The sequence below is a fragment of the Rhizobium sp. GN54 genome (assembly GCF_021026345.1).
Taxonomy (GTDB): domain Bacteria; phylum Pseudomonadota; class Alphaproteobacteria; order Rhizobiales; family Rhizobiaceae; genus Mycoplana.
On record NZ_JAJNCZ010000008.1, the window covers coordinates 55,437 to 111,045 of the forward strand.

Here is a 55,609-nt window from a genome sequence, read left to right on the forward strand (position 1 = left end):
GCGCGCGCAAGCTGGACGATGGCCGAACCCACGCCGCCCGAGGCACCGGTGACGAGGACGAGTTCACCGGCGGCGAGCCTGGCCCTTTCGAGCATACGCTCGCCGGTCAGATAGGCGCAGCAGAAGGTGGCGAGTTCGATGTCGGTCAGGTCGGTCTCGACCGCGTGGGCGTTCTCGGCCGGCAGCGCCTGGTATTCGGCATAGCCGCCGTCGCGGCCGTGGCCCATGTAGTCGATGTCGGCGAGGCTGTCGTCGTCGCGGTTGTAGATCGAGAAATCCACCATGACGCGCTGGCCGACGCGCAACGGATCGACGCCGGCGCCGACGGCCACGATATGACCGACGGTGTCGGTTCCCTGGATACGGGGAAAGGTCAGCGTGTTGCCCTGCCGACGCCAGGTGGACACTGCCTGCGGGTCGTCTTCGGTGCCATAGGCGCCTTCGCGAACCCAGACATCCGTGTTGTTCATGCCGCAGGCGGTCACCTTGATCAGCACCTCCCCGTCCGCGGGTACGGGAACAGGCACTTCGCGGCTGTAGACCAGCTTGTCGAGGCCGCCATGCCCCACCAGTCGTACCGCCGCCATCGTCTTGGGGATGAAGCTCAACGCGATGCCTCCTTCTTCGTCCGGCCGCTCCCATGGCAGCGCCGGTTCGATCAGGAGCGATGCTGGCACATCGTTTGAGAGAGAGTGTCCAATACCGGGCGCTTCGGCAGAGGGATGGGCTAAATTTTCGGCTTCGGTGGTGAATCTGCCTGCTTTCTGCCGGAACTACAGAGCCGCCTTCATCGCCTTTCCGGCCACATAGGTCTCGCGCACCGCGCGGTCGTCGCCGAGGGTCTGCAGCAGGAAGAGTTCGTCGGCGAGCGAGCGGACGACCTCCATCCGCAGCGCCATGGCCGGAGTGGCTGCGGCATCGAGGACGACGAGGTCGGCGTCGGTGCCGGCATCGAGCGTGCCGATCCTGTCGGCCAGCGACACGGCTTGCGCGTTGCCGAGCGTCATGTGGTAGAAGCTTTCGAACGGGTTCAGCCGCTCGCCCAGCAACTGCTGGATCTTGTAGGTCTCGTCCAGCGTCTTCAGCATCGAATAGCTGGTGCCGCCGCCGACATCGGTGGCAAGGCCGATCCGCACCGGCTTTTCCCGTCGCGACAGCGCCTTCAGCGGAAACAGGCCGGAGCCGAGGAAGAGGTTGGACGTCGGGCAGTGGACGGCGACCGCGCCGGCCTCGCTCATCGCATCCGCCTCGCGATCGGAGAGGTGGATGCAGTGGCCGAACAGGCTCTTGGGCCCGAGCAGGCCGTAGTGCGCGTAGACGTCGGTATAGTCGATCGCGTCCGGATAGAGTTCGGCGGTGAAGCGGATCTCCTCGTCGTTCTCGGACAGGTGCGTCTGGATATGCAGGTCGGGGAATTCGCGGGCGAGCGCCGCCGTCATCTCCATCTGCGCCGGCGTCGAGGTGATGGCGAAGCGCGGGGTGATGGCGACGTGGTTGCGGCCCTTGCCGTGCCATTCCGCGATCACCGCGCGGGTCTCGTCATAGCCCATCTGCGGCGTGTCGAGCAGGCCCTGCGGGGCGTTGCGGTCCATCATCACCTTGCCGCCGATCATGCACATACCGCGCTTCAGTGCCTCGGCGAAATAGGCGTCGGCGGAGGCCTTGTGCACCGAGCAGTAGGCGACCGCGGTCGTCGTGCCGTGGCGGATCATCTCGTCATAGAAATGGCGGGCGATCCTGGCCGAATGCTCCGGCTCGACGAAGCGGCATTCCTCGGGAAAGGTGTGGGTGTTCAGCCATTCCAGCAGGTTTGCGGCATAGGCGCCGATCACCTGCATCTGCGGGAAATGCACGTGGGTATCAATGAAGCCCGGCATGATCAGGCAGGGCCGGTGGTCGATCTCGTCCGCATCCGCCGGCGCTGCGGCGCGCACCTCCGCATAGGGACCGACGGCGGCGATGCGGCCGTCCTCGATCAGGAGGCCGCCGTCGTCCTCGTAGCGATAGGCGTCCCTGTCGTCGATGCCGTCCGGCCGGCGGACGAAGCCGAGCAGGCGCCCGCGCAGAAGCGTTGCCGTCATCGTGCGTCTCCTTGCGAAACCGCGCTTTCGTACCAAGCGGTCAGCAGTTGCCGCTCGTCCGGCGTCACGTCGGTGAGGTTTCCGGGAGGCATGGCATGGCTGCGGCCCGCCTGCAAATAGATTTCGCGGGCGTGCCTTGCGATCGCTGTGTCGCTGTCGAGCACCACGTCCTTCGGTGCGGCGTGCAGGCCCTCCCACACGGGCTCGGCGGCGTGGCACATGCTGCACCGGCTGATGACGACGTCGCGGGCGGCGGGGAAATGGGCGTCGGCGGCGAACTTCTGGAACACCGGCGCGGGCGCTGCCTCCGCCGTCTCGCCGGTCAAAACCTTGGGAACGGTCGAAAGCCAGATGATCAGGATGAACAGGATCGTGGTGGCGAGCCAGGTCCAGGTCGGCCGGCCCTTCCTCGCATGCGTGGTGTTGAACCAGTGGCGGATGGTGACGCCCATCAGGAAGACGAGGGCTGCGATGATCCAGTTGAAGGCCGTCGCGAAGGCCAGCGGATAGTGGTTCGACAGCATGAAGAAGATGACGGGCAGCGTCAGGTAGTTGTTGTGCAGCGAGCGCTGCTTGGCGATGACGCCGTATTTCGGATCCGGCGTGCGCCCGGCGATCAGGTCGGCGACGACGATCTTCTGGTTGGGGATGATGATGAAGAAGACGTTGGCCGACATGATGGTGGCGGTGAACGCGCCGAGATGCAGGAAGGCGGCGCGGCCGGTGAAGACCTGTGTGTAGCCCCAGGCCATCGCTACGAGCAGGACATAGAGCAGGATCATCAGGCCCCAGGTGTTCTTCCCGAGCGGCGACTTGCAGAGCAGGTCGTAGAGGATCCAGCCGAGTCCCAGCGAGGCCAGCGAAATGAGGATGGCTGATGTGGCCGAGACGTCGAGCACCTGGCGGTCGATCAGGAAAAGCTCGGCGCCGCCATAGTAGACCAGACAGAGCATGGCGAAGCCGGAGAGCCAGGTGGCGTAGCTCTCCCATTTGAACCAGGTCAGGTGCTCGGGCATGGTGGCGGGCGCCACCAGGTATTTCTGGATGTGGTAGAAGCCGCCGCCATGCACCTGCCATTCCTCGCCATAGGCGCCGGGCGGCAGATGCGGCCGTTGCACCAGACCGAGATCGAGGGCGATGAAATAGAAGGAGGAGCCGATCCAGGCGATTGCCGTGACGACATGCAGCCAGCGCACGGCAAAGGCGATCCACTCCCAGGCGATGGCGTATTCGTACATGCAGGACCCCTCATCTCGTCTTCGTCGCAGCTTGCGAAAAAATCGCAAGGGAGGGAAGGGGATCGCGTGCAGTTCCCACCGCTGCATTGCGGCGCCGTCGTCCGATCGCCCAGCGATTCAGTCGACGAAGGTCGGCACCTCGGACTTCAGCCAGTTGCGGAACAGCCGGATCTTCGGCACGTTGCGCCGGCTTTCAGGATAGGCCAGCCAGTAGGCCTTGCCGTCGCTGCAGGCGATGTCGAAGGGCCGGTAGAGACGGCCGAGCGCCACGTCGATGGCGTAGAATTCCGGGTTGAGCATGGCAACGCCATGTCCGCCCATCACCGTGTCGGCCTCCAGCGTCTGCGTGCCGAGATAGGTGTGCGGGCGATCGCCGAGATCGACGCCGGATACGCCCGCCTCGGCGAACCACTGCGCCCACCAGGGATCGGTGGGATCGAAGATCGGCAGCTTCAAAAGGTCCTCGGGCCTGTCGATGCCGCCGACGCTTTCGGCAAGCCTGGGGCTCAGCATCGGCGTGAAGGTCAGTTCCATCATCCGGTGGCAGGCGAGCCCCGGCCAGTTGCCGTCGCCATAGCGAATCACAACGTCGACAGCCTCGCGGGAGAAATCGACCAGATGCTGGTCCGTCAGCAGGCGCACGGCCACCGTCGGGTTCTGCAGGTGGAAGGAGCCGAGATGCGGCGCGAGCCACCTCGACGCCATCGTGTAGGTGGACGAGATCACCAGCGTGCCCTCGGCATCCTCGAGCACCGAGGCGAAGGCCTCCTGCAGGATGGAGAAGGCGTCCGCCACCTTCGGCGCCAGCCGCTGGCCGATTTCGGTCAGGACGATCTGGCGCGGGCGGCGCAGGAACAGCGGCTCGCCGAGCAGGTCCTCCAGAAGCTTGATCTGGTAGCTGACGGCCGTCTGTGTCATGCCCAGTTCCTCGCCCGCCTTGGTGAAGCTGCCCTGGCGCGCGACCGCATCGAACACGCGCATCGCATTCAGCGGGAACTGGCGGGCCATCTTCATGGATAAGCTCTCTTGATGCATGCAGCCGGAGGTTCGATTGGAATTACAGCGCTTCGGGTCCCACAATGCAAGCAAGTTCAACAACCACCCATGAGGTGTCGTTATGGCCTTTCCCGTTCCTGTCCGCCCGTCTTCGACCGGTCAGCGCTCTCTGCGGGCCCCCTTCGACTGGTGGGTCCGGTCGATCGTCGAAGCCCTGCTGCCGCCGTTGTCGCGGCGCGCGTCGCGACTCGACCTCGACGATTTGCCCGATCACCTGAAGCGCGACCTGGGGTTCATGGATGGTCGCGGTCGGTATCGCGACGAGGGGCATTGAGCGAACGGCTAAACTCCCCTTGAGGAGGGGTGATACGTTGCCCCGCTCTTCCTCTTCTCCCCACCGGGGAGAAGGTGGCCCGAAGGGCCGGATGAGGGGGATGCGGCAGGCGCCGAGGTTGCGGGAAACCCCCTCATCGCCTTGCTGCCGTTTGGCACTTCTCCCCGAGGGGAGAAGAGGGCGTCTGCGGAGCCGCCACCTTTCGGACTGCTCTTCGGTCGACGGCGGCGAGGGCACGCGGGGGCGGCGCCCCCTCACATCCCCCGCAACCGCTCCACCGCCATCAGCACCCGCTCCGGCGTCGCCGGCGCATCCAGCTTCGGGCAGTGCCTGTACCCGGCGACGCTCGCTACCGCCATCGACAGCGCCTCCAGCACCGAGATCGCCAGCATGAAGGGCGGTTCGCCGACGGCCTTGGAGCGGCCGATCGTCGGCTCGGCGTTTTCCGACCATTCGGCCAGACGCACGTTGAAGATCTTCGGGCGGTCGGAGGCGAGGGGGATCTTGTAGGTGGAGGGCGCATGCGTGCGCAGCCGGCCCTTGTCGTCCCACCACAGTTCCTCCGTGGTCAGCCAGCCCATGCCCTGCACGAAGGCGCCCTCGACCTGGCCCTTGTCGATCGCCGGGTTCAGCGAGCGGCCGACGTCGTGGAGGATGTCGACGCGGTCGACCTGGTACTCGCCGGTCAGGGTGTCGATCGAGACTTCGGAGACGGCGGCGCCATAGGCGAAATAGTAGAAGGGCGAGCCCATCCCCTTCGCCCGGTCCCAATGGATCTTCGGCGTCTTGTAGAAGCCGGCGGCGGAAAGCTGGACGCGGGCCATGTAGGCCTGCTTGATGAAATCGGGGAAGGGGACCAGTGTCTCGCCGATGCGGACGTGATGCGGCACGAAGGCGATTTCGTCCGGTGCCACGGCCCATTTTTCCGCTGCGAAGGCCACCAGCCGCTCCTTGATCTGGCGGGCGGCGTCGTATGCGGCCATGCCGTTGAGATCGGAGCCGGAGGAGGCGGCGGTGGCAGATGTGTTCGGCACCTTCGCCGTCGTCGTCGCGGTGATCTTCACGCTGGCGACATCGACCTGGAAGGCGTCCGCCAGGACCTGCGCCACCTTGGTGAACAGGCCCTGGCCCATCTCGGTGCCGCCGTGGTTCAGGTGGATCGAGCCGTCCTGGTAGACATGCACGAGGGCACCGGCCTGATTGTACCAGGTGGCGGTGAAGGAGATGCCGAACTTCACCGGCGTCAGCGCGATGCCCTTGCGGATGACGCGGCTTTTCGCGTTGAAATCGAGGATGGCGCTGCGGCGGGCCTGATAGTCTGACGACCGCTCCAGTTCCTCGACGATGCGGGCTGTGATGTTGTCCTCGACCGGCTGGTGATAGGGCGTCAGCACGCGGTCGGAGCCCTTGTCGCCGTAGAAGTTTGCCTTCCGGATCTCCAGCGGGTCCCGGCCCAGCGCATAGGCGATCTCCTCGATGATGCGCTCGCCGCCGACCATGCCCTGCGGCCCGCCGAAGCCGCGAAAGGCGGTGTTGGAGACGGTGTGGGTCTTCAGCGGTTGCGAGGTCAGCTTCACGTCGGGGAAGAAATAGGCGTTGTCGGCGTGGAACAGGGCACGGTCGGTCACGGGGCCCGAGAGGTCGGAGGAGAAGCCGCAGCGGGCGGCGTAGTTGGCGCTGACCGCCCGGATGCGGCCTTCGTCGTCGAAACCGGCCTCGTAGGTGACGAGGAAATCGTGGCGCTTGCCGGTCGCCGTCATGTCCTCGTCGCGGTCGGGGCGGAATTTCACTGCGCGCTTCAGTTTCTTCGCGGCGATCGCGGCGATCGCGGCGAACTGGTTCGACTGCGTCTCCTTGCCGCCGAAGCCGCCGCCCATGCGGCGCACCTGCACGGTCACCGCATTGGAGGGGACGCCCAGCGCATGGCCGACCATGTGCTGCACCTCGCTCGGGTGCTGGGTGGAGGACCAGACGGTGACCTCGTCGTCTTCGCCGGGGATGGCGAGCGCGATGTGGCCTTCCAGATAGAAATGGTCCTGGCCGCCGACGCGCATCTCGCCGGCGATCCGACGCGGCGAGGCGGCAAGGGCCGCTGTGGCATCGCCGCGCGAGAGCGTCAGCGGATCGGTGACGAGGGCGGCGCCGTTTGCCAGCGTGTCGGTCACGTCGGTGAAGTGCGGCAGGTCACGGTACTCGAACTTCGCCAGACGCGCCGCCCTGCGCGCCGCCTCGCGGGTGGTCGCGATCACGGCAAAGACCGGCTGGCCGTGGAACTCGACCCGGCCTTCGGCTAGCACCGGTTCATCGTGGCGGCCGGTCGGGCTGATGTCGTTATGGCCCGGCACGTCGACGCCGGTCATCACCCAGACGACGCCTGGCGCGGTGCGGACGGCGGAAAGATCCATGGAGAGGATCTCGGCATGCGCCCGGTCGCTCATGCCGAGTGCGGCATGCAGCGTGCCCTCGGGCTCGGGCATGTCGTCGATGTAATCGGCGCTGCCGGCGACGTGCTTGTGGGCGCTGTCATGGCGCAGCGGCGCGTGCATCGGCGCCGAAATCGTCTTGCGTTCCTCGAAGGCGGACTTGTCCATCACGCCACCTCCTCGAACCGCCGCAGTTGCGCCGTCTCGCCCGTTGTCTCCAGGTAGAACCGCGTCAGCAGGTTCCTAGCCGCGAGCATCCGGTAGGCGGCGGTGGCGCGCCAGTCGGTGAGGGGGGCGTAGTCCTTTTCCAGTTCGGCTGCCGCGGCCTGTGCAGCCGCTTCCGTCCATGGCCGTCCCATGAGGGCCGCCTCGGCATGGCTTGCGCGCTTCGGGGTGGCGGCCATGCCGCCGAAACAGATGCGGGCGTCCGAGACTGTGCCGGCTGTATCCAGCGACAGGCGGAAGGCGCCGCACAGCGCCGAGATATCCTCGTCACGGCGCTTGGAAATCTTGTAGACGGCGAAGCGGTCGTCTGCTTCCGGGGCGGGCACGAACAGGCTTTCGACGAATTCGCCGGGCCGGCGGTCCTGCTTGCCATAGGCGATGAAGTAGTCCTCGAGCGGCAGTTCGCGACGGCCGGCGGTCGAACGCAAGGTCAGGCGCGTGCCGAGCGCGATCAGCGGCGGCGGCGTATCGCCGATCGGCGAGCCGTTGGCGATGTTGCCGCCGATCGTGCCCATGTTGCGCACCTGCGCGCCGCCGATGCGCTCGATCAGCGGGCGCAGGCCGGGCACGAGGTCGCAGAGGGCTTCGCAGGCCTGCGCATAGGTGACGCCGGCGCCGATCGTCAGGCCTTCCGGTTTGCTCTCTATCGCCTGCAGTTCCGATAGATGATTGATGAAGACGACGGGGTCGAGTTCGCGCATCTGCTTGGTCACCCACAGCCCGACATCGGTGGAGCCCGCGACCACGGTCGCCTTCGGCTCGGCCGCGAGCACCTCCCCCAGGGCTTCGGCGGAGGCCGGGACGACCACGCGGTTTCCGGTCCGGCCGAGATGGATCGTCTCATGTGGTGCGAGCGCTGCCAGCCTTTCCTTCACCGCCGCGCGCGTGCGCTCGATCGGGTCGAAAACGGTGCTCGGCCTGCTGGAAGCGACGGCTTCGGCGGCGGCCACGATCGGCTCGTAGCCGGTGCAGCGACAGAGATTGCCCTGCAGCGCCCGTTCGATCTCCGGCCGGCCCGGCCGGTCGCTGGCCAGCCAGAGCCCGTAGAGCGACATGACGAAGCCCGGCGTGCAGAAGCCGCACTGCGAGCCGTGGTGGTCGACGAGGGCCTGCTGTACCGGATGCAGCGTCCCGTCTGCGCCCGCAAGATGCTCGACGGTGACGACGTGGGTGGCGTTCATCGAGCCGAGCAGGCGGATGCAGGCGTTCACGCTCTCGTAGACGAGATCGCCGCCGAGGAGCCGGCCGACGAGGACGGTGCAGGCGCCGCAGTCGCCCTCGGCGCAGCCTTCCTTGGTGCCGGTCAGCCGCCGGCGCAGGCGCAGCCAGTCGAGCAGCGTGCCGGTTGCAGGCACGTCGTCGAGGGCGATCTCCTCGTCGTTCAGGATGAAACGGATGCGGTCGGTCTCTTGCATGCGCCTTGCCTCGGCCTGCTATTGCGCGGTCCAGCCGCCGTCGATGGAGATGTGCGTCCCGGTGATGGAGCGGGCGGCATCGCCGGCCAGGAAGATGGCCGTCTCGGCCACCTCCTCGACGCTGACGAACTCCTTGGTCGGCTGGAACTTCAGCATGACGTCCGATTTCACCTGCGCCTCGGTGATGCCGCGGGCGCGCGCCGTGTCGGGGATCTGCTTTTCCACCAGCGGCGTCAGCACGTAGCCCGGGCAGATGGCGTTGACGGTGATGCCCTGGTCGGCGACCTCCAGCGCCACGGCCTTGGTCAGGCCCATGATACCATGTTTCGCCGCCACATAGGCCGACTTGAAGGGCGAGGCGACGAGGCCGTGGGCGGAGGCGACGTTGATGATGCGGCCCCAGCCCTTCGCCTTCATTCCGGGGATCGCCGCGCGGATCGTGTGGAAGGAGCTCGACAGGTTGATGGCGATGATCTGGTCCCACTTGTCGACCGGGAAGTCCTCGATCTTCTCGACATGCTGGATGCCGGCATTGTTGACGAGAATGTCGACGCTGCCGAAGGTGGCGGTCGCGGTCGCGATCATGTCGGCGATCTCCGCGGGCCGCGTCATGTCGGCGGGATGATAGGTCACCTTGCCGCCGCCGAGGCCGGAAAGCCGCTGCGTGATCTCCTCCACCTCGGCCGCGCCGCCGAGCCCGTTGAGGACGACATTGGCGCCGGTCCGGGCGAAAGCCGTGGCGATCGCAAGGCCGATGCCGCTGGTGGAGCCGGTGACGACGGCTGTCTTCATTTCACGCTTCTCCCTGTTCTCGCGGCGAACAGAGCCTCCGGTGCGCCGCTTCGCGGCCAGCCTACGCGCAAGAGACGGGCCGTTGCAATCGGCATTTGGGGCGGCGCAGCGCAGAGATTGTGCGCCGCAGCTTGCGTTTTATTTTCCTTTGACATTCGTTTTCATGTCGTATTGAAGATTCCGAATGCCGTTGGGAGCGGCCGGACAGGACGGGAGGGTTTCATGGGCGGCTTCATACTCGCAATCGACCAGGGCACGACCTCGAGCCGGGCGATCGTCTTCGACGATGACCAGCGGGTCGCGGGCGTCGGCCAGCGCGAGTTCCCGCAGGTCTTTCCCCGTTCGGGCTGGGTCGAGCACAATCCCGAGGAGATCTGGGAGAGCGTGATCTGGTCGGCCCGCGTCGCGCTCGAGCAGGCGGGCATCGACGCATCGCAGCTTTCGGGCATCGGCATCACCAACCAGCGCGAGACCGTCGTCGTCTGGGACCGCGACAGCGGCCGGCCGATCCACAACGCCATCGTCTGGCAGGACCGGCGGACGGCGGAACGCTGCGAGGACCTGAAGCGGCAGGGGCTGGAAGCGCTCTTCACCGGCAAGACCGGCCTGCTGCTCGATCCCTATTTCTCCGGCACCAAGCTTGCCTGGCTGCTCGACAATGTCGAAGGCGCGCGGGCGCGCGCCGAACGCGGCGAGCTCTGCTTCGGCACCATCGATACGTTCCTGATCTGGCGCCTGACCGGCGGGCGTTCGTTCGCCACCGATGCGACCAATGCCAGCCGGACGCTGATGTACGACATCGCCGCCAATGCCTGGGACGACGAACTGCTTTCACTCCTGGGGGTTCCGCGGGCAATGCTGCCCGAGGTCTTCGATTGCGCGGCCGATTTCGGCGTCACCCTGCGCGAACATCTCGGCGCCGAAGTGCCGATCCTCGGCGTCGCCGGCGATCAGCAGGCGGCGACCATAGGCCAGGCCTGTTTCGAGCCCGGCATGATGAAATCGACCTACGGCACGGGCTGCTTCGCGCTCCTGAACACCGGTTCGGACATGGTGCGCTCGAAGAACCGGCTGCTGACGACGATCGCCTATCGCCTCGAGGGCGAGACGACCTATGCGCTGGAAGGCTCCATCTTCATTGCGGGAGCGGCCGTCCAATGGCTGCGCGACGGGCTGAAGATCATCGGCGCGGCGTCGGAGGCAGGCGCGCTTGCGGACAAGGCGGACCCGACCCAGCATGTCTATCTGGTGCCCGCCTTCACCGGCCTGGGGGCGCCACACTGGGACCCGGACGCGCGGGCGGCGATCTACGGCATGACGCGGGGAACGGGGCCGGCGGAATTTGCACGCGCAGCACTGGAGGCCGTCTGCTTCCAGACCCGCGACCTTCTCGACGCCATGCGTGGCGACTGGGCGGATGGCGCGCGCGACACGGTGCTGCGCGTCGATGGCGGCATGGTCGCTTCGGACTGGACCATGCAGCGGCTCGCCGACATTCTCGACGCGCCGGTCGACCGGCCGACGATCCTGGAGACGACGGCGCTGGGGGCGGCCTGGCTCGCCGGCCATCGCGCCGGCGTCTGGCCCGACCGGGACGGCATCGCCCGCTCCTGGGCCCGCGACCGCCGCTTCGAGCCGCAGATGGACGCGGAGACCCGCGCCGAAAAGATCGCCGGCTGGAAGGACGCGGTGCGGCGGACGCTGAGCGCGGGGTAGCGGCGGAAATCCTACGCATCCGCAACAGGGGCCGGCTCACCCGTCATCGGGTTCGCGGCCGGCGGCGAGCTACCTCGAACAAACCGGTCTTCTGTTCGGCGCTTCCGGATGCTATTGCCCGGATATGCACCTTTCTTCAAACGCCGTCGCAGGTCGGTCATGCGGGACCTGCACGCTCTGTTGCCGACTGCCTGACATCGATCTGCTCGAGAAACCGGCCAATAGCTGGTGCCGGCACTGCATCGAAGGAGAGGGCTGCTCGGACTATGAAAACCGCCCTTCGGTCTGCCGGGACTTTCTTTGCCGGTGGATGACCGATGGAAATCTCGGCGCCGAGTGGGAGCCGTCGCGCTCGCACATGATGATCTACAGGCAGGGCCCGCAGATCACGGTTCTGGTCGACCCTGATTTTCAGGACATCTGGCGGCGCGAGCCATACGGCACGCAATTGCGCGCCTGGGCTTCAAAGGCGGAACCGACGGGCGGATATGTGATTGTGTTCTGGCGGGACGAGGTCTTCAAGATCTGATCGCACCACCGCGGGCGCCGGCCCGGCAAATTGAAACAGTTCGCAATTTTTCATGCGTTGTGTCGGGAACGGCGCTACTCCTACGTCATTGCAACGATGGGAGGAAGCGATGCTGTATGCCGTTCTCTGCTACAATTCCGAGGATGCGGTCGCCGCGTGGAGCAAGGAGGAGGAGGACAAGGTGATGTCCGACCTTGCCGCGGTGGAGAGCAAACATGCGGCCGCCGGACGGCTCGGGCCGGTCGCGCGGTTGATGCCGACGACGGCCGCGACCACGCTCAGGAAGGCGCCGGGCGAGAGTTTCGTCGTCGACGGTCCCTTCGCCGAGACCAAGGAGCAGTTCCTCGGATTTTTCGTCGTCGACATGGAGACGCTCGACGCGGCGATCGCCTTCGCCAAGGAACTGGCGGTCGCCAATCCCGGCGTCGGCGCCTACGAGATCCGGCCGCTGCGCGTCTTCAAACCCGGTGGAGCACTGGAGCCATTGTGAGCGAACTTTCCTGGATCGACCTTGCGCTTTCCTCCGCCCGCCCGCAGGCGATGGGGGCGCTGCTGCGCTACTTCCGCGACCTCGACCTCGCGGAGGAGGCCTTCCAGGAGGCGTGCCTCCGGGCCGTGCGCACCTGGCCCGACAAGGGGCCGTCGCGCGACCCGGTCGCCTGGCTGATCTTCGTCGGCCGCAACAGCGGCATCGACAGCCTGCGCAAGCGCGCGCGGCAGGCGCCGTTGCCGCCGGAGGAGACGCTGTCGGACCTGGAGGATGTCGAAGAGGATCTCGCCGAGCGGCTGGACGGATCGCACTACCGCGACGATATCCTGCGGCTCCTGTTCGTCTGCTGCCATCCCGAACTGCCGGCGACGCAGCAGATCGCGCTGGCGCTCCGCATCGTCTCCGGGCTTTCGGTCCGCCAGATCGCCCGCGCCTTCCTCGTCTCGGAGGCGGCGATGGAGCAGCGGATCACCCGCGCCAAGGCGAGGATCGCGGCGGCCGGCCTGCCGTTCGAGGCACCGGATGCGGTCGCCCGTGCGGAGCGGCTCGGCGCGGTCGCGGCGATGGTCTACCTCGTGTTCAACGAGGGCTATTCCGCCGGCGAAAACCAGCGTGCCGACACGCCGTTCTGCGAAGAGGCGATCCGGCTTTCGCGATTGCTGCTGCGGCTGTTTCCCTCCGAACCCGAGATCATGGGGCTGACGGCGCTGCTCTTGCTCCAGCATTCGCGCAAGGCCGCGCGCTTCGACGCGGATGGCCAGATCGTGCTCCTGGAGGACCAGGACCGCAGCCTCTGGGACGGCCGCATGATCCGCGAGGCGCTGGCGCTGATCGACAAGGCGCTTCGCCACCGGTCGCCGGGGCCCTACCAGATCCAGGCGGCGATCGCCGCGCTGCATGCGCGGGCGAAACGTTCCGAGGAGACCGACTGGGAGGAGATCGACCTGCTCTACCAGTCGCTCGAGCGGCTGCAGCCGTCGCCGGTCGTCACGCTGAACCGGGCCGTCGCCGTGTCCCGGCGGCAGGGCGCGCAGGCGGCGCTCGACCTGATCGAACCGCTCGAAGACCGGCTTTCGGGCTATTTCTACTTCCACGGGCTGAGGGGCGGGCTCCTGAAGCAGCTCGGCCGCAATCGCGAGGCGCATGCCGCCTTCGAGCGCGCGATAGCACTTGCCACGACGCCGGCGGAAGCCGCCCATATCCGCCAGCACCTCGACGGGCTGGCCTGCGAGGCTACGGCCGGCACCACGCCCTGAACCGACGCTGGAATTGCACCGTGCCTACCTTTGTAGTAATGTTTCTACATATGGAGGTGCTGCATGGCGCGCATGACGAGCCGCGAATTCAATCAGGATACGGGCCGGGCGAAGAAGGCGGCGGAGCGCGGTCCCGTCTTCATCACCGATCGCGGCCGTGCGGCACACGTCCTGCTGTCGATCGAGGACTATAACCGGTTGGCGCGTCGCAGCGGAACCATTGCCGATCTGCTGGCCATGCCCGGCGGCGAGGACATCGATTTCGACGCGCCGAAACTCGGCGACGCCGCCCTGCGCCCGGCGGATTTCGACTGATGTATCTGCTCGATACCAATGTCGTATCCGAACTGCGCAAGAAGGCGGCGGGACGTGCCGATCCGGCCGTCCTGCGCTGGTCGGAGACGGTGACACCGGCGCAGCTCTATCTCTCCGCCATTTCGATCCTCGAACTGGAACTCGGCGTGCTGCAGATGGAACGGCGGGACGCGCGGCAGGGTGCGGCCCTGCGCCGATGGCTGAACGAGGCGGTGCTGCCTGCCTTCGACGGACGTATCCTTGCGGTCGACCATCCGGTCGCACTCCACTGCGCGCGGTTCTCCGTGCCGGATCCACGGCCTTTTCGCGACGGATTGATCGGGGCGACCGCGGCGGCAAGCAATTTCGTTCTGGTCACGCGGAACCTGCGCGACTTTGCCGGCATGGACCTTGAACTGCTCGACCCGTGGGCGTTCTGAACCCGTGCCCAGCCTAGCCCTGCACGGCCTATTTCCAGATGCCGAAGCGCTCCTGCATGTAGGCGATTGAGCTACGGTTGGCGTCCTTGCGGGTGATGCCCTCGATCGTCGAGCGATAAAGGGAATCGATGTCATGGGCACCGGTCGTTACCGGTTCCTCGATGCCCGCGGGCAGCCAGATCGGGATGCCCTTCCATGCGAGCAGGCCGGAGAGCCAGACGTCGTCCACGGTCCAGACGACATCGGGAATGTCGTAGGCGGTGTCATCGAAGAAATCGGGGCGCACGACGACGCCGCCGAGCCCCTGGAGGATATCGACATAGCCGGCCCTGGCGATCGGGCGGCGCATCGGGCGCGGCACGTCCTGGCGCAGCACGGCCGTCATGAACCTGTGGGCGAGCCGGCGCGCGCGTAGCGACGGGTCGAGCTTGCCGGTTCGCACTGCCTTCGGCTGGAAGGGGCCCGGCTTGCCGTGATGGGAGGCGATGTTCTTGCCGGTCAGGGCCACGCATTCGCTGGGCCGGGTCGCCTGAACGGCGAGAAGGTCGCCGGCCCAACTGGGGGCGAAAACCTTGTCGTCGTCGCAAAAGAGGATCTGCGCCGGCTTGCCGCGAAGCTCCTTCGCCGCGAACAGGACCTTCGAAGCCGGGCCGAGATCGGTGTCCGGGCGCACGATCCGCACGCCGTCCGGGACCTCCGGCAGCGCGCCGTCATAGCCCGGAAAGCGGCGGTAGCGCAGGGGGATATGGAGGCGGATCTCGTCGATTGCGGCCTTCTGGGCGACGAGGCTTTGCAGCGTCGGGCCGAGGGTCGAAAAGCGCGGCGGAATTGTGGACAGCGAAATAATGCGCAACGAATTGACCTGGAGCGACGGAAGGACCGGCGGTTTCGGCAGACCCTTGGCATGACCGGCCACGCATGGTCAACGAACCGCCGGTAGTGACGAACGCGGGCTCCAGCGGGCCTGCGAAACGCTCTGTTTCCTTTTTCCGGCCTTTGCTTGCAGGCCGCATCCCCCTATCGTCCGCGACGACGCGAACAACCGGAAGAGATGCCGATGGAACTTGGCCTTCACACCTTTGCCGATGTCGATCCCGCTGCCGCAGACCGTGGCAGGGAAGGGGAGCGGCGCGTGCGCGAGCTTCTGGAAGAAATCGAGCTGGCCGACCGGGTCGGCCTCGACGTGTTCGGGATCGGCGAGCACCACCGCCCGGACTATGCGGCGTCCGCCCCGGCGGTCATCCTTGCCGCGGCCGCGGCGCGGACGAAGTCGATCCGGCTTTCCAGCTCGGTGACCGTGCTTTCTTCCGACGACCCGGTGCGCGTCTTCCAGCAGTATGCGACGCTCGACCTGATCTCGGGCGGGCGCGCCGAGATCATGGCCGGTCGCGGTTCCTTCATCGAATCCTTCCCGCTGTTCGGCTACGACCTGGAGGACTACGACAAGCTGTTCGAGGAAAAGCTCGACCTGCTTCTGGCGATCAACGAAAGCGAAAAGGTTTCCTGGAGTGGCGAGACGCGGGCGCCGATTCCCGGGCTCGGCGTCTATCCGCGGCCGGTCCAGGGCCGGCTGCCGGTCTGGATCGCCGTCGGCGGCACGCCGCAATCGGTGGTGCGGGCTGCGGTGCATGGCCTGCCGCTGGCACTGGCGATCATCGGCGGCACGCCGGCGCGCTATGCGCCACTGTTCGATCTCTACCGCGAGGCCGCGGGCCGCGCCGGGCAGGACGCGGCAAAGCTGAAGACCAGCATCAACGTGCACGGCTTCATCGCCGACACGTTCGAGGCGGCGGCCGACCGGTTCTTCGGGCCGCAGACCGCGGTGATGAACCGGATCGGTGCCGAGCGCGGCTGGGGACCGACGAGCCGGGCGCAGTTCGATCTCGCGACCGGACCCGAGGGCCATCTGTTCCTCGGCGATCCGGAAACGGTCGCAGCCAAGATCGTCGCCCATCACCGGCTCTTCCGCAACGACCGCTTCGTGCTGCAGATGGCGATCGGCCTGATGCCGCACGAGCAGATCATGCGCGGCATCGAGCTCTACGGCACGAAGGTGGCGCCGCTGGTGCGCGAGGCGCTCGCGGCGGGGACTTCGCCGGCCTGAGGCATGGTCTCCGCCGCTCCGCCGTGATATGGAGCGCCTCGAAAGCGAGATAGGATGACACTTAACAACGACGATGACCTGCGCGGCATGCAGGCGATCGGCCGCCTGTGCGGCAATGTCCTGCAGCACATGGGCGCGGCCATCCGCCCGGGCATGACGACGGCGGAGCTGGACCTGATCGGCCGGCGGATGCTGGAGGAGGCCGGCGCCCGCTCGGCTCCGGAAAGCTGCTACGAATTCCCCGGCGCCACCTGCATCAGCGTCAACGAGGAAGTCGCGCACGGCATCCCCGGCGATCGCGTCATCGCCGAGGGCGACCTCGTCAACATCGACGTCTCCGCCGAACTCGACGGCTTTTTCGCCGATACCGGCGCATCGTTCACGGTCGGCCGCGTCGCTGCGAACGTGGACCGGCTCTGCCGCGACGGCAAGCGGGCGATGTGGGTGGGGCTGAAGGAGGTCAAGGCCGGCAAGCCGCTGTCGGCGATCGGCAACGCCATCGGCACGTTCGCCCGCAAGAACCGCTATACGCTGATCACCAACCTTGCCAGCCACGGCGTCGGCCGCTCGCTGCACGAGGAGCCCTCCGAGATCGCGACCTGGCCGGACAGCCGCGAGAAGCGGCTGATGACGGACGGCCTCGTCTTCACCGTCGAGCCGTTCCTGTCGCTCGGCGCCAACTGGGCGGAGAACGGCGACGACGACTGGACGCTCTACAGCGATCCGCGCGCGCCGACCGTGCAGTTCGAGCATACCGTGGTGGCGACGCGGAACGGGCCGCTGATCCTGACGCTGCCGGGCTAAGGGCGAGGGGCTGATCTGAGGCGCGCCGCCGGCCTTCAGAAATTATCGTCGATCGATCAGTTTTAGTCGTTTGACGCAGCATGTTGCGCTGCAATAGGACGGCGGCATGCCGCAAGTCTCCAAACCGCTCCATCCTCATCCCGTCGTCGTGGCGATCGCGGGCGGGCTGGCGCTTGCGTCGCTGATGGGCTTCGGCCGGTTCTTCTATACGCCGGTCCTGCCGGCGATGATGGCCGACCTGCACCTCGATCCGGCGCAGGGCGGCCTGATCGCCGCCGCCAATTTCGCCGGCTATCTCGCAGGCGCCGTCCTGGCCGCCCATGGCTGGGCGGCCGGCCGCGAGCGCCCGCTGGCATTGGCGGCGCTGGCGGCGAACGCGGTGCTGCTTGCGGCCATGGGCCTTGCCGGCAGCATCCCCGCCTTCATCGTCATCCGCTTCCTGGCGGGCCTTGCCAGCGCGCTCGGCATGGTCTTCACCGCGGCCATCGTCCTGTCGCACGGGCTTGCGGCGGGCGACCGGCGTGTTCCCGTCATCTTTTTTTCCGGCGTGGGGGCAGGGATCGCGCTGTCGTCCCTGCTGGTGCTCTGGCTTGCCTCGCTGCATCCGGCAGGATTGCCGGGCTGGCGGCTGGACTGGTTCGTCGCGGCTGCCTTTGCCGCGCTCGCCCTTTTCGCGATCGGACCCTTTCTGCCGCGTGGCGGACGGGGCGGCCCGGCCCGGCCGGAGCCACCGCTTGTCTGGAGGCGGCCGCTTCTGGCGCTGACGCTCAGCTACGGACTGTTCGGCATCGGCTATGTCGTCACCGCCACCTTCATCGTCGCGATGGCCCGCGAGGGCGGAGGCGGGCGGCTGCTCGAAGGGTTGACCTGGTTTCTCACCGGCCTGACGGCAGCGCTGTCGCTTTTTGCCTGGAAGGCGCTCGACCGGCGTCTCGGCATCCTCGGCGTCTATCGCGCGGCGCTGGTGTTCGAAGCGTTCGGCGTCGCCGCCACGGTCGTGCTGCCGGCGCCGGCCTCCGTCCTCGTCGGCGGGATTCTGCTGGGGGCGACGTTCATGGTGGTCACCGCCTATGGCCTCCAGCTCGGCCGCACCATGGCGCCGGAAAGCCCGCGCCGGTCGCTCGCCATGATGACGGCGGCCTTCGGAGTCGGCCAGATCGTCGGGCCGCTCGCTGCCGGCTGGCTCGCCGGCCTTTCGGGCGGCTACGGCCTGCCGAGCCTGCTTGCGGCCGCCGTGCTGGCGATCGCAGCACTTGCGACCCTTGCCGCCCACGATCACGACTTGATTAAATCTCGGTAATCCACGGCCCCGGCGATTGTTGCTGTGCGGAAACTGCTTTAGTTTCCGCGCGAACAGGAGCGGAGCAACCGTTCCCGCAACGAGAGACGATCGCCTTGTTTCATTCCTTCTTCCCCGAGCCGAAAAAATTCTTCCTGTCCGCCCTGATCTGGACGTTCGTGGTCGTCGGGTTCTGGTACAGTTTCGGCGAGAGCCTCGGCGCTTCGCTGGGCCTGCCGCCTCTCGCCCCCGGGCAGGAAGTGCCGATCGGGCTCGGCCATTTCTTCACCACCGCCTCGATCTGGTTCTACCTCTATTTCATCGTGTCGATGGCGATCTTCTGCGGCTTCTGGCACCTGCGCGCCACCAACCAGCCGTGGCGACTGTGGTCTGTCTGGGGCTCGGCCTTCCTCATCTTCACGGTCTATTTTTCCGTCGACATCAGCGTCGCCGTCAACAACTGGCGCCGGCCGACCTATGACCGCATCATCGAGGCGCTGAAGGCGCCGAACACCGTCGGCTACGACGAGCTCTACGGCTACGCCTTCATCTTCTTCCAGCTTGCCTCGATTTCCATCGTTACCGGCGTGCTCATCGCCTTCTTCACCAGCCACTACGTCTTCCGCTGGCGCAATGCGATGAACAATTTCTATGTCTCGGTCTGGCCGAAGGTCCGCACGATCGAGGGTGCCTCGCAGCGTATCCAGGAAGACACGATGCGCTTTGCCAGCACCGTGGAGGGCCTCGGCATCCGCCTGGTCGATTCCTTCATGACGCTGATCGCGTTCCTACCGGTGCTGCATGCGCTGTCGGCGAGCATCAAGGAACTGCCGATCGTCGGCGCCATTCCCTATCCGCTGGTGACGGCGGCGATCTTCTGGTCGATCTTCGGGACCGTCCTTCTGGCCGTCGTCGGCGTGAAGCTGCCGGGGCTGGAATTCCGCAACCAGCGCGTGGAGGCGGCCTACCGCAAGGAACTCGTCTATGGCGAGGACCATGCCGATCGCGCCCAGCCGCCGACGGTGCGTGAGCTGTTCGACAACGTCCGGAAGAACTATTTCCGGCTCTATTTCCACTACATGTACTTCAACGTCGCCCGCTACTTCTACCTGCAGACCGACGTCATCTTCTCGCTCTTCCTGCTGATCCCCTCGGTCGTCGCGGCCACGATCACCTTCGGCCTGATGCAGCAGATCCAGGGCGCGTTCTCGCAGGTCACGAACTCGTTCCAGTACCTCGTCAACTCCTGGCCGACCGTCATCGAGCTGATCTCGATCTACAAGCGCCTGAAGGCGTTCGAGGCGGCGATGGACGACAGGCCGCTGCCGTCGATCGACGAGGAATTCATCGCTGCCGGCGGGGTCGAGGAGATGGCGCAGTAAGCCAAGAAGCGTGTGACGTCAGAGCGTTTCGGAGGCGGCCCTGGCCGCCTTCGTCCGTTCGGCCAGGATGTCCATCGCCTCGCGCTGGCTGACGCAGGCGACGCCGGGCTTGCTGCAGACCTCGGTGAGGAAACGGTCGAGCGCGCGCCAGTAGGCGCCGCCGTTCATCGCCACGAAATGAAAGCCGAGCTGGAGCGGGATGCGGTCGCCGGCATATTGCTCATCGAAGGCGGCGCGGAAGGCGGAGAGCGTCCGCTCCTCGAAGACGGCGCTGTTCTTCTTGTCCTCGATCCCGCGCGAGTGGCGGACGAACAGGTTGTAGTCCATGCCGATCACCGGCCTGGCGGAGGGACCTTCGGGGATCAGCGGCAGAGAAAAGTGCACGAAGCCGTCGCTCTCGGTCGGCAGCACCGGCCCCTTGGAGACCTGGCTCGCGTCGTAGCGGAAGCCGAAGTCGCGCAGCGCCTGCGTCAGCGCCGGACCCGACGACAGATAGGGCGCCCGGAAGCCTGCGATGTCCTTCTCAGCGAAATTCCGCCATTCCACCGGTTCGCGCTCGGGCACGCCGGCGTTCTGCCAGGCGTCGCGCAGCGTGTTGCGGAAGAAGTCGAACTCCTGCTTCCACTCCTCGGTGCTCCATTTCGCACCGTCGAAATGGCCGCAGGCATGGCTGCCGATGTCGTGTCCCTCGGCACGGGCCTGCCAGATGTGCTCGAGCCGCGTGACGACGTCCTTGTTGTCGGGCGCGAAGCCGACATTCGACTTGCCGCGCGGATGGTGCGGGGCCTGGTAGCTCTTGCGGTTCTCCTTCGTCATCAGGAAGGTGCAGGAGAGGAAATAGGTGAAGTGCGCACCGGTGCGCCGCGCCATCTCGCGGCTCTGCGTCCACAGCCGGTTGTCATGAGCGCCGTCGAAGGAGACGACGACGAGTTGCGCGGGCGCCTTGTCCGCCGGATCCTGCGGCGACTGCGCAAGGGCCGGAAAACCGGCAAAGGAAAAGGCGAGGACGGCTGAAAGACTTGATCGAAACATGGGCACCGCGACAATTTGCAACGGGCCTTCATCGGTTGTGATTGCGGCAAAGCCGTGATCGCACTGGAATTTGGCCGAAGGCGGCGCTATCCCAGCGTGACGGTCTCTGACCGCATTTCCATGACGAAAGGCGGAATTCCATGACTTTACTCGTTGCGGGCATCGTTCTCTTCATCGCGACGCATCTCGTTCGCCCGTTTGCGCCCGGCCTTCGTGCCGCCGCAATCGACCGTCTCGGCAAGCCGGCCTTCATGGCGATCCATGGCATCGTTTCGCTCCTGAGCGCGGTCATGATGGTCTACGGCTTCGTCGACGCGCGCCAGAACGGCGGCACCATGCTCTACTTCCCGCCGGCGTTCATGGCGCACATCACGCTGACGCTGATGCTGATCGCCTCGATCTGTCTGGTCGCCGGCTTCCTGCCGGCGGGGTACATCCGCACGAAGCTGAAGTTCCCGTTGCTCGTGGCGATCAAGATCTGGGCGCTCGCGCACCTGCTCGCCAATGGCGAGAGCTATTCGGTGGTGCTGTTCCTGGCGATCCTCGCCTGGGCCGTCGTTCTCCGCATCTCGCTGAAGAAGCGGATCGCATCCGGCGAGACGAAGCTGCCGGTCTTCGTTTCCGCTCGCTATGATGTGATCGCCATCGTCGTCGGCGTGGCGCTCTATGCGGCAATCGTGCTGAAACTGCACGAACTCCTGATCGGCGTTGCGCCGATGATCTGACCGGTTTTTCCGGATTGAACCTGCGGCGGCGGCGCGAAATCGCGCTGCCCCCTTACAACGCGCCAAAAATCGGGTAGAAGCGCGAAAAACAATCTTACGAGTGAAAGCCGGAACCGATAATGGCAAACCAGGACGACAGCTTTATCCGCGAAGTGAACGAGGAACTTCGCTCCGACCAGATGCGCGCCTTCTGGCGGCGCTTCGGCCGGATCCTCATCGCTGTCGCGATCCTCTTCGTCCTCGGCACGATCGCCAAGGTCGGCTACGAATACTGGCGCGAGCGCGAGGCGTCGGCTGCCGGCGACAAGTTCCTCTCGGCGCTGACGCAGATCCGCGAGGGCAACAAGGACGAGGGCCAGAAGCAGCTTGCCGCGCTCGAGCAGGAAGGTTTCGGCGCCTATCCGGTGCTGGCGCGCATGCGCTCCGCCTCGCTCCTGGCGGAGGGCGGCGACGTCGCCGGTGCGGTCACCGCGTTTTCGGCGATCGCCAATGACGGTTCGGTGCCGCAGGCCATCCGCGATGCGGCCCGCCTGCGCGCGGCCTATCTCCTCGTCGATACCGGCACCTACGAGCAGGTCGCCGCCGAGGCCGAGCAACTGACGAACGCGTCGAGCCCGATGCGCCATTCGGCGCGCGAGGTGCTGGGCCTGTCGGCCTACAAGGCCGGCGACTTCGCCCGTGCCAAGGAATGGTTCGAGCAGATCGTCGACGACGCCGAGGCGCCGCGCAACCTCTCCAACCGCGCGCAGATGCTGCTCGACCTGATCGCCGCCAGCGGCAAGGCCTCCTGACGCCGCGCCTTCGCGCGGCTCAAACCGGAACGGAACGTCCCATGAGCTTCACCGTCGCCATCGTCGGGCGCCCCAATGTCGGCAAGTCCACGCTGTTCAACCGGCTGGTGGGCAAGAAGCTCGCGCTGGTGGACGACACGCCGGGCGTGACCCGCGATCGCCGGCCGGGCGAGGCGAAGCTGGTGGACCTGCGCTTCCGCGTCGTCGACACCGCCGGCCTCGAGGAGGCCGCGCCGGAGACGCTGCAGGGACGCATGCGGGCGCAGACGGAGGCGGCGATCGACGAGGCGGACCTGTCGCTGTTCATCGTCGATGCCAAGACCGGGCTGACCCCGGTCGACCAGGCGCTGGCCGAGATGCTGCGCCGCCACGGCAAGCCGGTGGTGCTCGTCGCCAACAAGTCCGAGGCGCGCGATTCCGACGCCGGTTTCTATGACGCCTTCACCCTCGGTCTCGGCGATCCGACGCCGATTTCCGCCGAACACGGCCAGGGCATGCTCGACCTGCGCGACGCGATCGTCGCAGCCATCGGCGAAGACCGCGCCTTCCCGCCCAAGGAGGACGAGGCCGTCACCAACGTGGACGTGCCGCAGGTCGCGCCCGGCGCAGACGGCGAGGCGGAAGACGAAGAGCCCGCCTATGACGAGACCAAGCCGCTGCGCGTGGCGATCGTCGGCCGCCCGAATGCCGGCAAGTCGACCCTGATCAACCGTTTCCTCGGCGAGGACCGGCTCCTGACCGGCCCGGAGGCCGGCATCACCCGCGACAGCATCTCGGTGGAGTGGGACTGGCGCGGCCGCACCATCAAGATGTTCGATACCGCCGGCATGCGCCGCAAGGCGAAGGTGCAGGAGAAGCTGGAGAAGCTGTCGGTCGCCGACGGCCTGCGCGCGATCCGCTTCGCCGAAACCGTCGTCATCGTCTTCGATGCGACGATCCCGTTCGAGAAGCAGGACCTGCAGATCGTCGATCTCGTCCTGCGCGAGGGCAGGGCGGCCGTGCTCGCCTTCAACAAATGGGACCTGATCGAGGATCCGCAGGCCGTGCTGGCGGAATTGCGCGAGAAGACCGAGCGACTTTTGCCGCAGGCGCGCGGCATCCGCGCCGTGCCGATCTCCGGCCAGACCGGCCGCGGGCTCGACAAGCTGATGCAGTCGATCATCGACACCGACCGCGTCTGGAACCGCCGCGTCTCGACCGCCCGGCTGAACCGCTGGCTGGAAGCACAGCAGGTCCAGCATCCGCCGCCGGCCGTCTCCGGTCGAAGGCTGAAGCTCAAATACATGACGCAGGTGAAGGCCCGCCCGCCGGGCTTCATGATCTCGTGCACGCGCCCCGAGGCGCTGCCGGAATCCTATGTCCGCTACCTGACAAACGGCCTGCGCAACGATTTCGACCTGCCCGGCGTGCCGATCCGCATCCACTTCCGGGCCGCGGACAATCCCTATGCCGGCAAGGCGAAGAAGCGGCGCTAGGGCTACCAGAGCGCTCGCCGGAATTGCCGGGCGATATCAGCCTTGTTCGCTCGCGACGCCGAAAAGAGAGGCCACCACGGGATCGAGGGCATTGAGATCCTCGAGCGTCAGCGGGGGGAATTTGCCCTGCATCAAGCCCAGTCGCCGACTGACACGCTTCCTGTTCTCGGCCGGTAGGATGCGTGCGACGGGTTTGCCGGCGCGTGTGATGACGATTTCCGTTTCCGCTCCGTGCTGAATGTCGCGCACGAGCTTTGAAAAATTCGATCTTGCGTCTCGCAGGTCCACGGTGCGCATGTGAGGCGTCCTCGTTGGTGTCTTACGATATAAGCACGCGAAATCGCCCACAACTGTCAGGCGTTACCCCGGCAGCTTCTCCTTCTCCACCAACGCACCGTGATGCTGGATGACGGCAGCGGCGACGGCGGCGGCGAAGCGGGCGGCTTCAGTTGCATCGCCGGCGACGACGTAGCGGGCGAGGAAACTGCCGTTGAAGCTGTCGCCGGCGCTGGTCGTGTCGACGATCGTCTCGACCCTGGCCGAAGGGACGTGGCTCCTTCTCTCTCCAAAGGCGAGGGTGGCGCCGTCCGCGCCGTCCTTGACGACGATGTCGGCGACGCCGAGCGCGCGGTAGCGGGCGATTGTGGCCTCGATCGAAGCGTCGCCGAAATGGGTGGCCTCGTCGTCGAAGCTCGGCATCACCAGCGAGGCGGCGCGTGCGCCGTCGCTGATCGTCTCGCGCATGCGCTCGGCACTGTCCCAGAGCCGGGGGCGGATATTGGGGTCGAATGCGACCAGCTTGCCGGAAGCCCGGGCGCGACGGAGCTCTGCGAGCAGCGTGTCGACGTCCTCAGGCGACAGGATCGCCAGCGTGATCCCGGAGAAGACGATGACGTCCGATGCCTCGATCGCTGCACGCAGGCGATCGGCGTCGCGCGCGAGCAGCTTTGCCGCCGATGTCGAGCGCCAGTAGGAGAAGCTGCGCTCGCCGTCGTTCAGGTGGATCATGTAGAGGCCCGGCGAACGGCCTTCGATGCGGGCGATGCGGCCGGTGCCGACGCCCTTGCTCTCGATGAAGGCCAGCATTTCGTCGGAGATCATGTCGCAGCCGACGGCGGTGAAATAGTCGACCGACCAGTCGGCGGGCAGGTACCGGCGGGCATAATAGGCGGTGTTGAAGGTGTCGCCGGCGAAGCTCTTGCGCATCAGGCCGCCATCGGCCTGCATCAGTTCCACCATGCATTCGCCAATTGCGAGCAGCCTGCCTGCCATGAATTCCGCCTCCCTATCTGCGTCGGAAGGAGGAGATACTGTCAAACAGGGCCAGGGGCAAGGTGATGCCGCTGCCGCCGGTGCGCCGGCGGGCGCGGGCGCGCGCCTCGCCGGGGATGTGGACGCCGTAGTCCGCCGAAAGCCGCTCCAGCTGCCGGGCGAGCCGGGTTTCGAAATCGCGGGCCAGGAACTGCGGCGCGATCGCGAGGACGAAGAGACCGGCGCCCGGCGTCTCGTCGCCCGACTGGAAATCGGGGGCGTCGAGCGACCAGTTGGCGCCCGTCAGCCCTGCTGCCAGCACCTCGACCATCAGCGCGATATTGGCGCCGCGCGCGCCGCCGAAGGCGACAAGCGCGCCCTTGATCGCCGCGTTCGGATTGGTGGTCGGCCGGCCCGCGGCGTCGAGCGCCCAGCCTTCCGGAATGGGCTGCCCCCGTTCGGCCGCCTCCCGGACCTTGACGAAGGCGGTGGCGCTCGAGGCCTGGTCGATGACGAGCGGCGGCCCGTTCGCGCGCGGCGCGGCAAAGGCCAGCGGGTTGGTGCAATAGACCGGCTTGACGCTGCCGGCGCCGGCGAGCAGGGCCGGGCCGTTGGTGGCGGCGAAGGCGACGAGGCCCTCGGCTGCGAGGCGGGCGACATACCAGCCGAGCTCGCCGGCGGTGAAGCTGTTGTGCGAGGCGTAGACCGTCAGGCCGAAGATGCGGGTCTTCGATACCAGTTCCTCGAAGGCGGTGTCGAAGCCGAGCTGGGCGATGCCGCCACGGCAGTCGCATCGGGTGAGCGCAGGGACCGGCGAGGTGAGCAGGGGCTCGGCACGGCCGTCGATGCGGCCGCAGTCGAGCGCATCGAGATAGTCGGGCAGGTGCGCCAGTCCGAGCGCGGGCTTGCCGGCCGCCTCGGCGGCGACGATTGCCCTGGCCAGCGAGCGCGCAAGGGCCTCGCTGGCGCCGGCCCGCACCAGCGCGCCGGCGGCGAGCGTCGAGACCTCGGCAAGCGTCAGGGAGATGGTGCGATCAGCCATGCGCTCGCCTCCGGGAACGGGGCGGGCGTTTCGTTCCGGTTTTCGCACCCGCGCCGGGGCGGCCGGCGGGATGGGGAACCCGGTGGCAGATATCGTTCGGCACGAGGCTTGCCGGATGGCGGCCATGGTGGCGGTGCAAGGGCGGCTCCGTCGGTCTGCTCCAGGCCCGGTTGTGCGCCATCATCGGGCCCGGCGCCGCCGGCGTCAACCGCAGGAGGCACAAAGAGGCCATCGGCCCGGCCCTTCCGTTTGGCTGTTTACGCGTCCCGCCGTCCCCGCTACACAGTCAGGATACGTCCGGCAGGATACGTCTGGGCGCGTCATTTCCGGGGAGTTGTCCATGGCCACCTCAAAGACCTCCGCAGCCGACTGGTGGCGTGGTGCGGTGATCTATCAGGTCTATCCGCGCTCCTACCAGGATACCACCGACGACGGCATCGGCGATCTGAAGGGGGTGACGCAGCGGCTTTCGCATATCGCTTCCCTCGGCGTCGACGCGATCTGGCTGTCGCCGTTCTTTAAGTCGCCGATGGCGGACATGGGCTACGACGTCTCCGACTATTGCGACGTCGACCCGATGTTCGGCTCGCTCGCCGATTTCGACGAGATGCTGGCTGCGGCCCACGCCCTCGGGCTCAAGGTCGTCATCGACCAGGTGATCTCGCACACCTCCGACCAGCATCCGTGGTTCAAGGAGAGCCGCTCCAGCCGGGACAACGACAAGGCGGACTGGTATGTCTGGGCCGAGCCGGAGAAGGACGGCACGGCGCCGAACAACTGGCTGTCGGTGTTCGGCGGTCCCGCCTGGGAGTGGGACGGCGTGCGCCGGCAATACTACATGCACAACTTCCTCACCTCGCAGCCGGATCTGAACTTCCACAACCCGGACGTCCAGGAGGCGGTGCTGAAGACGATGCGCTTCTGGCTCGACCGCGGCGTCGACGGTTTCCGGCTGGATACGGTGAACTACTATTTCCACGATACGAAGCTCAGGGACAACCCGCCGCATGCGCCGGACACGGACGAGGCAGGGCTCGATGCGCCTGACGTCAATCCCTACGGCATGCAGGCGCACCGCTACGACAAGACGCAGCCGGAGAACGTCGGCTTCCTCAAGCGCGTGCGCGCGCTCCTGGACGCCTATGACGGGCGCACCTCGGTCGGCGAGGTCGGCGACGGCGCGCGCTCGCTGAAGACGGTGGCGGAATACACCAGCGGCGGCGACAAGCTGCACATGTGCTACACCTTCGACCTGCTGGGGCCGGATTTCTCCGCCGCCTACATCCGCAAATGCGTGGAGGGGTTCCAGAAGGCGGTCGTGGACGGCTGGGTCTGCTGGGCCTTCTCCAACCACGACGTCGAGCGCCATGTCAGCCGTTTCGTCGAGGCACCGGAGGAGCGCGAGCGGGTGGCGCGGCTGGCCCTGACGCTGCTTTCGACCTTGCGCGGCACGATCTGCCTCTACCAGGGCGAGGAACTGGGCCTGCCGGAAGCCGAACTCGCCTTCGAGGACCTGCGCGATCCCTACGGCATCCGCTTCTGGCCCGCCTTCAAGGGCCGCGACGGCTGCCGCACGCCGATGCCCTGGCAGGCGGAGGCGCCGCAGGCGGGCTTCAGTGCCGCGCGCCCCTGGCTGCCGGTGCCGGCCGAGCACGCGCGGCTCGCCGCCGATGCGCAGGAAAAGGTGCCCGGCTCGGTGCTCAACCACTACCGCGACACGCTGGCCTTCCGGAAGGCGCATCCGGCACTGCTCGACGGGGAGATGGAGTTCGTGACGTCCAATCAGGACGTGCTGGCCTTCACGCGGCGGAAGGGCGCCGAGACGCTGCTGTTCGTGTTCAACCTGACGCGGAAGAAGGCGGCGTTCGTGCCGCCGGCATCGATGACGCTCGCAGAGGCTGTCGCCGTCCCCGGCTTCGGCGGCAGGCTCGCCGAGGGCACGGTGGAACTGGCGCCTCTGGACATGGCCTGCGTGCGGCTCTGAATGTCTTACCGGACGAGCTTGTCATAGTCCGCGTGGCTGCCGATCCAGAACCAGACGAGGTCCTGATCATCGGCAACCGCCAGTGCCCGCCACGAGAGGCCGACCCGGACGGACCAATACCGGCCAGTCCGCTTGAGGTGTAGCGACGGGTGCCTGGGATCGGCCTTCAAGAGTTCGAAATTCTGATCAGCCAGCTTCTGCACATGCGCGGGAAGCGCATTGTAGGAACGCCAGAAGGAGGCGTTCGCAAAGTGCCTCAAAGGCGAGAGGTCCGGCCTGCGCGATGATCTCGCAGTGCGTCGTCCGCGAGTTGGTCCAGCTTGCTGCCCGTCAGGGCGTCCCGCTCAAACTGTTGATCCCAGCGTTCGGCGTGCAGTTTCTCGAACCAGACAGAGAACGCTTCGAACTCATCCTTGTCGAGTTCGGCCACGCTCGCTTCTATCTGCTGCAGCTTGGACATGACGTCACCTTTCAGGTCCTCATCGCGTCCAACTCGACGCTCGGTGGCTTATCTAAGAACCTTCGGAAAAGGTCTCCATAGAAATATGCCGTCGTCGCGATCTTGCCAAGGGTCACGATCACCCGATCAGTGCGAACCGGTCGACGTCGACCATGCCGCGGTCGGAAATCTTCAGGTGCGGGATCACCGGCAGGGGCAGGAAGGCGAGCTGGAGGAAGGGCTCCTCGAGCGTCGAGCCGAGCGAAAATGCTGCCTTGCGCAGGTGGTGCAGCGTGTCGCGGACCACCTCGAAGGGTTCGAGGCTCATCAGGCCGGCGACGGGGAGCGCGATCTCGCCGGTGATCCTGCCGTCCTCGACGACGACGAAGCCGCCGCGGATCTCGCCCAGCCGGTTGGCGGCGAGCGCCATGTCGTCCTCCCTGACGCCGACGACGCAGATGTTGTGGCTGTCGTGGCCGACGGTGGAGGCGATCGCGCCCTTCTTCAGGCCGAAGCCCTGGACGAAGCCGTTGGCATGGTTGCCGTTCTTGCCGTGCCGTTCGATGACGGCCACCTTGATGATGTCGCGCGACAGGTCGACGGTCGTCTGGTTGCCGCTTGCCGGCAGCCGGTAGCGGCGGTGCTCGGTGATGATCTTGCCGGGCATGACGCCGATCACCGGCGTCTCGCCTTCCGACACCGGCACGGCGAAGTGCGAGGCCTTCACCAGCCTTGCCCTGACGCTGTCGAGCCCGACCGGGGCAACGGGACGGCGGCCCGCAAAGAGCGCGTCGGTCACGCGGCGGCCGGCGGCAAAGACCATTTCGGCCCGGCAGTCCTCCAGCGTGTCGATCACGACGAGATCGGCGCGCCAGCCGGGGGCGACGAGGCCGCGGTCCTGCAGGCCGAAGGCCTTCGCCGCCGAGATCGAGGCGGCGCGATAGACGGCGAGCGGGGCGCGGCCGTGCGCGATCGCGGTGCGGATCATGTGGTCGAGATGGCCCTGCTCGGCGATGTCGAGAGGATTGCGGTCGTCGGTGCAGAGCGCGATGAAGGGCGACAGCCGCTCGGTGAAGAGCGGCATCAGCGCCAGGAGGTCCTTCGAGACCGAGCCCTCGCGGATCAGGATGTGCATGCCCTTCCTGATCTTCTCCAGCGCTTCCTCCGCGCTCGTGCACTCGTGGTCGGTGCGGATTCCGGCCGACAGGTAGCCGTTGAGGTCGCGGCCGGAGAGCAGCGGCGCATGACCGTCGATATGGCCGCCCTGGAAGGCCTCGAGCTTGGCCATGCAGACGGGGTCCTTGTGGATCACGCCGGGGAAATTCATGAACTCGGCAAGGCCGATCACCTTCGGGTGATGGCGGAACGGCAGGAGCTTCTCCACCGGCAGGTCGGCACCGGAGGTTTCCAGATGCGTCGCCGGCACGCAGCTCGACAGTTGCACGCGGATGTCCATGATCGTCGCTCCGGCGGAATCGAGGAAGAAGCGGATGCCGTCTTCTCCCAGCACGTTGGCGATCTCGTGCGGGTCGCAGATCGCGGTCGTCACCCCGTGGGGCAGGACGCAGCGGTCGAACTCGTGCGGGGTGACGAGCGAGCTTTCGATATGCAGGTGCGTGTCGATGAAGCCGGGGACGACGATGCGGCCGGAAATGTCGATCTCCGCGCGGCCCTCATAGGCCTCGCAGGTGCCGACGATGCGATCGCCGCAGATGGCGATGTCGGAGGCGACCAGTTCGCCGGTGACGAGATCGAAGAAGCGCCCGCCCTTCAGCACGATGTCGGCGGGTTCGCGGCCGGTGCCCTGGTCGATCAGGCGTTCCAGGCGGGTGGTGGCGGTCATGGCGGTTCTCCGAATCCCTCTTTGAAAACTCTAGCAGGGAAGGCGCCGGCTTGCCGAATTTCCCGCGCGACGGCTACTGCCGCCGTTCAGCCGGGGAAGGTGACGGTGAAGGCAAAGCGCCTGCTTTCGCCGGCCGGGAGCACGGTGCCATGGGGGCGCTGCGACAGTTCGCGCGACCCGCCGCTCTCCGCCGCCGTGCCGTGCCAGGGTTCGATGCAGAGATAGGGTGCGCCGGGCTTGGTCCAGAGCGCGAGGTTCGGCAGGTTCTCGAAACGGAATGCCAGGGCCGGGCCGTCCTCGGCTCGATAGGTGAGCCCGTCGCCCGCGCCTTCGGGAAAGATCATGGCGTCGGCCTCGAACTGGGCAGGATCGAGGACGAGCGTGCCCCCGGCGAAGGGCGACGGCAACTCCCCGGCCGCGAGCAGCCCGCCTTCGAGCCGCCGAAGGGCGGGTTCTCCGCCATTGTCGAGGTGGATCGTGTGCGGCCGGCCGGCGGCGCCGGGCAGGGGCCAGACGAAGGCGGGGTGGAATCCGAGGCCGAATGGCATCGGCCGGTCGCCGCGGTTGGAGACGGTGGCGGAGACGGTCAGGGTTGGCCCTTCCAGCCTGTGTTCGACGGCGAGCAGGAATTCGAAGGGATAGAGCGCGCGCGTCTCCTCCGAGGCTGCCAGTTCGTGGCGGCACATCGTCTCCGTGGCCGAAGCGAGCGCGAAGTCCCGGCGCCGGGCGAATCCATGCTGCCCCATGGGGTAGGGCTTGCCGTCGATCAGGAGCGTATCGTCCGGCGCCCTGCCGACGATCGGAAAGAGCACGGGCGAGCGGCCGGACCAGAAGGCGGCATCGCCGCTCCAGAGCCAGCTCCTGCCGTCCGGCGTCGCGATCGCCTGCATTTCGGCGCCGAGCGGGGAGACGTCGACGGCCAGGAATGCGTTCTCGATGCGGGTGAGGTCGGTCATGGGGGCTCCTGATGCGGCGATCGGTTCGGCGCAGCATAGACGTATCCGCCGGATTCCGCGTCCGCTGATCGCATGCCTCGGGACGATTTTCTCGAAGCCGCGTCGTGACGGCATCGAAGCCGGCGACCTCGCTTGACATACTCATAACCGAAGAGTTATTGAACTAATCAATAGCCAACGGGTTATGGATGTCGATGAGCGAAGCGCAGGACCTTCTCTTCACCGCACTGGCGGACCCGACGCGTCGGGCGATCTTCGAGCGGCTGTGCCGCCGGGGCGAGCAGACCGTGGGGGCGTTGACGGCCGAAGCGGGCGTCTCGCAGCCGGCGGTGTCCAAGCATCTCGGCGTCCTGAAGCGGGCGGGCCTGGTGTCCGACCGTCCTCAGGGCCGCCAGACCCATTACAGCGCCCGGCTCGAAGCGCTCTCCCCCCTGGTGGACTGGACCCAGCAGATGTCCGGCTTCTGGGAAAGCCGGTTCGACGATCTCGAAGATCTGCTCAAGAGGATGGACCAATGAACGTATCTGCCGAAAAGACCCTTTCCGTCGTCGTCGAACGGGAACTGCCGCATCCGCCGGAGAAGATCTGGCGCGCTCTCACGCAACCGCAACTCATCGAGGAGTGGCTGATGAAGAACGAATTCAAGCCTGCCGTCGGCCACGCCTTCAGCCTGCGCGCCGATTGGGGCACCGTGGAATGCCGGGTACGCACCGTCGAGCCGAACAGGACCCTGTCCTACACATGGGACGCCACGCCGCTGGAGAGCGTCGTCACCTGGACGCTGACGCCGACCGAGACCGGCACGATGCTGCGCATGGAGCAGACCGGTTTCCGGCAGGACCAGCCGATGTTCTATGGCGGCGCGAAGATGGGCTGGCCGAAATTCCTCGACAAGCTCGAAGACGTGCTCGCCCGCCTGGACTGAGGGTATTCGACCTCCGCCATCGGCGGAAACCTCCCGTTGCGCCACAGCCCTTGCAGACGCGGCCTGTCCGAGGACGGCCGCGGATGGCGCCGTCGTGCCGTCGAGCGGGCAGCATGGCCCTGCAATCAAAGGAGACCGATTTGAACTGGAACAAGTGGATAAGACAGTTTCACCGCTGGATTTCGATCGCCTTCACGCTTGCCGTGATCGCCAACATCGCTTCCATGGGCATGGAGGAGCCCGTCCTCTGGATCGGCCTGCTGGCGCTGGTGCCGCTCATTCTTCTGCTCATAACGGGGCTCTATCTCTTCGTCCTGCCCTATGCCGCGAAACGGCGCGATATCGCCCGTTAGAATCTGTCCCGCCAATGAGAGGAGGCGGCCGCAGCCGGCCGCTTCCAGTTCCGTCATTCCGCGCTCAGATATTGTCCTTCAGCACGTCGCGCAGCTTGCCGAACAACTCGTCGATGTGATGCTTCTCGATGATCAGCGGCGGCGACAGCGCGATGATGTCGCCGGTGGTGCGGATCAGGAGGCCCTTCTCATAGGCCTTGAGGAAGGCGGAGAAGGCGCGCTTGGTCGGCTCGCCCGCGATCGGCGACAGCTCGACCGCGCCGATCAGGCCAATGTTGCGGATGTCGATCACGTTCGGGCAGTCCTTCAGCGAATGCAGCCCGTCCTCCCAGTAGGAGGCGAGTTCGGCCGCGCGGGTCAGCAGGCCCTCTTCCTTGTAGGTGTCGAGCGTGCCGAGCGCTGCGGCGGATGCAATCGGATTGCCGGAATAGGTATAGCCGTGGAAGAACTCGATCAGGTGCTCCGGGCCGCTCATGAAGGCGTCGTGAATCTCGGAAGTGACGAAGACCGCGCCCATCGGGATGACGCCGTTGGTCAGGCCCTTGGCCGTCGTGATGATGTCGGGCTTGACGTCGAAATACTGGGCGGCGAACGGTGCGCCGAGGCGGCCGAAACCGGTGATGACCTCGTCGAAGATCAAAAGGATGCCGTGCCTGGTGCAGATCTCGCGCAGCTTCTGCAGATAGCCCTTCGGCGGGATCAGGACGCCGGTGGAGCCCGCCACCGGCTCGACGATGACGGCAGCGATGGTGGAGGCGTCGTGCAGGGTGACGATACGTTCCAGCTCGGTCGCGAGGTCGCCGCCATGCTCGGGCTCGCCGCGGGTGAACGCGTTCTTCTCCGGCAGGTGGGTGTGCGGCATGTGGTCGACGCCGGTGAGCAGCGTGCCGAACATCTTGCGGTTGGAGACGATGCCGCCGACGGAGATGCCGCCGAAGTTGACGCCGTGGTAGCCGCGCTCACGGCCGATCAGGCGGAAGCGGGAGCCGTCGCCTTTCGCCCGGTGATAGGCGAGCGCCACCTTCAGGGCGGTGTCGACCGACTCTGAGCCGGAATTGGTGTAGAGCACGTGGTTCATGCCCTCGGGCGCGATGTCGACCAGCCGGTTGGCCAGTTCGAAGGCCTTGGGGTGGCCGAGCTGGAAGGCGGGCGCATAGTCGAGCTCGCCCGCCTGCTCGCGGATCGCCTCGGTGATCTTCGGCCGGCAGTGGCCGGCGTTGACGCACCACAGCCCCGCCGTGCCGTCCAACACCTGCCGCCCGTCATGGGTTTGGTAGTGCATGTCCTTCGCGCTGACGAAGAGGCGCGGTTCCTTCTTGAACTGCCGGTTCGCCGTGAACGGCATCCAGAAGGCGCGCATGTCGTTGGGGGTGTTCAGGCGGTTGGACATGTCGATCTCCGTGGGTATCGATTGCGAGGACAGTGTTCGAGGGGCAGGGCGTTGCCGCTCCCCCCGGGCGGGTTCTTTACCTGTTGGTCAAATTATCGAAGCACCCGGCACCGTCAAGCCTCGGCCGCTTCGCGCCGCCCAAAAGAAAACGCCCGGCGGTGGTGTTCCGCCGGGCGTCGAAAAGGGCCATGCAGCCGGTCACGCGTAGCGCAACTGCCTGCTCTCGCTCGGATGCGGCTCGCTGTAGATGCTGTCGATCGCGCCCAGGATCGTCAGGACGGCGTCCGACTTGCTGGAATAGTAGATCGTCTGCGCATCCCGGCGCGTCGTGACCAGGTTTTGCGCGCGCAACTTGGACAGATGCTGGGACAGGGCCGATTGGCTCAGTCCGACCTTCTGTGCGAGCGCACCTACGGCGATTTCACCGCTGACAAGTACCTTCAGGATCAGCAGGCGCTTGGGATTCGCCACTGCCGAAAGAAAGTTCGTTGCAACTTCGGCCTGTGCCTGATCGCTGTCAGAAAAGGCGTCCATCGGAAACTCCTTCAATGCGTATTAACTTCAATATGTGCGGTCCCGTACTGTATGACTGTTAGCATATAAACAAAACCGAACACATCAAGTGGCCAGATATTGGGGGTCTGGGCATCGCGGAGGGGGGGAGCGTCACGCCCTGTCGGCACGCGCCTTGTGGAGCAAGTCGGCGAGGACCGTGCGCAGTTGCGCGGGGTCTGTGAGTTCTTCTTCGAATTCAACACGTTTCAGTTCATCTCCGGCGGAAAGATCGATCCCCGCAGCGTCAATTCCGGAGATGGCCCATTTGTTCCCCTTCGCGCCGCAATAGTGGCTCGCATAGACCGAGGCCGCCTCCGCGTGATCGGTGTTCATATGCTCGATTGCGGCATTTTCACGGTCGGCCAGCGCCTCGCGCACCGCGGAGCGAATCATCAGATCCTCGGCAGAGAGCACATAGGCTCTGCCGAAGCCGCCGTTCAGGTTTGCCCGCTGCGGCACCAGCCGGAAGAAGGTGAAATCGGGAAAATCCACATAGAGTTTCGCCTTGGGGTGGCGGCGGACGAAGCGGTCGCGCAGACGGGCATGCTCCTTCGTGCCGCGTTCGAGTTCGGCCGCGACCGTGATCACCGTCAGCCGCGGATGGGCGAGGGGATCGCCCTTGCCGGGCTCGCCGGCGAGCAGGGATGAGCGCGGGTCGGCGCGCAGCGCCCGTGTGTGGCCGGACAGGGCGGAGACGAGGATTACCGGCGCGCCGTCGATGTCGAGGCCCGTCAGCACGCGGCTCGCCAGCGGGTGGCCGGTCTCCGGCTCCAGCACGGCGAGGGAGGCGCTGCGGGCGGAGCGCAACAGCATGCGGGCGAGCCTGCGGGCTTCGTCGTCGGTGTCGCGCAGGACCTTCGGTCGGTCGTCGTTCGTGGCGGTCATGGTGCGTCCTCGCCTTGTTGCGTCGTCGAGTTTGCAACCGAGGGGCGGGGCAAAGTCAAGCCGCGCGGCGCCCCTGCGTCATCATGACTATTGCAGGGGCGGCCTTGCCTTCATTCGCGGCGGCGATGGCGCGTCAGGCTTTCTACCACGTTCTGGGCGTTGATCATGCCGACGATCGCGCCGTTCTCCACCACGCCGATATTGCCCGGCTGCCGGGACATGGCGTCGAGGATGTCGACCAGCGGGGTCTCAGGCCGGGCCGTCGCCGTTACGCCCACCGCCGGCCCGGCGAGGCCCGGCTGCATGACGTCGCGCGCCATCAGCATGCTGATCGGGTTCATGTTCTGCACGAAATCGGCGACGTACTGGTTGGCCGGGTTCTTGACGATATCCTGCGGGGTGCCGCACTGGATGATGCGGCCGCCTTCCATGATGGCGATTCGGTTGCCGATGCGGAATGCCTCGTCGAGGTCGTGGCTGACGAAGATGATGGTCTTCTTCAGGCGCCGCTGGAACTCCAGCAACTCGTCCTGCAGGCGCGTGCGGATCAGCGGGTCGAGGGCGGAGAAGGGCTCGTCCATCAGGAGGATGGGGGCGCCGGTGGCGAAGGCGCGGGCGAGGCCGACGCGCTGCTGCATGCCGCCGGAGAGCTCGTTGACCTTGCGGCCGGCCCACTGGGTGAGGTTGACGAGCTTCAACTGCTCCTCGACGCGGGCCTTCCGCTCGGCTTCCGGCATGCCCGCCAGTTCGAGCCCGAAGCCAACATTGTCGGCCACCGTGCGCCAGGGCAGGAGCGCGAACTGCTGGAAGACCATGGAGACGGTGTGCATGCGGAAGTCGCGCAGCGCCTTGGGCGAACAGCTGTAGGGGTTGAGCACCCCGTTGCCGGTTTTCACCTGCACCTCGCCGCGCACGACCGGCGCCAGTCCGTTGACGGCGCGCAGCAGCGTCGATTTGCCGGAGCCGGAAAGCCCCATCAGCACCAGGATCTCGCCCTCGTGGATGGTCAGCGAGGCGCCGGCGACGCCCATGACGAGCCCGGTCTCCTTGCCGATCTCGTCGCGGGACTTGCCGGCATCGACCATGGCAATGGCGCGCTCCGGCTTCTCGCCGAAGATGATGTCGACGTTTTGAAAGACGACGGCCTCGGTCATGCGCCTTCTCCTTCATCGGACGAGCGGAACAGGCGGTCGAGAATGATGGCGAGAATGACGATGCAGAGCCCGGCCTCGAAGCCCATGGAAATGTTGACGGTGTTGAGCGCGCGGACGACGGGGACGCCGAGGCCCTTGGCGCCGACGAGGGCGGCGATGACGACCATCGACAGCGACAGCATGATCGTCTGCGTCAGGCCGGCCATGATCTGCGGCGTGGCGAAGGGCAGTTCCACCTTGCGCAGCACCTGTGCCGGCGTGGCGCCGAAGGCCTGGGCAGCCTCGACCAGCGAATCCGGCGTCGAGATGATGCCGAGCCGGGTCAGTCGGATCGGGGCGGGGATGGCGAAGATGACGGTGGCGATCAGGCCCGGCACCATGCCGAGGCCGAAGAGGATCAGCGCCGGGATCAGATAGACGAAGGTCGGGATCGTCTGCATCAGGTCGAGGACCGGGCGCAGGAAGGCGTAGAACCAGGGGCGGCGGGCGGCGGCGATGCCGAGCGGGACGCCAACGGCCATGCTGACGGAGGTGGCCGCCAGCACCAGCGCCAGCGTCTCCGTCGTCTCCCGCCAGTAGCCCTGGTTGACGATCAGCAGGAGCCCTAGCAGCGTGAACACCGCCACGCCGACCGACCGGCGCAGATACCAGGAAAGCAGGGTGACGAGCGCGATCAGGCCCAGCGCATAGGCGAACCTGCCCTCGTCGCTCGAAAACGGGCCCTGCAGAAGGAACAGGATGGCGTCGATGCCGGCCTGGAGGACGACCTTGAGGAAGTCGAAGAAGTCCTTGCCGGCCGAGGTCAGCCCGTTGACCGCCGCCTTGGCCCAGGGCCCGATGGGCAGTTTGATGTTCGTCAGCCAATCCACGGGTTCGCACCTGCCTTCCAAGGGGTTGAGGAAATGCCAAGCCGCACCCGCCATGCGTTTGCCGGAACGGCGGTCGCAAGGGGGGCGCGGAGGCATCCGGAACAGTGTCTGGTCAATCCGCTGGCACCTGCCGCGGAAGCCTAATGCACTGTCGATGTCAGGAAAGGCGGAAGTTGCCTTCCGCCCTTCGTCCTTCTCAGAGGCCGAGCGAGGCCTTGACGGCTGCCAGGCCGTCCGCGCCGTCCTTGGTGGTGACGCCGGCAAGCCACGGCTCGATCGCCGCGGGGTTGGCCTTCAGCCATTCGCTGGCGGCATCCTCGGGGGCTGCGCCGTCGTTGAGGATCTTGCCCATGACCTGGTTTTCCATCTCCAGCGAGAACTTCAGGTTCTGCAGGAGCTTGCCGACGTTCGGGCATTCGGCGACGTAACCCTGGCGGACATTGGTGTAGACGGTGGCGCCGCCGAAGTCCGGTCCGAAGACGTCGTCGCCGCCGGACAGGTAGGTCAGCTTGAAATTGGCGTTCATCGGATGGGGCTCCCAGCCGAGGAAGACGATCGGCGCGCCGTCCTGTTCTGCCCGGGCCACTTCGGCGAGCATGCCCTGCTCGGAGCTTTCCACCACCTCGAAGCCCTTGAGGTCGAAGGTGCCCTTGTCGACCATGTCGATGATCAGGCGGTTGCCGTCATTGCCCGGCTCGATGCCGTAGATCTTGCCGTCGAGGGCTTCCTTCTGGGCGGCGATGTCCTTGAAGTCCTTGATGCCGAGTTCGGCGCCCTTGGCGTTGGTGGCGAGCGTGTACTTCGCGCCCTCGAGGTTCTCGCGCACCGTTTCCACCGAGCCGTCCTCGCGGAAGGGCTTGATGTCGGCTTCCATCGTCGGCATCCAGTTGCCGAGGAAGACGTCGATGTCCTTGTTCTTCAGCGACTGGTAGGTGACCGGAACCGACAGCACGGTCGTTTCCGTCTCGTAGCCGAGACCCTTGAGGATCGTCGAGGCCGTCGCGGTGGTCGCGGTGATGTCGGTCCAGCCGACGTCGGAGAAGCGGACCTTGCCGCAGCTTTCCGCCTCGGCGGCGAGCGCGCCGGCCGTGCCGAGCGCAATGAGCGAGACCGCGGCCAGCGCCGAGGCCTTCAGTGTCGATGCGATTTTCATGATAGATGCTCCCCGTTCTTGTTCTGATGCCTTAAGCCAAGCATCAAAAACGTCATAATTCAAGCACTTTACCGTAGCGGCATGGGTATCGGCCGCCTAGTTTATTTCAGGCCGTTTCGCAATCCGGCGCAAGAATGTCGCTGAGGACGGAGCGTGCGGAATTCTGTGATTTCGTCCCTCTTGCTGCTGGAAATCCCCGGCTTTCCGGGCCAGAAGGTGCCGAGGTGAAAATCATGGCAAAACTCTATTTCCACTACGCGACGATGAACGCCGGCAAGTCGACGATGCTGCTGCAGGCCTCCTACAACTACCGGGAGCGCGGCATGCGGACGGCGATCTTCATCGCCTCGCACGACGACCGTGCCGGCCGCGGGCGGATCTCCTCGCGCATCGGGTTGCAGTCGGACGCGATCGCCTTCGACGGCTCGGACGATCTGGAAGCGATGGTGAGCGCCCTGCAGGCGGATGGCACCGGGCAGATCGCCTGCGTCTTCGTCGACGAGGCGCAGTTCCTGAGCGAGCGCCAGGTATGGCAGCTTGCGCGGATCGCCGACCGCCTCCACATCCCGGTGATGGCCTATGGCCTGCGGACCGATTTCCAGGGCAGGCTCTTTCCCGGATCCTATGCCCTGCTTGCGATCGCCGACGAGTTGCGCGAGGTCCGGACCATCTGCCATTGCGGCCGCAAGGCGACGATGGTCGTCCGTCTCGGCGCGGACGGCAAGGTGGCCAAGGAAGGCGCGCAGGTCGAAGTGGGCGGAAACGACAAATACGTCTCCTATTGCCGCCGGCATTGGGAAGACATCATGATGGCCGACTGAACGCGATGGCTGACCGGTTGCCGGTGGCCGTCGTGCGTCTCTATCTCGGCTGCCGCCTGCGCGAATAGTCCTGCCGCCCGGCTTGCCCGGACCGTGCAACGTCCAGTCGGTCCTGAAGAAAAAAATACTTATCTTTCAGGACTTGCAGCCCGGGGCTGGCTTCCCACATCATGTCGGGTGCCGCATCCGGCGGCCTTTGCCGGTTGCAGCAGGGCAGATCGGCGCCGGCAGTGCGCCGGGACGGCGCATTCGCCCGGGACAGAGGGGAGCAGGCATGGCCACACTTCAGAATTTCGACACCGAGATCGCGCGAACCCGCGAGACGGTCGAGCAGATGCGCACCAAGCTGGACCAGACCGGCATCGTGCTGGAGGAGTTCGCCAAGGCGGACACCAAGCTCGGCGACACCAATTTCGACATCGAGAACGCGCGGCTGCAGGACGTGCTCTCCCAGCAGAAGGTGATGGAGGCCAATATCGCCGACCTGATCATCGGGCTGGAGGACGCCACCAACGTCTTCGGTTCCGAGTTCGAGAGCATGAAGAGCTATACGGGGTACGAGAAGTTCATCGGCCTCTTCTCCAAGCAGAAGATGCAGCGCATGCGCACCGACCGCGTGCGCAACATGTCGCTGTCCGGAAACCTGCAGGAACTGCTCGCCAAGTCCGACACGATCGTCGGCATCCTGAAGGAGCAGAAGTCGATCCTCGACGGTCGCTACAAGACCTCGGAAGCGAGCCTGATCCAGGTGATCGAGCGGCGCAAGCAGACGATGGCGACCCTGGAGACCACGCAGAAGCGGATCGAGACGCTGAACCCGCAATTGCTCGACATCGAGAACAGGATCGCCGCCTCCACCGACCAGAAGACGCGCACGCAGCTGGAAGGCGAGCGTTCGGCGCTTGCGACCGAGTATAACGAGCAGCAGGCAAAGGAGCAGGAACTGCTCGCCGAAAGCCAGACGCTGGAGCGCTACACCTCGATGTTCCAGACCTTCGTGGATTCGCTCAACAACCAGATCGCCGCGCAGAACACGCTGATCAACAAGCTGACGATCGATACCGAGCAGCGCATCGTGCTCTACAAGGCGCTGGAGGATTCCTTGAAGACCGCCGCCCAGCAGGACGTGGCGCACCGGATCAACACGCTCGGCAGCAAGGTCGACACGGCGGCCGAGGAGACGATGGCCGGCATCGGCGCCGCCGCGCAGAAGCACATCGGCGACCTGCTCGAGATGCACGAGAAGAACATGCTCGCCACCCAGGACATCCAGCGCCGCAAGAAGCTCGCCGACGACGCCTTCGCCCGCCGCTTCCAGGAGGTCATGGACAAGCACAACGCCTCGAACTACGTGAAGGCTTGAGGGCGATGGGCCGATTGGTTTCGTGCTTTGGGAGCTTGCTCGTCTCCGCCGATACGACGACGCAGATGTCTGTGGTCAAGAACCCCTCCCAACCCTCCCCACAAGGGGGAGGGCTTAGCCCGGTCATTCCGCCGAGCGAGCCGTCGGGCAGGCGGGTGCGCCTGGTTTTCTCCCCCCTTGTGGGGGAGATGGCCGGCAGGCCAGAGGGGGACTTGCCATATCCAATTGCCAGTGACGCGATCATATCCGGCTCTTCGCGCCGCCTTCACCCTGGCGGGGAGAAGCGAGGAAGGCAGCCATGAAAGCCGCGGCCGACAGCGCCGTTGCGCAGTATTTCAACGCCATCCGTTCCGCGCTCGGCGGGTTGGAGATCTTTCTCGGCGATCGCAATTCGCCGCTCTACCGGCATGGCGTGATCGGCGAGGCGATCGTGCCGTATCTTTCGCGGCTGAAGGCGTCGTTTGCCTGCTGGGAGAACCGGATCGGCTTCGTCGACCAGTTCCGCATCTCGCGGGCCGAAAGCGGGTTTCCCGTCTACCAGAACGTGCTCGAGCTGGAGAACGACCGCAAGGGCGCGGAAAAGCGGCTTTCGGAGATCCCGGGCGCGGACCAGCTGCGCGGCGAGATGGCCGACTTCATTTTGCGCAACAAGGCGTTTCCGACCGAGTTGCAGGTGCGCATGGCCGAGCGCATGTACCTGCAGCAGATCGGCAAGGGCGAGATCTTTTCCCCCTTTGTCCTGCCCGAGACAATCCGCGTCGCCGTCAACCCGAAGACGATGCGCCCCTATTATGTCATCAGCTGGGGTGCCTTCGACGGCAACAGCACGCTGCCGATGGTCTATATGGCGACGATCGAGGATTCGTCGGAGAAGATCGTCGAGCTGCTGGTGACGAAGGATGGCAAGCTCAATCCCGACGTCCAGATCGACCTGCCGGTCGGCGGGCTGCTCAATCCGGAGCTTGCCAGCCGCTTCGACGATTTTGCGCTGAAGAACAGCGCCTATTCGCTGTCGCCGGTAACGATCGCCACCAATCTCGACCGGGATTTCGAGATGCTGCATCCCAAGCAGTTGCGCCGCATCGTGCTTGGCCCGTTCTATTCCGCTGATATCACCGAGAACAACCAGAAGGTCCGCGATATCCTGTCGAAGGTGCGCAAGGCCGAGAACGCCTGGTTGCTCACCTGGACCATCCAGGAGGTGTTCTCGCAGGCCGAACGGCCGGCAAGCAAGGGCTTCTGGAGTTCGACGCCGGCGCAGGAGGAGTTCCACATCGATACCGGCAATCTCGAGGCGACGCGCATGGGCGTCAGCGCCTTCGAGAAGCATGCGCTGGTGCCGCACGACGCCTACCAGGCGCTCTATGCCGCCGGCGAAGCGGCGGCGATCTTCGGCGATTACAAGGTGCATGTGATTTCCGGGAATGTGATCAGCGAGGTATGACGTCATGAGCCTGAACGCCGGACTGACTGTTGTCCCCGAGAGCGATATTGAGAAGCACCGGGCGGTGGCGCAGGGCATGGTCACGCGGCTGGTGATGCTGGAGGCGGAAGGCGGATCTGCCGGCGCGCCGATCGCCGGCACCGGGCGTCGCTTCGTTTCCACCGTCTCGACGGGCGGGATGCGGCGGACGCGCGAGGTCGAGCTGGCAAAGACGATCGCCGCCGTGCGGGCGGGCGATCCGCTGCTGTCGCCGGCGCAACACCAGTTGCTCTATCGCACCCGTCGCGGCATCGAGATCGCGCTTGCGGTCGCCGACGTCTTCGCACGGCAGACGGAACTGGAGCAGTTGCAGGCGCGCAATGTCACTTCCCCGCTTGCCGGCGAGGAGGCGACCCGCTTCAAGGCGCTGCTGTCGGCCTCGGCCTATGTCACGGCCTTCACCCTGGCCGCCTATCTCGGCGCGACACTTGCCGGCGAGGGCGAGCCGGCGGAGGATACGGACGAGCCGGACTACCTGTTCGACACCGCGCAGGACGCGGCCAAGTGCCTCGTGGCCGGGCTCGACCGGGCGATCGCGGGCGCTGCCGACGACACGGCGCTGATTGCCCGCGCCCGCGCCTTCGCCCGCGTCGCGCTGGAAGGACTGATCGGTCGCAAGGCGCGCTTTTCCGGGCTTTCGAGCTTCGAGAGCGCCCATATCCGCATCGAACAGGACGATTTTACCCTCAACGGCTTCGACGTGGCGCCGGGGCAGAAGCGCAAGCCGCTGTCGATGAGCTTCAAGAAACCCACCGACATCGTCGGCAACCACATCGCCAAGTACCAGGCGATGCGGCTTGCCCGGATGCTGATGGCCTATGATTTCGAGCGGCAGATGAACCCGTTCGTCGAGCTCGGCGGGTTCCTCTTCACCTTCATCGGCGACGGCATGCCCGGCACCGGCAAGACGATGCTGATCCAGATGCTGGCCGGCCTGCTCGACGATTATTGCCGGGTCGCCGGCTACCCCTTCCACTACGAGAACTTCGGCGTCGACCAGATCTCGTCCTACCAGGGCAAGTCGGGCCAGAACTGCAAGGAATTCGTCGACAACGTGGTGAACCCGCGGGCGATCGGCTTCGGCACCATCGACGATGTCGACCAGGTGGCCGCCAAGCGCTCCGACGACCGGGCATCGGCCGGCCAGCACGAGGTGACGGCGGTCCTGATGGAGAGCTTCGCCGGTGCCTCGACGGTGGTGCGCGGCAACTGCACCTTCGGCATGTTCTCCAACTATCCCGAAAACGTCGACGATGCGCTGCGCCAGCGCGCCGGCGCCCGCTGGCTGGTCGACGGGCCGCAATCGCGGGCCGACTATGTCGACATCTTCGCGCTGCTGGTCGGCAAGAACCATTCGATCCCGCTCGGCGAGCATCAGCTTCTCGCCGGGCAGGAGATCAGGAAGGCGGTCTCCAGTTCCTACGGCCAGCACGCGCTGCCGCAGGAAGACGGGCTGCTGGCCGTCTGGGAGCGCTACGAGAAGGCGCACGGCAAGATGGCGACGCTTGCCGACGTCGGCACCTACCTGCACATGATCAAGGAGGCCGAGCCGCGCTTCACCGGCCGTGCGATCAAGAACGTCACCGACGCGATCAAGATGCGGGCGATGGACGTGGACCTGCCGGACGACTGGTTCGAGACGCCCGAGGCGTTCATGCACAGATCCTATGACGAGAAGAAAGGGATGATCGAGGAACTGCGCGGGCCGATCACCATGGAGATGGTGCTGCAGGAGATCAACCGCTACGCCGACAGCGAATTCCGTTACGCCGACAAATCCGACGACGCGGCAGTCGCCGACATCATCCGCCGCGAACGCCTGCGCGAACGGGCGGTTGGCGAGATCGAGGCGATGAAGGCGGAGGGGAAGTGGTAGGGGTGGCAATTTCTTGAGAGCTGCCCCTCATCCGCCTGCCGGCGCCTTCTCCCCGCAAGCGGGGAGAAGGACGGATGCCGAGATGTTTTCAGTTCCCTCTCCTCGCTTGCGGGGAGGGCAAAATCGGGATGAGATGGCGATGAGAGGGGCCAGGAAATTGCGCGGCGACGTTTGCGCGAGACCTATGGGTGGATGCCCCGAGCACAGTGTTGAGCTGAAGCCCCTCATCCGCCTGCCGGCACCTTCTCCCCGCGAACGGGGAGAAGGACGGATGCCGCGGTGTCTTCCAGTCCCCTCTCCCCGCTTGCGGGGAGAGGGTTAGGGTGAGGGGCAAGATCGGGATGGGACGCCGATGAGGGGAGCGAATTCGAGCAAGACGGAACGGGCGCGAAAGCTGCGACAAGTGGAGAACGATGCCGAGGGACTTCTATGGTCGGAATTGCGCGGTCGACGGCTGAATGGTTTCAAGTTCGTAAGGCAGGTTCCGATCGGTCCGTATTTTGCCGATTTCGCTTGCCGGGAGAGGATGCTGGTTGTCGAGGTGGACGGCAGTCATCATGCAGATAACGCGTATGATGAGAGACGGAACGAATTCATGAACACGAACGGATGGTCCGTTGCCCGGTTCTGGAACACTGAGGTTCTGCGCGAGCTGAAATCTGTACTGGAGACAATCGTCGCAATATGCGATGGCCGCCTGGTCGAAAGGACGCATGCGACCGACTTCACCTTCCTGCCGGTAACTGAACGATCATGAAACGCCTCCTCGAAGCCGAGCTGATCTACGGGCGGTTGCTCGATGTGTCCGAGCCGCATCTGGTCGAGCGCTACAACAAGGCGCTGGAAGCCTTCGGGCTGCCGCGGACCAATCTGACGCGGTTCGGCATCGACATGACCGGGTTCTCGCCCGAGATCGCCGACGAGCTCGGCGACCGCGACTATCTCGACCCGAACCGGGTGAACCGCCGCTTCATCATCCTGACACCGGAGCAGGTGGAACTGCCGGTCGTGCATACGAGTTTTTCCAATACCGCGGCCCTGATGCACGAGTTCTTCGACGCCAATGCGCGCGCGATCCATGCGGTGACGATCCGCGATGCGCTCTATGGCGAGATCGAGGACAGCGTTGCCGTGGTCAACGACATCGACGACCTGCTCTCGATCAACGAGGTGCGCTTCCGGGTGCTGTCGGCGGAGGATGTGCTCGGCAAGGCGGCGGAACTGCGGGCTCTGGTCGACCGGCTGAAGACGGTGCCGAACGCCTGGGCGGACGACGCCATGCTGAACCGCATGGTGGAACTCTCGAAGCAGACCGGCGACATCCGCCAGAACGCGCTCGTGCCCGACCAGCTGGTGTTCCGCCACGAGGCGTTCTGGGCCAATCATTTCGGCGGCGTCTTCGTCTTTCTAGACGGCAAGCAGACGACGGTGATCTGCGATCCGTCCGTTCCGGGTTTCCGCCGTTCGCGTCCCTGGCAGGTCAGCTACATCGCGCTCGACGACCATCCGCGCATCTTCGAGTTCCTCGCCTCGACGAAGCGGCTCGAACTGCCGCGGGCTTCCTGGGTCGAAGCGTCGGGTCTTCTGCAGCACCGCGCCGACATGGCGATCCTGAACCTCGTCAACCGCGTCGATCCCCGTGCCGACCTTGCCAGGGCGGACCGCGTCTGGATGCAGACCTGGATGCATCGCAATGCGACGCTGATCGCCGAGGACGGCATCTATCCCTTCCTGCAGGAGGCGCTGCGCACGATTTTGGCGACGGGCGAGATCCGGCTGAAGGAGATCACGCCCTGGGCGCGGTTCCTGCTCGTGCGGGCGGCGCCCGATCATCCCGACCGCTGGCTGGTGAACCAGTTGATCGCGCAACTGACGCCCTTCGATTTCGTCTCGCGCTTCGTCTTCGACAAGCAGGGATTTTATGCATCCTACGAGAAACTCTCTGAAAAATTCAGGGAATTCGTGGTCGAAACGCTGGAACGTACCTATTTGGAGGACAAGGCCGCCTTCCGGTTGCGGCTTTACGGAATTGGAGAGGACAAACGCAATGCTTGACCCGATCGTCGCGTTCTTCCAGCGCGTCTTTTCTGCCATCGGCAGGGGAATTGGGCTCGCCATTTCATGGCTGCTCTGGCCCTTCGTCGCTGCGGCCAACTGGTACCGGCAGCGCGGCTGGCTGATCAAGGGACCGATCGGCATCGTCCTCATCGGGCTCGTCGCGCTCTATGGCTACTTCATCTGGCAAACGCAGGTCTGGACCAACTTCGACATCGACTACGTCAACGCCTACAACCTGCCGGCGCGCAAGAACGACGCCGGCCTGCCGGTGAAGGCGCCGGCCGGCCAGGCAACGACCGCGCAGACAACGACCGGGCAGGGAACGACGGGCCAGACCGCCGGACAGGCCGCAACACCAAACACCTGCGAGCGGTCGGCGATCGTCGACGTGTCGGCCGACCTGATCGACTTCAACGTCAACCAGAACGCCTGGATCTCGTCGATGCTGCTCTACAAGCTGGGGCTGTTCGGCATGGACTGGGACGACACGCCCTGGCTCGACAACAAGGCGTCGTTCCAGCGCGGCGTCAACCAGGCGATCCGGCGCACGGCTGTCGAGCTCGTGGATTCGCTTGGCCGCGTGCGCGGCACCTCGGGCGTGAACAACGACCTGCAGGCGGCGCGCGGCAACATCCAGTTCGACGAGGAGACCTGGTATTTCGGCCTCAGCCCGTTCGGCCCGAAGACGCCGACGCCGAGCTTCTACCGTGCGGCGGCGCGGGACCTGCAGAAGTTCAACGCCTCGCTGGTGGCCTGCAACGCGACCTTCGACGCCCGTTCCGACAACCTCGTGGAATTCCTCGACCGCATCGCCAACGACATCGGCAACACGTCTGCCATCATCCGCGAGCGTTCGGAGTTCCACAATGGCGGCTGGTTCGACGTGCGCGCGGACGATCGCTTCTGGTTCGCCTTCGGTCAGCTCTACGGATATTATGGCATCCTGTCGGCCGCCGGCGCCGACTTCGACAGCGTGATCGCCCAGCGCGGCCTGACGCAGATCTGGACCGAAACGCTCCGGCAGCTTCGCTCGGCGCTCAACATCCAGCCGGTGATCATCTCCAACGGCCGCGAGGACGGCTGGATCATGCCGACGCACCTGGCCACGATGGGCTTCTACATCCTGCGGGTGCGGTCGAACCTCGTGGAGATGCGGGATATCCTGGCGCGATGAGAAATGAGGCAGTAGGCATTGGGCAATAGGCAGTAGCGAAAGAGACTGCGGCGTTGAGCGGCTGCAACTTCGCTCTACTGCCTACTGCCTCACCTACACCGGCAGCCACCCCGTGCTCTTCACTTCTTCCATCACCGCGTAGGTATGCGTCTCGCGCACGCCGGGCAGGGACAGGAAGACGTCGGAGAGGAAGGCGCGGTAGGCTTCCATGCCGGCGACGCGGGCCTTGACCAGATAGTCGAAGCCGCCGGCGACCATGTGGCATTCCATGACGTTGTCGCTCTGGCGGACGGCCTCGGCGAAGGTGTCGAAGACGTCCGGCGTGGTGCGGTCGAGCTTGACCTGAACGAAGACCAGAAGATTTCGCCCCAGCCGCTCGGGCGAGAGGATCGCCATGTAGCCCATGATGTAGCCGTCCCGCGTCAGCCGCTTGACGCGCTCGGCGGTTGCCGTGGGCGAGAGGTTGACCTTTTCGGCAAGCTCGATGTTCGACAGGCGACCCTCCTGCTGCAGCGCGCGGAGAATCTTTCGGTCCAGACGGTCGAGTTCCTTCATCTTTCTCTACCTTTCTCCGCGATCCGTTTGTGATCGCGGCGAAGACTGCCAGAATTTTGGTGATCCTCTCGCCACATTTTACCGAAAATCGCAAGGGCCAAGGTTACGTCAATCGGAGAAGGTGCACCGTTCAGCCGTTTGCCACCGGGCCGATTGGCGCTATGACCATGGGAACAGGCCGCGTCGCCGGCCGGGGCGGGGCAAAAGACGCACGACAAAGACACGACAAGGGGGAAGCATGAGCGCGGTGAAATCCGACATCGAGATCGCAAGGGCTGCCAGCAAGAAGCCGATCCAGGAGATCGGCGCGCGCCTCGGCATTCCCGTCGAGGACCTCATTCCCTACGGCCACGACAAGGCCAAGATCAGCGCCGCCTTCATCGCCGCGCAGAAGGAGAAGAAGGACGGCCGGCTGATCCTCGTCACCGCGATCAACCCGACGCCCGCGGGCGAGGGCAAGACGACGACGACGGTCGGGCTTGTGGACGGCCTGAACCGGATCGGCAAGAAGGCGATCGTCTGCATCCGCGAGGCGTCGCTCGGCCCCTGCTTCGGCGTCAAGGGCGGTGCCGCCGGCGGCGGCTATGCGCAGGTCGTGCCGATGGAGGACATAAACCTCCACTTCACCGGCGATTTCCACGCGATCACGACCGCCCACAACCTGCTCGCCGCGCTGATCGACAACCACATCTACTGGGGCAACGAGCAGGACCTCGACACCCGCCGCATCACCTGGCGCCGCGTCATGGACATGAACGACCGGGCGCTGCGCGAGATCGTCTGTTCGCTCGGCGGGGTGCGCAACGGCTATCCCCGCCAGGCGGGCTTCGACATCACGGTCGCCTCGGAGGTGATGGCGATCCTCTGCCTTGCGACCGACCTGCAGGACCTCGAAAAGCGGCTCGGCGACATCATCATCGGCTACCGGCGCGACAGGACCCCGGTGTTCGCCCGCGACATCAAGGCGGACGGGGCGATGACGGTGCTGCTGAAGGATGCGATGCAGCCGAACCTGGTGCAGACGCTGGAAAATAACCCGGCCCTCGTGCATGGCGGCCCCTTCGCCAACATCGCCCATGGCTGCAACTCGGTCGTGGCGACCAGGACGGCGTTGAAACTCGCCGACTACGTGGTGACGGAGGCGGGCTTCGGCGCCGACCTCGGGGCGGAGAAGTTCTTCGACATCAAGTGCCGCAAGGCCGGGCTGAAGCCGGATGCGGCGGTGGTCGTGGCGACCGCGCGGGCGATGAAGATGAACGGCGGGGTGAAGAAGGAAGACCTCGGACCGGAGAACATCGCGGCGGTGCACAAGGGCTGCGCCAATCTCGGCCGGCACGTGCAGAACGTCAAGAAGTTCGGCGTGCCGGTGATCGTGGCGATCAACCATTTCGTCTCCGACACCGAAGGCGAGATCCAGACGATCAAGGACTACGTGGCCACCCTCGGCGCGGAGGCCGTGCTGTGCAAGCACTGGGCCGAAGGGTCCGCGGGGATCGAGGAACTGGCGCACAAGGTGGCGGAACTTGCCGATTCCGGCCATTCGCAGTTCGCGCCGCTCTATCCCGACGAGATGAGCCTGTTCCACAAGATCGAGACAGTTGCCAAGGACATCTACCATGCCGATGCGGTGATCGCCGACAAGTCGGTGCGCGACCAGTTGCATGCCTGGGAGGCGCAGGGCTACGGACACCTTCCGGTGTGCGTGGCCAAGACGCAGTATTCCTTTTCCACCGACCCCAACCTGCGCGGCGCGCCGGAGGGCCACACGGTGCCGGTGCGCGAGGTTCGGCTGTCCGCCGGCGCCGGCTTCGTCGTCGTCATCACCGGCGAGATCATGACCATGCCCGGCCTGCCAAGCGTACCCTCCTCGGAGCGGATCTTCCTCAACGAGGCCGGCTATATCGAGGGGCTGGACTAGGGGAGGGCCACAGGTGACGGGACACGCAATTTGTGGCGCGCCAAGATCAGGTGGAGGGCTCGGTGACAAGGTCGAGGATCAGGCCCGCCAGTGGCTCTTCCGAGCCCGCGAAACTCTCGATCATGGCGTCCATGACACGCTCGCGACCAAGCACATCGGCATTGAACGGCAGGCCCGCACGCTCGGCCAGAAGGGCGAGGAAAGCCAGTTGGGTTCCCCATTACCTTCGCGGAAGGGGTGGATTGCGTTGATCTCGGCAAGCAAATGGGCTGCCTGGGCCGCAAAGTCGCCCGGCGCGAGGCTGTCCAAGGCATTGGCGTTGGTCAGGTGCTGAAAGGCGCGGTCCAACTGCGCCCGAATGTGCTCCGGATAACAGAACCAGTTGCCGCCTTTGCCGATCCGGATCGTGCGGATCTCCCCGGCCCAGTCGTAGACGTCCTGAAAGAGGTGGCGATGGAGCGACAGGTAATAGGTGACGTCCAGGTCGCCTTCCGGCCACGGCTCCTCGGAGCGTACGACGAACATGGCGGTTTCGTACTCGTCGAGTTCGTCCTGATCAACGAGGCCCAGCTTGTTCCGGAGCACCGTTGTGCCGGGATAGCAGAGGGGGTCGGTTTCGGCGGTGTAGACCACGCCTAGTCGGATTTGCCGTCGAACTGCGCACGGATCGCCTTGCGGCGTTCCTCGGCGGGCAGATCCTTGGTCTGGGCAAGAAGCGCGCGCATGCGCGGGCTCAGCACGAGGCCCTCGACTGCGCTGATCTTTTCGGCGCGCGCCTGGGTCAGGCAGCCGGTTGCCGCGCTCCGGTTCAGCTTGGGCGACTTTGTCGTGCTCATGGCTGGAAACCTATCACGACCTTGTCGGGGCCGGCAAAAGGATTCCTCTTGCCGGGTCTGGCTAAGGCGGAGGCGGTGTTCTCGGAAACACGAACGATGCTACGAATCCCGACCTGGACACGCCGCAGTTCCCGGGGGGACTGCGGCGCGCTTTTGCGCCGGCGGGAGAGGGCCGGCAGCTGGAGGTTCAGAAGGTCTTGGTCAGGGAGACGCGGAAGGAGCGGCCGGCTTCGCTGTAGAAGTCGCGGGTCTCCGTCGTCGTGCCGTCCGGAACGTCGATGGCGTTCCAGTACTTCTTGTCGAAGATGTTGAAGACGCCGGCCTGGACGCGGAAGCCGTCGAGCTGTTTCGGCTGCCACCAGGCGGTGGCATCGACGACGCCGTAGCCCGGAGCCTCGAAGCCGGAGCCGCTGACCTTGTCGCGGGCGGCGGCCGCCGTCAGCGACACGTCCGATCCCCAGGTCTCTGTCGCATAGCCGAGGCCGACGATGGCCCGCAACGGCGCGACCGAGTTGATGTATTCGTCGGTGTCGGTGTCCTTGCCGTGCGTCCAGGCGAGCGAGCCCCAGGTCCGCCAGTTGTCGGTGAAGCGCCATTCGCCGGCGAATTCGACGCCGTAGATGCGCACGCGGTCGCGGTTCTCGTAGCCCTGTATGCCGCCGACCGGGTACTCTCCGCCCGGGGGCGCCAGTTGCACCCGGTCGATGAAGTTGCGGTAGTAGTTGTTGAAGACGGTCGCCGAGACGGTGTAGGCCTCGGAGGCATAATTGGCGCCGACCTCGAAGCCGTTGCTCGTTTCCGCCTCAAGATCCGGATTGCCGATGCGGGCATAGGAACCGGGTGCGCCGTAGTTCTGGTAGAGTTCCGTCGCGCTCGGCGCGCGAAAACCCTGCGACCACTGAGCGAACAGTTCCAGTTCCGGATTGGCCTGCCAGGCGGCGCGCAGCTTCGGCGAGAAGCGGGCATCGCTGGTGCCGTTCAGATAGTCCTCGTCGAAGTTCGGGCTGCGCTCGAATTCCGCGGTCGACTTCGGCGAGTGGCGATACCAGTCGAAGCGCAGGCCGGGGGTGATCGTCAGGCGGTTGTCGATCAGCTTGATGTCGTCCTCGAGATAGGCGCCGAAGAAGACGCTGTCGACGTCGGGCATGTCAGAGGCGTTGGAGTGCAGCATCCGGCACGACTGCGGGCCGAAGGGCTGCGGGATCACCGTCCAGTCGACATCAGGGCAATTGTCGATGCCCGAGGAATACTGGTGCGTCTTCTGGCCGTAGAGTTCGGCGCCGAAGCGGAAGCCATGCTCGATGCCACCGAATTGCACTGCCTTCGCCGCATCGCCGTTGATGCCGTAGGTCGTCTGTTCCAGCATGTTGTCGCGGTAGTAGTCGCCGGTCGGATAGCCGTAATAGAAGGGGTCGCCCGGAATGATGGTCGAGCGAGAATCCGGCAGCCGGAAGCCGTTCGTCGTGTTGTTCAGCCGTTGCCGCTGCCAGTAGGTGACGACGCTCGCCTGGTCGAGCCAGTCGTTGCCCTCCGGTGAAATGAAGTCGTAGGAGGCGGAGATGCGCCGGCGGTCGATCTCCTCGCCGGACTTCAACGTGCCCGGCTCGTAGCTCGCGGTTGTGCCGCGCATGTTGTCGCTGTCTTCGTCGCGGTTGAAGATCTCGCCGGTGAGCCCGAAGCGGTGGCCGCCGTCGATATACTGGTGGATCTTGGCGAGCACGTTCTTCTGGTCGAAGTCCATCGGATTGGCTTCGGTCCGGGTCGTGCGGTAGCCGCCGACGTCGCCGCGTGTGTCGGTCTCGTGGCCGCGCTTGTAGCCGCCCTGCAGCATGAGCCAGGTGTCGTCGAAGCGGGCGGCGACCGCGGCATTGCCGCCGACGCTGTCGTCGGTGCTGTCATAGGTCGACTTGGCGACCCCGCCGAAGCTTCTGCCTTCCTTGATCAGGTCTTCCGGGTTGAGGGTACGCAACTGTACCACGCCGCCGAGCGCGCCGGAGCCGAAGCGGGAGGAATCGGTGCCCTTGGTAATGTCGATCGCCGAGAGACTGTCGAAATCGAAGCCGTTCAGCCCGCCCTGCGCCGATTCGCGCGGGTCGACCAGCCACGGTACGCGGATACCGTCGAGGGTGGTCAGCACGCGGTCGTTCTGTAGGCCGCGGATGTTGATGCTGTTGTTCTGGGTGTTGAAGTTGACGCCGGCGTCGACGCGGCGGGCGAAGTCCTGGAAGTCGGTGACCATCCGGTCTTCAAGCGTCGCACGGTCCGTCGTCTGGGTCAGGGGGGAGGTCGCCGCCGCCTCGCCAAAGCCCTCGACGGTGATGGCCCTGAGCGTCGTCGGCTGCTCGGCCTGGGCGGACGCCGCCTCCTGGGCCTGTGCCGATGTGGACGCGCCCGGCGTCGCGCCAAGTGCCATCGCGACGGCGGTCGTCGCCAGAAGTCGCGTTGCGAGCGGTGTCGGTAATCTCATTGTAACCCCCTGAAAATGCATGCAGAAACCCATCGCAGGCCGCGGGGCGGCTGCGTCGGTTTTCTCTCTTTCGGAATCCCTGGAAGGGTGCCCTGGGGGAATGCCTATTTAATCTGGATTAAACGAGTCAAGTTTGAACGTGAATATGTTAATCAAGTTTTTGTGTACGCCAGCGCACATCGCGCGCGTCGGGCAGCCGGCGGCGGTCACGGCCTCGGCGCTGGAGGGGGCGTTTCAGCCGTAGGGGCCGAGATAGTCGCGCTTGCCGATCTCGATGCCGTCGTGGCGCAGGATGTCGTAGGCGGTGGTGACGTGGAAGAAGAAGTTCGGCAGGGCGAATTCCAGCAGGTAGTCCGTGCCCGTGAAGGTCACGCCGAGATTGCCGACATTGAGCTTCACCTCGCGGGTCTCGCTGCCCGCGAGGTCTGATTCCGGCACCGATTCGAGATAGGCGATGGTCTTTTCGATGCGCGCCTTCAGTTCGGCCATGGTCGTCTCGGTGTCGGGAAAGCTCGGCGCGCTCTTGCCGCTCAGGCGCCCGAGCGCGTTCTTGGCGGTATCGCTGACGCGCTGGATCTGCCCCGACAGCGGCAGCATGTCCGGCGCCAGTCGCGAATTGACCAGCACTTCGGGGTCGATACCGTTGTCGGCGGCGTGGGCCTCGGCTTTTTCGAGCAGCGCCGAAAGCACCTTGAGGCCGCGGACGAAGACGGGAACGGAGAGACGGTACAGGGAGACGGGCATACGGACATCCTTATGGGTTGGCGGCCCGGCGGGGTGAACGGCGGGCCGGGAATCATGCCGCTAAGATAGGGCAGGCGCCGACCGGTTTTGAGCCCGCGATCCGCGCCGGCCGAAAAGTTTCCACCGCTGCGCTACCAGCAATAGCGATAGCCGCCCTTGCGCTTGATGACGTCGAGATGCAGGTGCGTCTCGTGCGCGGCGTCGCTGCCGGGATCGAGGACGGTGGTGAAATAGAGGCAGGCGGTGGCGACCGCTGCGCGCTGGAGCGCGCCTTCGATGGTCGAATCCTTCTCGCGCGGGGCGATATCCATGCGGCTGCCGTCGGAGAAGGTGAAGGCGGCAATGTCGACGGCATTGCCATAGGCATGTTCGGAGACCTTGCCGTTCGCAGCGCCGTTGCGGTTGCGGCAGACGTAGCCGGAGGCCTGCTCGAGACCGGAAAGCTTCTTGTCGGGCATGCCCGCCGCGATCGCGGGCACGAGCGCGCCATTGGTCCAGCGCTGCAGCTGCAGCGCCGTCTCGCAGCGCAGCGTCGCCTCGGGCGTGATGCCGATATCGCCCGAGAGACGCTTGAGCAGCACGGGGCGGGTGATGCCGCAGCCGTTCTCCGGCCCGATCGCCGGGATTTCCTCGACGATGGCGCCGCCCGCCTTCAGCGCCCCGATACAGGCCGCAAGGGTCGTGTCGTCCTCGCGGACCAGCGGCGGTGGCGGCTCCTTCGCTGCCTCGGTCTTGTCGGCATCCGTCGCCTTGCCCTCGCCGTCCTTCTCCTTCGTCTTGGTGCCGTCGCTCTCCTTCGATGCGGGCGCGTCCTTGCGCTCCGCGGCGGTCGGGGTCGGCGGACCGTGTTTTTCCGGCTGTTTTTCGCCGTCGGCGGCGGGTCGCGCAACGGGCATCGGCCCCTTGTCGGGAAGGGAGGCGGTGGGAAGGGAAGCGCCGGTCAGGGCGAGGAGGCTTGCGGCCAGAATGGCGAAGGATCGCGGGCGGATGGCGGCGTTCTCCTCTTTACGGACACGGTCGGAGGGAAACGCACGGAAGCCCGTTCGGTTTCGCATGAGGGAACGAACGGTATTCCGGCCCGGCGCCGAAGGCTCGGATCCCGGCCCCGGAGGGCGCGTAGGGCAGCCTTTCCGAAGGCCCCGATTGTCGGCGCCCGGCCCGAGAAATCCCGGTTGCGTTCGCCCCGGCTTCGCGCTAACAATTCCGGCCATGACAGATGCACGCAACATCTCGATCTGGTGGTGGGCTCGCTGAGGCGGCCTCGACCAGTCATGCGTGATTGAAACGAACAGCCGCCCGAAACCTTCGAGGCGGCTTTTTCGTATTCGGCCGCTCGAAATCCGGGCCGAACAGGAGAGCAGGGAATGGTGACGAAGCAACTGGCGGATGGCGCCGAGAGCTACGAGACGCGGGGCGGCATCATCGTCACCCGACGGCGCCGGGATGCGGACTATGCCACCGCGATCTCTGATTATGTCGACAAGCTCGACGAGCACCGCGGCGCGGTCTTCTCCTCCAACTATGAGTATCCCGGCCGCTATACCCGCTGGGACACGGCGATCGTCGATCCGCCGCTCGCCATCTCCTCCTTCGGCCGCAACGTCTGGCTCGAGGCCTATAACGAGCGCGGCGAGGCGCTGCTTCAAATCATCAGGCCGCGGCTGGAAGGCGTCGCCGAGCTGACGCTGGGGACT

The 55,609-nt window shown here is 65.8% G+C and carries 56 protein-coding genes (2 of these 56 only partly in view); 28 read left to right on the top strand and 28 right to left on the bottom strand.

Features of this window, described 5'->3' with window-relative positions:
* The 4 genes from LQK81_RS19465 to LQK81_RS19480 form a co-directional block, all read right to left on the bottom strand.
* A protein-coding gene (locus LQK81_RS19465) for an alcohol dehydrogenase family protein (protein ID WP_230808217.1) crosses the window boundary here: on the bottom strand, positions 1–587 show its 5' portion. Its footprint begins 469 nt before the window's first position; only the first 587 of its 1,056 coding nucleotides appear in the window; the start codon lies at positions 585–587; the stop codon falls past the left edge of the window.
* 186 nt (positions 588–773) lie between these two features.
* Positions 774–2,081, bottom strand: coding sequence for a guanine deaminase (gene guaD, locus LQK81_RS19470; RefSeq protein ID WP_230808045.1), 1,308 nt, complete (start codon positions 2,079–2,081; stop codon positions 774–776).
* Positions 2,078–3,319: a urate hydroxylase PuuD gene (gene puuD / locus LQK81_RS19475; RefSeq protein ID WP_230808046.1), complete on the bottom strand. Its 1,242-nt coding sequence runs from the start codon at positions 3,317–3,319 to the stop codon at positions 2,078–2,080. Before puuD ends, guaD begins: the two co-directional genes overlap by 4 nt.
* Before the next feature lie 117 nt (positions 3,320–3,436).
* Complete coding sequence (locus LQK81_RS19480; RefSeq protein WP_230808047.1) at positions 3,437–4,333, bottom strand: LysR substrate-binding domain-containing protein; 897 nt, start codon at positions 4,331–4,333, stop codon at positions 3,437–3,439.
* Between the two features lie 103 nt (positions 4,334–4,436).
* On the opposite strand from LQK81_RS19480, the gene LQK81_RS19485 reads away from it, so the two are divergent.
* Positions 4,437–4,649 carry a hypothetical protein gene (locus LQK81_RS19485; RefSeq protein ID WP_230808048.1) on the top strand — a complete coding sequence of 71 codons (213 nt, stop codon included), beginning with the start codon at positions 4,437–4,439 and terminating at the stop codon, positions 4,647–4,649.
* Positions 4,650–4,903: 254 nt separating this feature from the next.
* On the opposite strand, the gene xdhB is transcribed toward LQK81_RS19485, so the two are convergent.
* From xdhB to LQK81_RS19500, 3 genes are read right to left on the bottom strand one after another with little or no spacing between them, the layout of a single operon-like run.
* On the bottom strand, positions 4,904–7,240 hold the full coding sequence (gene xdhB / locus LQK81_RS19490) for a xanthine dehydrogenase molybdopterin binding subunit (RefSeq protein WP_230808049.1): 2,337 nt from the start codon (positions 7,238–7,240) through the stop codon (positions 4,904–4,906).
* Positions 7,240–8,712 carry a xanthine dehydrogenase small subunit gene (xdhA, locus tag LQK81_RS19495; protein ID WP_230808050.1) on the bottom strand — a complete coding sequence of 491 codons (1,473 nt, stop codon included), beginning with the start codon at positions 8,710–8,712 and terminating at the stop codon, positions 7,240–7,242. The genes xdhB and xdhA overlap by 1 nt, the downstream gene beginning before the upstream one ends.
* Before the next feature lie 18 nt (positions 8,713–8,730).
* Complete coding sequence (locus tag LQK81_RS19500) at positions 8,731–9,504, bottom strand: 3-hydroxybutyrate dehydrogenase (RefSeq protein WP_230808051.1); 774 nt, start codon at positions 9,502–9,504, stop codon at positions 8,731–8,733.
* A 222-nt stretch (positions 9,505–9,726) separates the two neighbouring features.
* On the opposite strand from LQK81_RS19500, the gene glpK reads away from it, so the two are divergent.
* The 6 genes from glpK (at position 9,727) to LQK81_RS19530 (ending at position 14,229) form a co-directional block, all read left to right on the top strand.
* A complete protein-coding gene (glpK, locus tag LQK81_RS19505) occupies positions 9,727–11,220 on the top strand; it encodes a glycerol kinase GlpK (RefSeq protein ID WP_230808052.1) in 1,494 nt (497 codons plus the stop codon).
* A 310-nt stretch (positions 11,221–11,530) separates the two neighbouring features.
* Positions 11,531–11,749: a hypothetical protein gene (locus tag LQK81_RS19510; RefSeq protein ID WP_230808053.1), complete on the top strand. Its 219-nt coding sequence runs from the start codon at positions 11,531–11,533 to the stop codon at positions 11,747–11,749.
* Positions 11,750–11,858: 109 nt separating this feature from the next.
* On the top strand, positions 11,859–12,239 hold the full coding sequence (locus LQK81_RS19515; protein WP_230808054.1) for a YciI family protein: 381 nt from the start codon (positions 11,859–11,861) through the stop codon (positions 12,237–12,239).
* Positions 12,236–13,495, top strand: coding sequence for an RNA polymerase sigma factor (locus LQK81_RS19520; RefSeq protein WP_230808055.1), 1,260 nt, complete (start codon positions 12,236–12,238; stop codon positions 13,493–13,495). Before LQK81_RS19515 ends, LQK81_RS19520 begins: the two co-directional genes overlap by 4 nt.
* 63 nt (positions 13,496–13,558) lie before the next feature.
* Positions 13,559–13,810, top strand: coding sequence for a type II toxin-antitoxin system Phd/YefM family antitoxin (locus LQK81_RS19525; protein WP_230808056.1), 252 nt, complete (start codon positions 13,559–13,561; stop codon positions 13,808–13,810).
* Positions 13,810–14,229: a type II toxin-antitoxin system VapC family toxin gene (locus tag LQK81_RS19530; RefSeq protein WP_318530143.1), complete on the top strand. Its 420-nt coding sequence runs from the start codon at positions 13,810–13,812 to the stop codon at positions 14,227–14,229. The genes LQK81_RS19525 and LQK81_RS19530 overlap by 1 nt, the downstream gene beginning before the upstream one ends.
* Before the next feature lie 28 nt (positions 14,230–14,257).
* Here LQK81_RS19530 and LQK81_RS19535 read toward each other — a convergent pair whose 3' ends face one another.
* Positions 14,258–15,082, bottom strand: a complete 825-nt coding sequence (locus tag LQK81_RS19535) for a glycosyltransferase family 2 protein (protein ID WP_230808057.1) — start codon at positions 15,080–15,082, stop codon at positions 14,258–14,260.
* Between the two features lie 204 nt (positions 15,083–15,286).
* Between LQK81_RS19535 and LQK81_RS19540 the strand changes: the two genes are divergently transcribed.
* The 4 genes from LQK81_RS19540 (at position 15,287) to sbmA (ending at position 19,798) form a co-directional block, all read left to right on the top strand.
* Positions 15,287–16,333 carry an Atu2307/SP_0267 family LLM class monooxygenase gene (locus tag LQK81_RS19540; protein WP_230808058.1) on the top strand — a complete coding sequence of 349 codons (1,047 nt, stop codon included), beginning with the start codon at positions 15,287–15,289 and terminating at the stop codon, positions 16,331–16,333.
* Positions 16,334–16,387: 54 nt separating this feature from the next.
* A complete protein-coding gene (gene map, locus LQK81_RS19545; protein WP_230808059.1) occupies positions 16,388–17,137 on the top strand; it encodes a type I methionyl aminopeptidase in 750 nt (249 codons plus the stop codon).
* A gap of 106 nt (positions 17,138–17,243) precedes the next feature.
* The gene (locus tag LQK81_RS19550; RefSeq protein ID WP_230808060.1) at positions 17,244–18,437 is read left to right on the top strand and encodes a YbfB/YjiJ family MFS transporter; all 1,194 of its coding nucleotides are present in this window, start codon (positions 17,244–17,246) and stop codon (positions 18,435–18,437) included.
* Positions 18,438–18,532: 95 nt separating this feature from the next.
* Positions 18,533–19,798 carry a peptide antibiotic transporter SbmA gene (gene sbmA, locus LQK81_RS19555; protein WP_230808061.1) on the top strand — a complete coding sequence of 422 codons (1,266 nt, stop codon included), beginning with the start codon at positions 18,533–18,535 and terminating at the stop codon, positions 19,796–19,798.
* A gap of 18 nt (positions 19,799–19,816) precedes the next feature.
* Here the strand turns inward: sbmA and LQK81_RS19560 are convergent, their stop codons facing one another.
* Positions 19,817–20,830, bottom strand: coding sequence for a polysaccharide deacetylase (locus LQK81_RS19560; RefSeq protein ID WP_230808062.1), 1,014 nt, complete (start codon positions 20,828–20,830; stop codon positions 19,817–19,819).
* A 140-nt stretch (positions 20,831–20,970) separates the two neighbouring features.
* Between LQK81_RS19560 and LQK81_RS19565 the strand changes: the two genes are divergently transcribed.
* The 3 genes from LQK81_RS19565 to der all read left to right on the top strand — a co-directional run bounded on the left by LQK81_RS19565 (position 20,971) and on the right by der (position 23,821).
* On the top strand, positions 20,971–21,555 hold the full coding sequence (locus tag LQK81_RS19565) for an NnrU family protein (RefSeq protein ID WP_230808063.1): 585 nt from the start codon (positions 20,971–20,973) through the stop codon (positions 21,553–21,555).
* A 119-nt stretch (positions 21,556–21,674) separates the two neighbouring features.
* Positions 21,675–22,346: a tetratricopeptide repeat protein gene (locus LQK81_RS19570; RefSeq protein ID WP_230808064.1), complete on the top strand. Its 672-nt coding sequence runs from the start codon at positions 21,675–21,677 to the stop codon at positions 22,344–22,346.
* Between the two features lie 41 nt (positions 22,347–22,387).
* Positions 22,388–23,821, top strand: coding sequence for a ribosome biogenesis GTPase Der (gene der, locus LQK81_RS19575; protein WP_230808065.1), 1,434 nt, complete (start codon positions 22,388–22,390; stop codon positions 23,819–23,821).
* A 36-nt stretch (positions 23,822–23,857) separates the two neighbouring features.
* Here the strand turns inward: der and LQK81_RS19580 are convergent, their stop codons facing one another.
* The 3 genes from LQK81_RS19580 to LQK81_RS19590 all read right to left on the bottom strand — a co-directional run bounded on the left by LQK81_RS19580 (position 23,858) and on the right by LQK81_RS19590 (position 26,114).
* Positions 23,858–24,118 (bottom strand): type II toxin-antitoxin system Phd/YefM family antitoxin, encoded by a 261-nt coding sequence (locus tag LQK81_RS19580; RefSeq protein ID WP_230808066.1) that lies wholly within the window; start codon positions 24,116–24,118, stop codon positions 23,858–23,860.
* A gap of 63 nt (positions 24,119–24,181) precedes the next feature.
* Positions 24,182–25,093 carry a sugar kinase gene (locus tag LQK81_RS19585; RefSeq protein WP_230808067.1) on the bottom strand — a complete coding sequence of 304 codons (912 nt, stop codon included), beginning with the start codon at positions 25,091–25,093 and terminating at the stop codon, positions 24,182–24,184.
* A 13-nt stretch (positions 25,094–25,106) separates the two neighbouring features.
* Positions 25,107–26,114: an Ldh family oxidoreductase gene (locus tag LQK81_RS19590; RefSeq protein ID WP_230808068.1), complete on the bottom strand. Its 1,008-nt coding sequence runs from the start codon at positions 26,112–26,114 to the stop codon at positions 25,107–25,109.
* A gap of 340 nt (positions 26,115–26,454) precedes the next feature.
* Here LQK81_RS19590 and bglA point away from each other — a divergent pair, with 340 nt between their 5' ends.
* Complete coding sequence (gene bglA, locus LQK81_RS19595) at positions 26,455–28,098, top strand: beta-galactosidase BglA (RefSeq protein ID WP_230808069.1); 1,644 nt, start codon at positions 26,455–26,457, stop codon at positions 28,096–28,098.
* Between the two features lie 5 nt (positions 28,099–28,103).
* Here the strand turns inward: bglA and LQK81_RS19600 are convergent, their stop codons facing one another.
* From LQK81_RS19600 to LQK81_RS19615, 4 genes are all read right to left on the bottom strand, one after another.
* Positions 28,104–28,358: a ParE family toxin-like protein gene (locus LQK81_RS19600; protein ID WP_230808070.1), complete on the bottom strand. Its 255-nt coding sequence runs from the start codon at positions 28,356–28,358 to the stop codon at positions 28,104–28,106.
* Positions 28,355–28,558 carry a hypothetical protein gene (locus tag LQK81_RS19605; protein WP_230808071.1) on the bottom strand — a complete coding sequence of 68 codons (204 nt, stop codon included), beginning with the start codon at positions 28,556–28,558 and terminating at the stop codon, positions 28,355–28,357. Before LQK81_RS19605 ends, LQK81_RS19600 begins: the two co-directional genes overlap by 4 nt.
* A gap of 118 nt (positions 28,559–28,676) precedes the next feature.
* Positions 28,677–30,380, bottom strand: a complete 1,704-nt coding sequence (ade, locus tag LQK81_RS19610; protein WP_230808072.1) for an adenine deaminase — start codon at positions 30,378–30,380, stop codon at positions 28,677–28,679.
* Positions 30,381–30,466: 86 nt separating this feature from the next.
* Entirely contained in the window at positions 30,467–31,336 is an 870-nt protein-coding gene (locus tag LQK81_RS19615; protein ID WP_230808073.1) for an aldose 1-epimerase family protein, read from the bottom strand.
* 194 nt (positions 31,337–31,530) lie between these two features.
* On the opposite strand from LQK81_RS19615, the gene LQK81_RS19620 reads away from it, so the two are divergent.
* From LQK81_RS19620 to LQK81_RS19630, 3 genes are all read left to right on the top strand, one after another.
* A complete protein-coding gene (locus tag LQK81_RS19620) occupies positions 31,531–31,854 on the top strand; it encodes an ArsR/SmtB family transcription factor (RefSeq protein ID WP_230808074.1) in 324 nt (107 codons plus the stop codon).
* Positions 31,851–32,261, top strand: coding sequence for an SRPBCC family protein (locus LQK81_RS19625; protein WP_230808075.1), 411 nt, complete (start codon positions 31,851–31,853; stop codon positions 32,259–32,261). Before LQK81_RS19620 ends, LQK81_RS19625 begins: the two co-directional genes overlap by 4 nt.
* Before the next feature lie 140 nt (positions 32,262–32,401).
* Positions 32,402–32,614, top strand: coding sequence for a hypothetical protein (locus LQK81_RS19630; protein WP_230808076.1), 213 nt, complete (start codon positions 32,402–32,404; stop codon positions 32,612–32,614).
* 64 nt (positions 32,615–32,678) lie between these two features.
* On the opposite strand, the gene LQK81_RS19635 is transcribed toward LQK81_RS19630, so the two are convergent.
* The 6 genes from LQK81_RS19635 to LQK81_RS19660 all read right to left on the bottom strand — a co-directional run bounded on the left by LQK81_RS19635 (position 32,679) and on the right by LQK81_RS19660 (position 38,620).
* The gene (locus tag LQK81_RS19635) at positions 32,679–34,004 is read right to left on the bottom strand and encodes an aspartate aminotransferase family protein (RefSeq protein WP_230808077.1); all 1,326 of its coding nucleotides are present in this window, start codon (positions 34,002–34,004) and stop codon (positions 32,679–32,681) included.
* Positions 34,005–34,202: 198 nt separating this feature from the next.
* Positions 34,203–34,538, bottom strand: coding sequence for an ArsR/SmtB family transcription factor (locus LQK81_RS19640; protein ID WP_230808078.1), 336 nt, complete (start codon positions 34,536–34,538; stop codon positions 34,203–34,205).
* Positions 34,539–34,670: 132 nt separating this feature from the next.
* Positions 34,671–35,444 carry a HugZ family pyridoxamine 5'-phosphate oxidase gene (locus tag LQK81_RS19645; RefSeq protein ID WP_230808079.1) on the bottom strand — a complete coding sequence of 258 codons (774 nt, stop codon included), beginning with the start codon at positions 35,442–35,444 and terminating at the stop codon, positions 34,671–34,673.
* Between the two features lie 110 nt (positions 35,445–35,554).
* A complete protein-coding gene (gene choV / locus LQK81_RS19650; protein ID WP_230808080.1) occupies positions 35,555–36,598 on the bottom strand; it encodes a choline ABC transporter ATP-binding protein in 1,044 nt (347 codons plus the stop codon).
* Positions 36,595–37,467 carry a choline ABC transporter permease subunit gene (gene choW / locus LQK81_RS19655; protein WP_230808081.1) on the bottom strand — a complete coding sequence of 291 codons (873 nt, stop codon included), beginning with the start codon at positions 37,465–37,467 and terminating at the stop codon, positions 36,595–36,597. The genes choV and choW overlap by 4 nt, the downstream gene beginning before the upstream one ends.
* Before the next feature lie 196 nt (positions 37,468–37,663).
* Complete coding sequence (locus tag LQK81_RS19660) at positions 37,664–38,620, bottom strand: choline ABC transporter substrate-binding protein (RefSeq protein WP_230808082.1); 957 nt, start codon at positions 38,618–38,620, stop codon at positions 37,664–37,666.
* A gap of 233 nt (positions 38,621–38,853) precedes the next feature.
* On the opposite strand from LQK81_RS19660, the gene LQK81_RS19665 reads away from it, so the two are divergent.
* The 7 genes from LQK81_RS19665 (at position 38,854) to LQK81_RS19695 (ending at position 47,395) form a co-directional block, all read left to right on the top strand.
* The gene (locus tag LQK81_RS19665; protein ID WP_230808083.1) at positions 38,854–39,441 is read left to right on the top strand and encodes a thymidine kinase; all 588 of its coding nucleotides are present in this window, start codon (positions 38,854–38,856) and stop codon (positions 39,439–39,441) included.
* 274 nt (positions 39,442–39,715) lie between these two features.
* Positions 39,716–40,804, top strand: coding sequence for a hypothetical protein (locus LQK81_RS19670; RefSeq protein WP_230808084.1), 1,089 nt, complete (start codon positions 39,716–39,718; stop codon positions 40,802–40,804).
* 298 nt (positions 40,805–41,102) lie between these two features.
* Entirely contained in the window at positions 41,103–42,248 is a 1,146-nt protein-coding gene (locus LQK81_RS19675; protein WP_230808085.1) for a hypothetical protein, read from the top strand.
* A gap of 4 nt (positions 42,249–42,252) precedes the next feature.
* The gene (locus LQK81_RS19680; protein ID WP_230808086.1) at positions 42,253–44,163 is read left to right on the top strand and encodes an AAA family ATPase; all 1,911 of its coding nucleotides are present in this window, start codon (positions 42,253–42,255) and stop codon (positions 44,161–44,163) included.
* A 352-nt stretch (positions 44,164–44,515) separates the two neighbouring features.
* Positions 44,516–44,920 carry an endonuclease domain-containing protein gene (locus LQK81_RS19685; protein WP_230808087.1) on the top strand — a complete coding sequence of 135 codons (405 nt, stop codon included), beginning with the start codon at positions 44,516–44,518 and terminating at the stop codon, positions 44,918–44,920.
* Positions 44,917–46,218: a DUF6638 family protein gene (locus LQK81_RS19690; RefSeq protein WP_230808088.1), complete on the top strand. Its 1,302-nt coding sequence runs from the start codon at positions 44,917–44,919 to the stop codon at positions 46,216–46,218. The genes LQK81_RS19685 and LQK81_RS19690 overlap by 4 nt, the downstream gene beginning before the upstream one ends.
* The gene (locus LQK81_RS19695; protein ID WP_230808089.1) at positions 46,211–47,395 is read left to right on the top strand and encodes a DUF2333 family protein; all 1,185 of its coding nucleotides are present in this window, start codon (positions 46,211–46,213) and stop codon (positions 47,393–47,395) included. Before LQK81_RS19690 ends, LQK81_RS19695 begins: the two co-directional genes overlap by 8 nt.
* 93 nt (positions 47,396–47,488) lie before the next feature.
* Here LQK81_RS19695 and LQK81_RS19700 read toward each other — a convergent pair whose 3' ends face one another.
* On the bottom strand, positions 47,489–47,950 hold the full coding sequence (locus tag LQK81_RS19700) for an Lrp/AsnC ligand binding domain-containing protein (protein WP_230808090.1): 462 nt from the start codon (positions 47,948–47,950) through the stop codon (positions 47,489–47,491).
* 238 nt (positions 47,951–48,188) lie between these two features.
* Between LQK81_RS19700 and LQK81_RS19705 the strand changes: the two genes are divergently transcribed.
* Entirely contained in the window at positions 48,189–49,868 is a 1,680-nt protein-coding gene (locus LQK81_RS19705) for a formate--tetrahydrofolate ligase (protein WP_230808091.1), read from the top strand.
* 120 nt (positions 49,869–49,988) lie between these two features.
* Here LQK81_RS19705 and LQK81_RS19710 read toward each other — a convergent pair whose 3' ends face one another.
* The 5 genes from LQK81_RS19710 to LQK81_RS19730 form a co-directional block, all read right to left on the bottom strand.
* Positions 49,989–50,501 (bottom strand): Fic/DOC family protein, encoded by a 513-nt coding sequence (locus tag LQK81_RS19710; RefSeq protein ID WP_330166565.1) that lies wholly within the window; start codon positions 50,499–50,501, stop codon positions 49,989–49,991.
* 2 nt (positions 50,502–50,503) lie between these two features.
* Positions 50,504–50,704, bottom strand: coding sequence for a hypothetical protein (locus tag LQK81_RS19715; RefSeq protein ID WP_230808092.1), 201 nt, complete (start codon positions 50,702–50,704; stop codon positions 50,504–50,506).
* A gap of 187 nt (positions 50,705–50,891) precedes the next feature.
* Positions 50,892–53,171: a TonB-dependent hemoglobin/transferrin/lactoferrin family receptor gene (locus LQK81_RS19720; RefSeq protein ID WP_230808093.1), complete on the bottom strand. Its 2,280-nt coding sequence runs from the start codon at positions 53,169–53,171 to the stop codon at positions 50,892–50,894.
* 234 nt (positions 53,172–53,405) lie between these two features.
* The gene (locus tag LQK81_RS19725) at positions 53,406–53,915 is read right to left on the bottom strand and encodes a DUF1993 domain-containing protein (protein WP_230808094.1); all 510 of its coding nucleotides are present in this window, start codon (positions 53,913–53,915) and stop codon (positions 53,406–53,408) included.
* Positions 53,916–54,046: 131 nt separating this feature from the next.
* Positions 54,047–54,970 carry an extensin-like domain-containing protein gene (locus LQK81_RS19730; RefSeq protein WP_230808095.1) on the bottom strand — a complete coding sequence of 308 codons (924 nt, stop codon included), beginning with the start codon at positions 54,968–54,970 and terminating at the stop codon, positions 54,047–54,049.
* 154 nt (positions 54,971–55,124) lie between these two features.
* On the opposite strand from LQK81_RS19730, the gene trpLE reads away from it, so the two are divergent.
* Both trpLE and LQK81_RS19740 read left to right on the top strand, forming a co-directional pair.
* Positions 55,125–55,169: a trpE operon leader peptide TrpLE gene (gene trpLE / locus LQK81_RS19735; protein ID WP_230808219.1), complete on the top strand. Its 45-nt coding sequence runs from the start codon at positions 55,125–55,127 to the stop codon at positions 55,167–55,169.
* A 110-nt stretch (positions 55,170–55,279) separates the two neighbouring features.
* Positions 55,280–55,609, top strand: the 5' portion of a protein-coding gene (locus LQK81_RS19740) for an anthranilate synthase (protein ID WP_230808096.1). It continues 1,860 nt past the right edge of the window; only the first 330 of its 2,190 coding nucleotides appear in the window; the start codon lies at positions 55,280–55,282; its stop codon lies off the right edge, out of view.

Coding starts and splice junctions, on each gene's coding strand:
- guaD (WP_230808045.1), bottom strand. CDS start 2,081: ATGACGGCAACGCTTCTGCGCGGGCGCCTGCTCGGCTTCGTCCGCCGG.
- puuD (WP_230808046.1), bottom strand. CDS start 3,319: ATGTACGAATACGCCATCGCCTGGGAGTGGATCGCCTTTGCCGTGCGC.
- LQK81_RS19480 (WP_230808047.1), bottom strand. CDS start 4,333: ATGAAGATGGCCCGCCAGTTCCCGCTGAATGCGATGCGCGTGTTCGAT.
- LQK81_RS19485 (WP_230808048.1), top strand. CDS start 4,437: ATGGCCTTTCCCGTTCCTGTCCGCCCGTCTTCGACCGGTCAGCGCTCT.
- xdhB (WP_230808049.1), bottom strand. CDS start 7,240: ATGGACAAGTCCGCCTTCGAGGAACGCAAGACGATTTCGGCGCCGATG.
- xdhA (WP_230808050.1), bottom strand. CDS start 8,712: ATGCAAGAGACCGACCGCATCCGTTTCATCCTGAACGACGAGGAGATC.
- LQK81_RS19500 (WP_230808051.1), bottom strand. CDS start 9,504: ATGAAGACAGCCGTCGTCACCGGCTCCACCAGCGGCATCGGCCTTGCG.
- glpK (WP_230808052.1), top strand. CDS start 9,727: ATGGGCGGCTTCATACTCGCAATCGACCAGGGCACGACCTCGAGCCGG.
- LQK81_RS19510 (WP_230808053.1), top strand. CDS start 11,531: ATGACCGATGGAAATCTCGGCGCCGAGTGGGAGCCGTCGCGCTCGCAC.
- LQK81_RS19515 (WP_230808054.1), top strand. CDS start 11,859: ATGCTGTATGCCGTTCTCTGCTACAATTCCGAGGATGCGGTCGCCGCG.
- LQK81_RS19525 (WP_230808056.1), top strand. CDS start 13,559: ATGGCGCGCATGACGAGCCGCGAATTCAATCAGGATACGGGCCGGGCG.
- LQK81_RS19530 (WP_318530143.1), top strand. CDS start 13,810: ATGTATCTGCTCGATACCAATGTCGTATCCGAACTGCGCAAGAAGGCG.
- LQK81_RS19540 (WP_230808058.1), top strand. CDS start 15,287: ATGGAACTTGGCCTTCACACCTTTGCCGATGTCGATCCCGCTGCCGCA.
- map (WP_230808059.1), top strand. CDS start 16,388: ATGACACTTAACAACGACGATGACCTGCGCGGCATGCAGGCGATCGGC.
- LQK81_RS19550 (WP_230808060.1), top strand. CDS start 17,244: ATGCCGCAAGTCTCCAAACCGCTCCATCCTCATCCCGTCGTCGTGGCG.
- LQK81_RS19560 (WP_230808062.1), bottom strand. CDS start 20,830: ATGTTTCGATCAAGTCTTTCAGCCGTCCTCGCCTTTTCCTTTGCCGGT.
- LQK81_RS19565 (WP_230808063.1), top strand. CDS start 20,971: ATGACTTTACTCGTTGCGGGCATCGTTCTCTTCATCGCGACGCATCTC.
- LQK81_RS19570 (WP_230808064.1), top strand. CDS start 21,675: ATGGCAAACCAGGACGACAGCTTTATCCGCGAAGTGAACGAGGAACTT.
- der (WP_230808065.1), top strand. CDS start 22,388: ATGAGCTTCACCGTCGCCATCGTCGGGCGCCCCAATGTCGGCAAGTCC.
- LQK81_RS19580 (WP_230808066.1), bottom strand. CDS start 24,118: ATGCGCACCGTGGACCTGCGAGACGCAAGATCGAATTTTTCAAAGCTC.
- LQK81_RS19585 (WP_230808067.1), bottom strand. CDS start 25,093: ATGGCAGGCAGGCTGCTCGCAATTGGCGAATGCATGGTGGAACTGATG.
- LQK81_RS19590 (WP_230808068.1), bottom strand. CDS start 26,114: ATGGCTGATCGCACCATCTCCCTGACGCTTGCCGAGGTCTCGACGCTC.
- bglA (WP_230808069.1), top strand. CDS start 26,455: ATGGCCACCTCAAAGACCTCCGCAGCCGACTGGTGGCGTGGTGCGGTG.
- LQK81_RS19605 (WP_230808071.1), bottom strand. CDS start 28,558: ATGTCCAAGCTGCAGCAGATAGAAGCGAGCGTGGCCGAACTCGACAAG.
- ade (WP_230808072.1), bottom strand. CDS start 30,380: ATGACCGCCACCACCCGCCTGGAACGCCTGATCGACCAGGGCACCGGC.
- LQK81_RS19615 (WP_230808073.1), bottom strand. CDS start 31,336: ATGACCGACCTCACCCGCATCGAGAACGCATTCCTGGCCGTCGACGTC.
- LQK81_RS19620 (WP_230808074.1), top strand. CDS start 31,531: ATGAGCGAAGCGCAGGACCTTCTCTTCACCGCACTGGCGGACCCGACG.
- LQK81_RS19625 (WP_230808075.1), top strand. CDS start 31,851: ATGAACGTATCTGCCGAAAAGACCCTTTCCGTCGTCGTCGAACGGGAA.
- LQK81_RS19635 (WP_230808077.1), bottom strand. CDS start 34,004: ATGTCCAACCGCCTGAACACCCCCAACGACATGCGCGCCTTCTGGATG.
- LQK81_RS19640 (WP_230808078.1), bottom strand. CDS start 34,538: ATGGACGCCTTTTCTGACAGCGATCAGGCACAGGCCGAAGTTGCAACG.
- LQK81_RS19645 (WP_230808079.1), bottom strand. CDS start 35,444: ATGACCGCCACGAACGACGACCGACCGAAGGTCCTGCGCGACACCGAC.
- choV (WP_230808080.1), bottom strand. CDS start 36,598: ATGACCGAGGCCGTCGTCTTTCAAAACGTCGACATCATCTTCGGCGAG.
- LQK81_RS19660 (WP_230808082.1), bottom strand. CDS start 38,620: ATGAAAATCGCATCGACACTGAAGGCCTCGGCGCTGGCCGCGGTCTCG.
- LQK81_RS19665 (WP_230808083.1), top strand. CDS start 38,854: ATGGCAAAACTCTATTTCCACTACGCGACGATGAACGCCGGCAAGTCG.
- LQK81_RS19670 (WP_230808084.1), top strand. CDS start 39,716: ATGGCCACACTTCAGAATTTCGACACCGAGATCGCGCGAACCCGCGAG.
- LQK81_RS19675 (WP_230808085.1), top strand. CDS start 41,103: ATGAAAGCCGCGGCCGACAGCGCCGTTGCGCAGTATTTCAACGCCATC.
- LQK81_RS19680 (WP_230808086.1), top strand. CDS start 42,253: ATGAGCCTGAACGCCGGACTGACTGTTGTCCCCGAGAGCGATATTGAG.
- LQK81_RS19685 (WP_230808087.1), top strand. CDS start 44,516: ATGAGGGGAGCGAATTCGAGCAAGACGGAACGGGCGCGAAAGCTGCGA.
- LQK81_RS19690 (WP_230808088.1), top strand. CDS start 44,917: ATGAAACGCCTCCTCGAAGCCGAGCTGATCTACGGGCGGTTGCTCGAT.
- LQK81_RS19695 (WP_230808089.1), top strand. CDS start 46,211: ATGCTTGACCCGATCGTCGCGTTCTTCCAGCGCGTCTTTTCTGCCATC.
- LQK81_RS19700 (WP_230808090.1), bottom strand. CDS start 47,950: ATGAAGGAACTCGACCGTCTGGACCGAAAGATTCTCCGCGCGCTGCAG.
- LQK81_RS19705 (WP_230808091.1), top strand. CDS start 48,189: ATGAGCGCGGTGAAATCCGACATCGAGATCGCAAGGGCTGCCAGCAAG.
- LQK81_RS19715 (WP_230808092.1), bottom strand. CDS start 50,704: ATGAGCACGACAAAGTCGCCCAAGCTGAACCGGAGCGCGGCAACCGGC.
- LQK81_RS19720 (WP_230808093.1), bottom strand. CDS start 53,171: ATGAGATTACCGACACCGCTCGCAACGCGACTTCTGGCGACGACCGCC.
- LQK81_RS19725 (WP_230808094.1), bottom strand. CDS start 53,915: ATGCCCGTCTCCCTGTACCGTCTCTCCGTTCCCGTCTTCGTCCGCGGC.
- LQK81_RS19730 (WP_230808095.1), bottom strand. CDS start 54,970: ATGCGAAACCGAACGGGCTTCCGTGCGTTTCCCTCCGACCGTGTCCGT.